48 protein-coding genes and 3 pseudogenes (2 of these 51 running past the window's edge) are annotated in these 57,671 nt (G+C 72.4%); 33 read left to right on the forward strand and 18 right to left on the reverse strand.

Features of this window, described 5'->3' with window-relative positions:
* Positions 1-262: the start of a CatB-related O-acetyltransferase gene (locus tag ACIRFH_RS23815; RefSeq protein WP_403524238.1), read on the reverse strand. It extends 392 nt beyond the left edge of the window; only the first 262 of its 654 coding nucleotides appear in the window; it begins with the start codon at positions 260-262; its stop codon lies off the left edge, out of view.
* Positions 263-364: 102 nt separating this feature from the next.
* Here ACIRFH_RS23815 and ACIRFH_RS23820 point away from each other — a divergent pair, with 102 nt between their 5' ends.
* Positions 365-991 carry a TetR/AcrR family transcriptional regulator gene (locus tag ACIRFH_RS23820; protein ID WP_403524241.1) on the forward strand — a complete coding sequence of 209 codons (627 nt, stop codon included), beginning with the start codon at positions 365-367 and terminating at the stop codon, positions 989-991.
* Positions 992-1,472: 481 nt separating this feature from the next.
* Positions 1,473-2,387: a HipA family kinase gene (locus ACIRFH_RS23825; protein WP_403524243.1), complete on the forward strand. Its 915-nt coding sequence runs from the start codon at positions 1,473-1,475 to the stop codon at positions 2,385-2,387.
* A gap of 115 nt (positions 2,388-2,502) precedes the next feature.
* Here ACIRFH_RS23825 and aceB read toward each other — a convergent pair whose 3' ends face one another.
* Positions 2,503-4,125: a malate synthase A gene (gene aceB, locus ACIRFH_RS23830; RefSeq protein ID WP_403524245.1), complete on the reverse strand. Its 1,623-nt coding sequence runs from the start codon at positions 4,123-4,125 to the stop codon at positions 2,503-2,505.
* 184 nt (positions 4,126-4,309) lie between these two features.
* Positions 4,310-4,909, reverse strand: coding sequence for an NTP transferase domain-containing protein (locus ACIRFH_RS23835; RefSeq protein WP_403524248.1), 600 nt, complete (start codon positions 4,907-4,909; stop codon positions 4,310-4,312).
* A 199-nt stretch (positions 4,910-5,108) separates the two neighbouring features.
* Between ACIRFH_RS23835 and ACIRFH_RS23840 the strand changes: the two genes are divergently transcribed.
* Positions 5,109-5,423 carry a DUF5955 family protein gene (locus tag ACIRFH_RS23840; protein WP_403524251.1) on the forward strand — a complete coding sequence of 105 codons (315 nt, stop codon included), beginning with the start codon at positions 5,109-5,111 and terminating at the stop codon, positions 5,421-5,423.
* A gap of 69 nt (positions 5,424-5,492) precedes the next feature.
* On the opposite strand, the gene allR is transcribed toward ACIRFH_RS23840, so the two are convergent.
* Positions 5,493-6,296, reverse strand: a complete 804-nt coding sequence (gene allR / locus ACIRFH_RS23845) for an allantoin degradation transcriptional regulator AllR (protein ID WP_403524254.1) — start codon at positions 6,294-6,296, stop codon at positions 5,493-5,495.
* A gap of 315 nt (positions 6,297-6,611) precedes the next feature.
* Between allR and allB the strand changes: the two genes are divergently transcribed.
* Complete coding sequence (gene allB, locus ACIRFH_RS23850) at positions 6,612-7,952, forward strand: allantoinase AllB (protein ID WP_403524257.1); 1,341 nt, start codon at positions 6,612-6,614, stop codon at positions 7,950-7,952.
* Between the two features lie 59 nt (positions 7,953-8,011).
* Positions 8,012-9,142 carry an allantoicase gene (alc, locus tag ACIRFH_RS23855; protein ID WP_403524260.1) on the forward strand — a complete coding sequence of 377 codons (1,131 nt, stop codon included), beginning with the start codon at positions 8,012-8,014 and terminating at the stop codon, positions 9,140-9,142.
* 128 nt (positions 9,143-9,270) lie between these two features.
* On the opposite strand, the gene ACIRFH_RS23860 is transcribed toward alc, so the two are convergent.
* Positions 9,271-10,035 carry an SDR family NAD(P)-dependent oxidoreductase gene (locus tag ACIRFH_RS23860; RefSeq protein WP_403524262.1) on the reverse strand — a complete coding sequence of 255 codons (765 nt, stop codon included), beginning with the start codon at positions 10,033-10,035 and terminating at the stop codon, positions 9,271-9,273.
* 175 nt (positions 10,036-10,210) lie between these two features.
* On the opposite strand from ACIRFH_RS23860, the gene ACIRFH_RS23865 reads away from it, so the two are divergent.
* Complete coding sequence (locus tag ACIRFH_RS23865; protein ID WP_403524265.1) at positions 10,211-10,612, forward strand: ribonuclease domain-containing protein; 402 nt, start codon at positions 10,211-10,213, stop codon at positions 10,610-10,612.
* A 78-nt stretch (positions 10,613-10,690) separates the two neighbouring features.
* Here ACIRFH_RS23865 and ACIRFH_RS23870 read toward each other — a convergent pair whose 3' ends face one another.
* Complete coding sequence (locus ACIRFH_RS23870) at positions 10,691-10,891, reverse strand: hypothetical protein (protein WP_403524267.1); 201 nt, start codon at positions 10,889-10,891, stop codon at positions 10,691-10,693.
* Positions 10,892-11,070: 179 nt separating this feature from the next.
* Between ACIRFH_RS23870 and ACIRFH_RS23875 the strand changes: the two genes are divergently transcribed.
* Positions 11,071-12,321: a sensor histidine kinase gene (locus ACIRFH_RS23875; protein ID WP_403524270.1), complete on the forward strand. Its 1,251-nt coding sequence runs from the start codon at positions 11,071-11,073 to the stop codon at positions 12,319-12,321.
* A gap of 109 nt (positions 12,322-12,430) precedes the next feature.
* Positions 12,431-13,111, forward strand: a complete 681-nt coding sequence (locus ACIRFH_RS23880; protein WP_403524273.1) for a response regulator — start codon at positions 12,431-12,433, stop codon at positions 13,109-13,111.
* Between the two features lie 533 nt (positions 13,112-13,644).
* Here the strand turns inward: ACIRFH_RS23880 and ACIRFH_RS23885 are convergent.
* Positions 13,645-13,800 (reverse strand): annotated as a pseudogene (locus ACIRFH_RS23885) (dehydrogenase); the annotation flags it as partial.
* A gap of 128 nt (positions 13,801-13,928) precedes the next feature.
* Here ACIRFH_RS23885 and ACIRFH_RS23890 point away from each other — a divergent pair.
* The 8 genes from ACIRFH_RS23890 (at position 13,929) to ACIRFH_RS23925 (ending at position 25,159) form a co-directional block, all read left to right on the forward strand.
* Positions 13,929-14,666, forward strand: coding sequence for a GntR family transcriptional regulator (locus ACIRFH_RS23890; RefSeq protein ID WP_403524376.1), 738 nt, complete (start codon positions 13,929-13,931; stop codon positions 14,664-14,666).
* Positions 14,667-14,858: 192 nt separating this feature from the next.
* A complete protein-coding gene (locus ACIRFH_RS23895) occupies positions 14,859-15,863 on the forward strand; it encodes a sugar ABC transporter substrate-binding protein (protein ID WP_403524276.1) in 1,005 nt (334 codons plus the stop codon).
* Positions 15,864-15,910: 47 nt separating this feature from the next.
* Positions 15,911-16,915, forward strand: coding sequence for an ABC transporter permease (locus ACIRFH_RS23900; RefSeq protein WP_403524379.1), 1,005 nt, complete (start codon positions 15,911-15,913; stop codon positions 16,913-16,915).
* Positions 16,912-17,706, forward strand: a complete 795-nt coding sequence (locus ACIRFH_RS23905; RefSeq protein WP_403524279.1) for an ATP-binding cassette domain-containing protein — start codon at positions 16,912-16,914, stop codon at positions 17,704-17,706. The genes ACIRFH_RS23900 and ACIRFH_RS23905 overlap by 4 nt, the downstream gene beginning before the upstream one ends.
* Before the next feature lie 114 nt (positions 17,707-17,820).
* The gene (locus tag ACIRFH_RS23910; protein ID WP_403524281.1) at positions 17,821-18,969 is read left to right on the forward strand and encodes an ROK family glucokinase; all 1,149 of its coding nucleotides are present in this window, start codon (positions 17,821-17,823) and stop codon (positions 18,967-18,969) included.
* Positions 18,966-19,547, forward strand: a complete 582-nt coding sequence (locus tag ACIRFH_RS23915; protein ID WP_403524284.1) for a sugar kinase — start codon at positions 18,966-18,968, stop codon at positions 19,545-19,547. Before ACIRFH_RS23910 ends, ACIRFH_RS23915 begins: the two co-directional genes overlap by 4 nt.
* Positions 19,548-19,736: 189 nt before the next feature.
* On the forward strand, positions 19,737-22,670 hold the full coding sequence (locus ACIRFH_RS23920; protein ID WP_403524287.1) for an SNF2-related protein: 2,934 nt from the start codon (positions 19,737-19,739) through the stop codon (positions 22,668-22,670).
* Positions 22,671-22,942: 272 nt separating this feature from the next.
* Positions 22,943-25,159 (forward strand): SWIM zinc finger family protein, encoded by a 2,217-nt coding sequence (locus ACIRFH_RS23925; protein WP_403524382.1) that lies wholly within the window; start codon positions 22,943-22,945, stop codon positions 25,157-25,159.
* A gap of 56 nt (positions 25,160-25,215) precedes the next feature.
* Here ACIRFH_RS23925 and ACIRFH_RS23930 read toward each other — a convergent pair whose 3' ends face one another.
* Positions 25,216-25,977, reverse strand: coding sequence for an SDR family oxidoreductase (locus ACIRFH_RS23930; RefSeq protein WP_403524290.1), 762 nt, complete (start codon positions 25,975-25,977; stop codon positions 25,216-25,218).
* Between the two features lie 189 nt (positions 25,978-26,166).
* On the opposite strand from ACIRFH_RS23930, the gene ACIRFH_RS23935 reads away from it, so the two are divergent.
* Positions 26,167-27,033 (forward strand): helix-turn-helix transcriptional regulator, encoded by an 867-nt coding sequence (locus ACIRFH_RS23935; RefSeq protein WP_403524293.1) that lies wholly within the window; start codon positions 26,167-26,169, stop codon positions 27,031-27,033.
* 330 nt (positions 27,034-27,363) lie between these two features.
* Here ACIRFH_RS23935 and ACIRFH_RS23940 read toward each other — a convergent pair whose 3' ends face one another.
* Positions 27,364-30,042, reverse strand: coding sequence for a cellulosome protein (locus tag ACIRFH_RS23940; protein WP_403524296.1), 2,679 nt, complete (start codon positions 30,040-30,042; stop codon positions 27,364-27,366).
* Positions 30,043-30,454: 412 nt separating this feature from the next.
* On the opposite strand from ACIRFH_RS23940, the gene ACIRFH_RS23945 reads away from it, so the two are divergent.
* The 5 genes from ACIRFH_RS23945 to ACIRFH_RS23965 all read left to right on the forward strand — a co-directional run bounded on the left by ACIRFH_RS23945 (position 30,455) and on the right by ACIRFH_RS23965 (position 36,619).
* A complete protein-coding gene (locus ACIRFH_RS23945; protein WP_403524299.1) occupies positions 30,455-31,474 on the forward strand; it encodes a LacI family DNA-binding transcriptional regulator in 1,020 nt (339 codons plus the stop codon).
* Between the two features lie 185 nt (positions 31,475-31,659).
* Entirely contained in the window at positions 31,660-32,901 is a 1,242-nt protein-coding gene (locus ACIRFH_RS23950) for an extracellular solute-binding protein (RefSeq protein WP_403524302.1), read from the forward strand.
* A gap of 20 nt (positions 32,902-32,921) precedes the next feature.
* Positions 32,922-33,905, forward strand: coding sequence for a carbohydrate ABC transporter permease (locus ACIRFH_RS23955; RefSeq protein WP_403524305.1), 984 nt, complete (start codon positions 32,922-32,924; stop codon positions 33,903-33,905).
* Positions 33,902-34,747 (forward strand): carbohydrate ABC transporter permease, encoded by an 846-nt coding sequence (locus tag ACIRFH_RS23960; protein ID WP_403524307.1) that lies wholly within the window; start codon positions 33,902-33,904, stop codon positions 34,745-34,747. The genes ACIRFH_RS23955 and ACIRFH_RS23960 overlap by 4 nt, the downstream gene beginning before the upstream one ends.
* A gap of 108 nt (positions 34,748-34,855) precedes the next feature.
* Positions 34,856-36,619 carry an amylo-alpha-1,6-glucosidase gene (locus tag ACIRFH_RS23965; RefSeq protein WP_403524310.1) on the forward strand — a complete coding sequence of 588 codons (1,764 nt, stop codon included), beginning with the start codon at positions 34,856-34,858 and terminating at the stop codon, positions 36,617-36,619.
* A gap of 75 nt (positions 36,620-36,694) precedes the next feature.
* On the opposite strand, the gene ACIRFH_RS23970 is transcribed toward ACIRFH_RS23965, so the two are convergent.
* Positions 36,695-38,824: a glycoside hydrolase family 36 protein gene (locus ACIRFH_RS23970; protein ID WP_403524313.1), complete on the reverse strand. Its 2,130-nt coding sequence runs from the start codon at positions 38,822-38,824 to the stop codon at positions 36,695-36,697.
* Between the two features lie 106 nt (positions 38,825-38,930).
* Between ACIRFH_RS23970 and ACIRFH_RS23975 the strand changes: the two genes are divergently transcribed.
* From ACIRFH_RS23975 to ACIRFH_RS23995, 5 genes are all read left to right on the forward strand, one after another.
* The gene (locus ACIRFH_RS23975; protein WP_403524316.1) at positions 38,931-39,968 is read left to right on the forward strand and encodes a LacI family DNA-binding transcriptional regulator; all 1,038 of its coding nucleotides are present in this window, start codon (positions 38,931-38,933) and stop codon (positions 39,966-39,968) included.
* Positions 39,969-40,080: 112 nt separating this feature from the next.
* Positions 40,081-41,409 carry an ABC transporter substrate-binding protein gene (locus tag ACIRFH_RS23980; RefSeq protein ID WP_403524319.1) on the forward strand — a complete coding sequence of 443 codons (1,329 nt, stop codon included), beginning with the start codon at positions 40,081-40,083 and terminating at the stop codon, positions 41,407-41,409.
* Positions 41,410-41,437: 28 nt separating this feature from the next.
* Positions 41,438-42,367: a carbohydrate ABC transporter permease gene (locus ACIRFH_RS23985; RefSeq protein WP_403524322.1), complete on the forward strand. Its 930-nt coding sequence runs from the start codon at positions 41,438-41,440 to the stop codon at positions 42,365-42,367.
* The gene (locus ACIRFH_RS23990) at positions 42,364-43,218 is read left to right on the forward strand and encodes a carbohydrate ABC transporter permease (protein WP_403524325.1); all 855 of its coding nucleotides are present in this window, start codon (positions 42,364-42,366) and stop codon (positions 43,216-43,218) included. Before ACIRFH_RS23985 ends, ACIRFH_RS23990 begins: the two co-directional genes overlap by 4 nt.
* Positions 43,219-43,306: 88 nt before the next feature.
* Positions 43,307-45,775 carry a CBM35 domain-containing protein gene (locus ACIRFH_RS23995; protein WP_403524328.1) on the forward strand — a complete coding sequence of 823 codons (2,469 nt, stop codon included), beginning with the start codon at positions 43,307-43,309 and terminating at the stop codon, positions 45,773-45,775.
* Positions 45,776-45,843: 68 nt separating this feature from the next.
* Here ACIRFH_RS23995 and ACIRFH_RS24000 read toward each other — a convergent pair whose 3' ends face one another.
* From ACIRFH_RS24000 to ACIRFH_RS24015, 4 genes are all read right to left on the reverse strand, one after another.
* A complete protein-coding gene (locus ACIRFH_RS24000) occupies positions 45,844-46,866 on the reverse strand; it encodes a LacI family DNA-binding transcriptional regulator (RefSeq protein ID WP_403524385.1) in 1,023 nt (340 codons plus the stop codon).
* Between the two features lie 40 nt (positions 46,867-46,906).
* On the reverse strand, positions 46,907-48,076 hold the full coding sequence (locus ACIRFH_RS24005; protein WP_403524331.1) for a Gfo/Idh/MocA family protein: 1,170 nt from the start codon (positions 48,074-48,076) through the stop codon (positions 46,907-46,909).
* Entirely contained in the window at positions 48,073-48,840 is a 768-nt protein-coding gene (locus ACIRFH_RS24010) for a ThuA domain-containing protein (protein WP_403524333.1), read from the reverse strand. Before ACIRFH_RS24010 ends, ACIRFH_RS24005 begins: the two co-directional genes overlap by 4 nt.
* A gap of 259 nt (positions 48,841-49,099) precedes the next feature.
* A complete protein-coding gene (locus ACIRFH_RS24015) occupies positions 49,100-49,759 on the reverse strand; it encodes a ThuA domain-containing protein (protein WP_403524336.1) in 660 nt (219 codons plus the stop codon).
* Positions 49,760-50,034: 275 nt separating this feature from the next.
* On the opposite strand from ACIRFH_RS24015, the pseudogene ACIRFH_RS24020 reads away from it, so the two are divergent.
* The 3 genes and pseudogenes from ACIRFH_RS24020 to ACIRFH_RS24030 form a co-directional block, all read left to right on the forward strand.
* Positions 50,035-50,322: pseudogene (locus ACIRFH_RS24020) on the forward strand (hypothetical protein); the annotation flags it as partial.
* Positions 50,323-50,402: 80 nt separating this feature from the next.
* Positions 50,403-50,828, forward strand: a complete 426-nt coding sequence (locus ACIRFH_RS24025; RefSeq protein WP_403524388.1) for an Imm49 family immunity protein — start codon at positions 50,403-50,405, stop codon at positions 50,826-50,828.
* 110 nt (positions 50,829-50,938) lie between these two features.
* Positions 50,939-51,376 (forward strand): hypothetical protein, encoded by a 438-nt coding sequence (locus ACIRFH_RS24030; protein ID WP_403524339.1) that lies wholly within the window; start codon positions 50,939-50,941, stop codon positions 51,374-51,376.
* Positions 51,377-51,530: 154 nt separating this feature from the next.
* Here ACIRFH_RS24030 and ACIRFH_RS24035 read toward each other — a convergent pair whose 3' ends face one another.
* Entirely contained in the window at positions 51,531-52,121 is a 591-nt protein-coding gene (locus ACIRFH_RS24035) for an isochorismatase family protein (RefSeq protein ID WP_403524342.1), read from the reverse strand.
* Between the two features lie 458 nt (positions 52,122-52,579).
* On the opposite strand from ACIRFH_RS24035, the gene ACIRFH_RS24040 reads away from it, so the two are divergent.
* Positions 52,580-53,080: a phosphatase PAP2 family protein gene (locus ACIRFH_RS24040; RefSeq protein ID WP_403524345.1), complete on the forward strand. Its 501-nt coding sequence runs from the start codon at positions 52,580-52,582 to the stop codon at positions 53,078-53,080.
* A 24-nt stretch (positions 53,081-53,104) separates the two neighbouring features.
* On the opposite strand, the gene ACIRFH_RS24045 is transcribed toward ACIRFH_RS24040, so the two are convergent.
* Complete coding sequence (locus ACIRFH_RS24045; protein WP_381026299.1) at positions 53,105-53,260, reverse strand: DUF6131 family protein; 156 nt, start codon at positions 53,258-53,260, stop codon at positions 53,105-53,107.
* Between the two features lie 470 nt (positions 53,261-53,730).
* Positions 53,731-54,963 (reverse strand): annotated as a pseudogene (locus ACIRFH_RS24050) (beta-ketoacyl-[acyl-carrier-protein] synthase family protein); the annotation flags it as partial.
* A gap of 190 nt (positions 54,964-55,153) precedes the next feature.
* Here ACIRFH_RS24050 and ACIRFH_RS24055 point away from each other — a divergent pair.
* Complete coding sequence (locus ACIRFH_RS24055) at positions 55,154-55,648, forward strand: TetR/AcrR family transcriptional regulator C-terminal domain-containing protein (protein WP_403524348.1); 495 nt, start codon at positions 55,154-55,156, stop codon at positions 55,646-55,648.
* Between the two features lie 631 nt (positions 55,649-56,279).
* On the opposite strand, the gene ACIRFH_RS24060 is transcribed toward ACIRFH_RS24055, so the two are convergent.
* Positions 56,280-57,284: a GlxA family transcriptional regulator gene (locus tag ACIRFH_RS24060; protein WP_403524351.1), complete on the reverse strand. Its 1,005-nt coding sequence runs from the start codon at positions 57,282-57,284 to the stop codon at positions 56,280-56,282.
* Positions 57,285-57,403: 119 nt separating this feature from the next.
* Here ACIRFH_RS24060 and ACIRFH_RS24065 point away from each other — a divergent pair, with 119 nt between their 5' ends.
* On the forward strand, positions 57,404-57,671 hold the beginning of the coding sequence (locus ACIRFH_RS24065) for a cysteine hydrolase family protein (RefSeq protein ID WP_403524354.1). 362 nt of this gene lie beyond the right edge of the window; 268 of the gene's 630 nt are visible here — the first part of the coding sequence; the start codon lies at positions 57,404-57,406; the stop codon falls past the right edge of the window.

Here is a 57,671-nt window from a genome sequence, read left to right on the forward strand (position 1 = left end):
CGTCCATGCGGTGGTTGGCGCCGTTCATGATGAACCGGGTGCCCGTCCCCAGCGCGCAGTACTTGCCGATGACAAGCCGCTCAGGACCGTAGTGGTAGAGAACGTTGCGCGTCTCGAACGCGGTCGGGTCGTCCGGATCGTCGTAGTACGAGAAGTCGCCGACGTCGATCAGCGGCGACTTCACCAGGGGCCTGAGCAGGACGACGCGCGGGTGCTCGGGCATCGGATGGAGCACGGTGGGGTCCGCGGGAACGGGCGGCATCGTGGAGGCGGTTCCTCTCGGGCGGATCGTTAGTGCGACAACTGTAGCTTTAGGATGCCGGTGCTGCCCAGGCAGATTGATCAACCGGACATGGGAGTGCTGATGACAGCCCCGACGGCCAGGAGGCCGGACCGCCGCCCGGGCGGTCGCACCGCCCGCATCCGCGCCCAGGTTCTTGACGCGGTGCGCGCCGAACTCGCCGAAAGCGGTCACGAAGGTCTCACCATGGAGGGGGTCGCGGCCCGTGCGGGAGTGCACCGCACCACGGTCTACCGGCGTTGGCGCGACGTGGGCGGCCTGCTCGCCGACGTCATCGCCGCCGCCGGCGAGATCGACTGGCAGCCACCGGACACCGGCTCCCTGCGCGGCGACCTGACGGCCCTCAACCAGGAGATCCAGGAGTCCCTGGTCGTACGGCCGTCACTGGCCGTCGCCCTGATGGCCGCCTCGTTCCACTCCGAACAGGCCGCGCGGGCCCAGACGCGGCTGTGGGCGGACCGGTACGCCCAGTGCGAGATCCTCGTCGAGCGCGCCGTCGAGCGCGGCGAACTCCCCGCACGGCACACGGACGCACGGAGCCTGCTGATCGCCGCCACGGCGCCGCTCTACCACCAGCTGGTACTCCTGCGCACCGAACCCGACCCGCGACTCCCGGAACGGGCCGCGGCGGCGGCGGTGCTGGCGGCTGCCGCGGGAGCCTTCTCCGTCCGCCGGGCGGAGAGCGGGTGAGCCGCCGGGCAGGGAGCGGACGCAAGCACGGCCGAGGGCGGCGCTCCCCCTCCCTCGGGATCCTCCGGCTCGGCGGGTGGGTGGTCTCCGCGCCTTGCCTCTGACCCGGAGACCGAGGACGAAGGAGGGCTCCGCCGTTCGCCGGGTCTTCTTGCCGTCCGGGCGCCGAGCGAGGCAGCACCGGCGGCTGCGGCGGCCGAGGTTCGTTGATCATGCCGGGGCGGGGGAGTCCGTGGTGACGACGGCACGATGGGTCCGGGTTCCTCTCCCGCTGTCACGCTTGGTTACTATGCTCACTTCATGCCGGAGGCCGGTGGCGAGGACCTCAGTGCCATCGACGGACTGCCAGGGAGACGGGGGCGAGCGTGTCGGTCGGAGCCTCCCGGATTCCCCCGGAGCTGATCGCGCCCGCCTCCCCGGATCGCAGCGTCTTGGAGGTGGCCGTGAACTTCGAGGCCGGTGAGCGACGGGACCTTCGGAAGTGTTGAGAGAGGTCACCGCCACCCGCTACGTCGAGCCCCTGCACACCGGCGGCTCCGTGCCCGGCGTCGTCGAGGCCGACGACCTGGGCACCTACGTCGTGAAGTTCACCGGCTCCGCGCAGGGGCGCAAGGCGCTGGTCGCCGAGGTGATCGTCGGGCGGCTGGCGCGGGCGCTGGGGCTGCGCGTGCCCGAGCTGGTCGCCGTCCACTTCGATCCGTCGATCGGCGCCGGGGAGCCGCACCAGGAGGTGCGGGACCTGCTGAACGCCAGCGCGGGGCTCAACCTCGGCATGGACCACCTGCCGGGCGCCGCCGACTTCACGCCCGAGGTCGCCAGGAGGTTCCCGGTGGACCCGGTCGAGGCCGGACGGATCGTCTGGCTGGACGCCCTCACCGTGAACGTCGACCGGACGGTGCACAGCTCCAACCTCATGGTGTGGCCCACCTTCGGCACCGTGCCCCCGCGCCTGTGGCTCATCGACCACGGCGCCGCCCTGGTCTTCCACCACCGCTGGGACGCCTCCGCGCCCGAGAAGGCGTACGACTTCCGCCACCACGCCCTCGGCCACAGCGCCCCGGACGTCCGTGCCGCCGACGCCGAGCTCGCGCCGAAGGTCACCGACGAGCTGCTGCGCGCCGTCGTCGCCGAGGTGCCGGACGCCTGGCTGGCACAGGAACCCGGTTTCGCGGGCCCGGACGAGGTGCGGGCGGCGTACGCGGACTACCTCTCGGCGCGCGTGAAGGCGTCCGCCCGGTGGCTGCCGACCGACTTCCCCAGCCGGGAGGAGCTGGCCGCCGAGGAGGAGCGGCGGGCGGCGCGCACCCGGCGGGGCCGCCCCGACTGGCTCAAGCAGGTCCCCGACCTGCACGGCAAGCCGGCCGCGGAGCAGGACTGGTCCGTGCACCTGGAGTGACGCCGTACCTGGGACGACGCCGTGCGCCTGCAGTGACATGGGCGCACGAATGTGCCCGTGCCCCGGTGCTGTGCGGTACCGGGGCACGGGCAGGCGGTGGGCGCCGGGCCGGGGGTCAGCCCTTGAGCTGCTCGTACGCCGGCAGCGTCAGGAAGTCGGCGTAGTCCTCGTCCAGGGAGACCGTCAGCAGCAGGTCGTGCGCCTGCTGCCAGTTGCCGGCCGCGAACGCCTCGTCGCCGATCTCGGCGCGGATGTTCGCCAGTTCCTCGGCGGCGACCTTGCGGGCCAGCTCGGCGGTGACCTTCTCGCCGTTGTCGAGGACGACACCCGCGTTGATCCACTGCCAGATCTGCGAGCGGGAGATCTCGGCGGTGGCCGCGTCCTCCATCAGGTTGAAGATGGCGACGGCGCCCAGGCCGCGCAGCCACGCCTCGATGTAGCGGATGCCGACCTGCACGGCGTTGACCAGGCCGTCGTAGGTGGGCTTGGCGTCGAGGGAGTCGATCGCGATCAGGTCGGCCGCCTTGACGTCGACGTCCTCGCGCAGGCGGTCCTTCTGGTTCGGCTTGTCGCCGAGGACCTTGTCGAAGGACTCCATGGCGATCGGGACCAGGTCGGGGTGGGCGACCCAGGAGCCGTCGAAGCCGTCGTTCGCCTCGCGGTCCTTGTCGGCACGGACCTTCTCGAAGGCCACCTTGTTGACCTCGGGGTCCTTGCGGGACGGGATGAACGCCGCCATGCCGCCGATCGCGTGCGCGCCGCGCTTGTGGCAGGTGCGCACGAGGAGTTCGGTGTACGCCCGCATGAACGGGGCGGTCATCGTGACCGCGTTGCGGTCCGGGAGCACGAACTTCGCGCCGCCGTCACGGAAGTTCTTGACGATGGAGAACAGGTAGTCCCAGCGGCCGGCGTTCAGCCCGGAGGCGTGGTCGCGCAGCTCGTAGAGGATCTCCTCCATCTCGTACGCGGCCGTGATCGTCTCGATCAGGACGGTGGCGCGGACGGTGCCCTGCGGGATGCCGACGTAGTCCTGCGCGAAGACGAAGATGTCGTTCCAGAGGCGGGCCTCCAGGTGGGACTCCGTCTTCGGGAGGTAGAAGTACGGGCCCTTGCCGAGGTCCAGCAGGCGCTTGGCGTTGTGGAAGAAGTACAGGCCGAAGTCGACCAGGGCGCCGGGGACCGGGCGGCCGTCGGCCTGGAGGTGGCGCTCGTCGAGGTGCCAGCCGCGCGGGCGCATGACGACCGTCGCCAGCTCCTCCTCGGGGCGCAGGGCGTACGACTTGCCGGTGCGCTCGTCGGTGAAGTCGATGGTGCGGGTGTAGGCGGAGATCAGGTTGAGCTGACCGAGGACGACGTTCTCCCAGGTCGGGGCGGAGGCGTCCTCGAAGTCCGCGAGCCAGACCTTCGCGCCCGAGTTGAGGGCGTTGATGGTCATCTTGCGGTCGGTCGGGCCGGTGATCTCGACGCGGCGGTCGTTCAGCGCGGCCGGAGCGGGGGCCACCGTCCAGGAGTCGTCCGCGCGGATCGCGGCGGTCTGGGGGAGGAAGTCGAGCGTGGAGGTGCGGGCGATCTCGGCGCGGCGCTCCGCACGGCGGGCGAGGAGCTCGTCACGCCGGGGCGTGAACCGCCGGTGCAGCTCGGCCACGAAGGCGAGCGCCGCATCGGTGAGGACCTCCTCCTGCCGGGGCAGGGGCTCGGCGTCGACGATGGCCAGCGTGGACGGCGCTGGTGCGGACATGAGCTGTCACTTCCTTCAGCGGTGGCACCGGGTGCCAACGGGCACGTATGGGGCATAGCGCACTCGCTGTGCGGTCGAGTGCTTCTGGTCAGTGGATAGTAGTTTCCTCATCGTGGAACTTCAATGGTTTGTTGATGTCGAGATTCTCTGAGTCGAGGGATGGTGGCGCCCAGTGCCACGCTCCTCACTCAAGGTGGCGCAGGTCCGCCTCGGTGTCGATGTCGTACGGCCGCGCCACGTCCCCGCACTCGACGAGCGCGATGTCCCCCTCGTGTTCCCTCAGATAGGCGCGTGCCCCCCGGTCGCCGGTCGCGGTCGCCGTGACGCCCGCCCAGTGGGCCGCCCCGAGGAGGACGGGATGGCCGCGCACGCCCGCGTACGCCGCCGAGACCAGCGACGTCTCGTCCCGGTACCCGGCGTGCACCCGCGCCACCGCCTCCGCGCCGATGCCGGGCTGGTCCACCAGCGAGACCAGCGCCGCCCGCGCCCCCGTGCCGGCGAGCGAGGCGAGTCCGGCGCGCAGCGAGGTGCCCATGCCCCGCTCCCACTCGGGGTTGTCCACCAGGACACATCCCGCGAGCGCCGCCCGCGTGCGCACCTCCCGGGCGCGTGCGCCCAGGACGACGTGCACGCGGGCGCAGCCGGCCGCGCGCAGTACCTCGGCCGCGTGTTCGACGAGCAGGTGCCCGCGATGCTCGAGCAGTGCCTTGGGCCGACCGCCGAGCCGCCGTCCGCCTCCCGCGGCGAGCAGCAGCCCGGCCACCTGGTCCTCGTTGTCCGTCATGCGTCCTGCATACCTGACCGCGCGTCGAACACCCGGCGCGCCCCCGCTTCCCGGGGCTGAATTTCGGTCCTCGCGGTGGCGCGCCCGGCACCGGGTGGCGTTTACTGGCCCGCACCCCCGGCCGCCCGGCCGGCGTCACGGGGGTGCTCGGCACGTTCACCGCGCAGGGGCGCACGACGGGGTGCGAGGGGGAGGGGCTGTGTTGCGGAGCTTGGGGCAGAGGCACGTGACCGTCGACGACGCGGACGTGAGGGTGGCGGCACTGCGGACCGCGGTGTCCCGGCTGCGCCGTCAACTGGCCGTGCTGCCCGCGGACTTCCCGGACCGGGCGATCGCCGAGGACGAACTGGCCGACCTGGCCGCGATGGCGGACCACGAGGTCCCGGAGGTGCCGAGGCTGCGCCGGTCCCTGCTGCTGATAGCGGGTGCGATCGGCTCCGTCAGCGCCCTGTCGTCCGGGCTGACGGACGTCCGCCACGCCGTCGAGCTGTTCGGGGACCCGCCGCGGCGGTGAGGCACCGGCACGCGACGTAAGCGGCCCCCGGCGGTGTCCCCGCCAGGGGCCGGACGTCCGCGTGGCGGCTCAGGTGGCCGGGTTGCCGTTCGAGGCCAGCAGCGCTTCCGAGAGCTCGGCCGCCACCTGCTGGAGCAGCGGCACCATCCTGTCGGTCGCGTCCTCCGTGACGCGGCCCGCCGGGCCCGAGATGGAGATGGCCGCGGCGGTGGGGGAGTCCGGCACGGAGACGGCCAGGCAGCGCACCCCGATCTCCTGCTCGTTGTCGTCGATCGCGTACCCCTGGCGCCGCACCTCCTCCAGCGCCGCGAGGAACCCGTCCGGCGTGGTGATCGTCTTGTCCGTCGCGGCCGGCATGCCGGTGCGGTGCAGCAGGGCCCGCACCTCCTCCGGCGGGAAGCCGGCGAGCAGGGCCTTGCCGACGCCCGTCGAGTGCGGCAGGACGCGGCGGCCGACCTCGGTGAACATGCGCATCGAGTGCTTGGACGGCACCTGTGCGACGTAGACGATCTCGTCCCCGTCGAGCAGGGCCATGTTCGCCGTCTCGCCGGTCTCCTCGACCAGCCGGGCCAGGTGCGGGCGCGCCCAGGTGCCCAGCAGGCGGGACGCGGACTCGCCGAGCCGGATCAGGCGCGGGCCGAGCGCGTAGCGCCGGTTGGACTGCTGGCGTACGTACCCGCAGGCCACGAGGGTGCGCATCAGGCGGTGGATGGTGGGCAGCGGCAGTCCGCTGCTCGCGGACAGCTCGCTCAGGCCGACCTCGCCGCCCGCGTCCGCCATCCGTTCGAGCAGGTCGAAGGCGCGTTCCAGGGACTGGACGCCGCCCGGGGCGGACCTGGCGGAGTCGGTGGTGCTGGCGCTGGACGTCGGCACGGCACGTTCCTTTCGGGGCTGGCGGGAGGGCAGAAGCCTACCCGGCGGCCGGTTGACTCCCCGCTTGTACATAGCTACGTTCTGTCTGTCGGAATAGTAATTCCGCTTTGTGGAAACGTCCAGAGCGGGGTCGTCGGTCGCGCTCAAGGTGAAGGGTGCCTCTTGACGGCGTGGAACGGGAAGTGAAGACTCCTTCAACAGAACGTTGAAGTCCGTTACGTGGTGAGAGATCCCGTTTCCCGGCTGTGGACCGGATGTGAACCGGCGGGCCGGCGGTGGACCGGCGGCGGAACGACTGCAGAGAGAGGGGTTCGGGTGTCCCAGGCTGAACTGGTGCTGCGCTCGACGCGCGTCATCACTCCCGAGGGCATACGCGCCGCGTCCGTCGCGGTGAGCGGCGGCACGATCACGGACGTGCTCCCGTACGACGCGCCCGTACCGGAGGGCGCCCGCCTGGAGGACGTCGGCGACCACGTCGTCCTGCCCGGGCTGGTCGACACCCACGTGCACGTCAACGACCCCGGGCGCACCGAGTGGGAGGGCTTCTGGACCGCCACCCGCGCCGCGGCCGCCGGTGGCGTCACCACCCTCGTCGACATGCCGCTCAACTCCATCCCGCCCACCACCACGGTCGAGAACCTGCGCACCAAGCAGCAGGTCGCCGCCGACAAGGCGCACATCGACGTCGGCTTCTGGGGCGGTGCCCTGCCGGACAACGTCAAGGACCTGCGCCCGCTGCACGAGGCCGGCGTCTTCGGCTTCAAGTGCTTCCTGTCGCCGTCCGGCGTGGACGAGTTCCCGCACCTCGACCAGGAGCAGCTCGCCCGGTCCCTCGCCGAGATCGCCGCCTTCGACGGCCTGCTGATCGTGCACGCCGAGGACCCGCACCACCTGGCCGCCGCCCCGCAGCAGGGCGGCCCCCGGTACGCCGACTTCCTCGCCAGCCGTCCCCGCGACGCCGAGGACACCGCCATCGCCGCCCTCATCGAGCAGGCGAAGCGGTTCGACGCCCGGGTGCACGTGCTCCACCTGTCCTCCAGCGACGCCCTGCCGCTGATCGCCGGGGCCCGGGCCGAGGGCGTCCGCCTCACCGTGGAGACCTGCCCGCACTACCTCACGCTCACCGCCGAGGAAGTCCCGGACGGCGCGAGCGAGTTCAAGTGCTGCCCGCCCATCCGCGAGGCGGCCAACCAGGACCTGCTGTGGCAGGCGCTGGCCGACGGCACCATCGACTGCGTCGTCACCGACCACTCGCCCTCGACCGCCGACCTGAAGACCGACGACTTCGCCACCGCCTGGGGCGGCATCGCCGGTCTCCAGCTGAGCCTGGCGGCCATGTGGACCGCGGCCCGCGAACGCGGCCACGGCCTGGAGGACATCGTCCGCTGGATGTCGGCCAACACCTCCCGCCTGGTCGGACTGGAGGCCCGCAAGGGCGCCATCGCGCCGGGCCACGACGCCGACTTCGCCGTCCTCGCCCCCGACGAGACCTTCACCGTCGACCCGGCCGGCCTCCAGCACCGCAACCGCGTCACCGCGTACGCGGGCAAGACCCTGTACGGCGTCGTGAAGTCCACCTGGCTGCGCGGAGAGCGCATCGTGGCGGACGGCGTCTTCACCGATCCGAAGGGACAGCTCCTCTCCCGGACGCCCTGACGGTCCGGACCTGCCCCGACACCCACCTCGAACGACCCCGAAAGGAACACCTGATCACCGTGACGGCCCAGCAGAACACCTCGTTGGCCAGCTTCACCGGCGACGCGAACCCCTACGGAGGCGGCGACCCGTACGCGGACTACCGCAGCGCCGACCTCCCCTTCACCCAGTACGCCAACCTCGCCGACCGGCGACTGGGCGCCGGTGTCGTCGCCGCCAACGACGAGTTCTTCGCCCAGCGCGAGAACCTGCTGGTGCCCGAGCGCGCCGAGTTCGACCCCGAGCACTTCGGGCACAAGGGCAAGGTCATGGACGGCTGGGAGACCCGCCGCCGCCGCGGTGCCTCCGCCGAGCACCCCTGGCCCACCGAGGACGACCACGACTGGGCGCTGATCCGCCTCGGCGCGCCCGGCGTGATCCGCGGCATCGTCGTCGACACCGCCCACTTCCGCGGCAACTACCCGCAGGCGGTCTCCGTCGAGGGCGCCTCGGTCGCGGGCTCCCCGTCGCCGGAGGAACTGCTCGCTGACGACGTGAAGTGGACGACCCTCGTCCCGCGCACCGCGGTCGGCGGCCACGCGGCCAACGGCTTCGCCGTCTCGGCCGAGCAGCGCTTCACCCACCTGCGTCTCAAGCAGCACCCCGACGGCGGCATCGCCCGCCTGCGCGTGTACGGCGAGGTCGTTCCGGACCCGGCGTGGCTCGCCGCGCTCGGCACCTTCGACGTGGTCGCGCTGGAGAACGGCGGCCAGGTCGAGGACGCCTCCAACCTCTTCTACTCGCCGGCCACCAACACCATCCAGCCGGGCCGTTCCCGCAAGATGGACGACGGCTGGGAGACCCGCCGCCGCCGTGACCGGGGCAACGACTGGATCAGCTACCGGCTGGTCGACCGCTCCCAGATCCGCGCGATCGAGATCGACACGGCGTACCTGAAGGGCAACTCGGCGGGCTGGGCGTCGGTGTCGGTGAAGGACGGCGAGACCGGTGAGTGGCGCGAGGTGCTGCCCCGCACCCGGATGCAGCCCGACACCAACCACCGCTTCGTCCTGCCCGAGCCGGCCGTCGGCACCCACGCGCGCGTGGACATCTTCCCCGACGGCGGCATCTCCCGCCTGCGCCTGTTCGGCTCCCTGACCGAGGACGGCGCGGCCCACCTGGCCGCCCGCCACCAGGAACTGGGCGGCTGACGCACGGACCGGCCGCCCCCGGCGACGAACCGGGAACGGCCGGTCCCCGCACACCCGCGGGGCGCACCGGCAGGACAGCACCGGTGCGCCCCGCGCGCACGTCCGGGGACGTTGGCCCGGCACGTCCCCTACGCCGCGTGGCCGCCGTCCACCGCGTACTCCGCGCCCGTGACGTACGGGGCGCAGGCCAGATGGGCCACCGTCGACGCCACCTCGTCCGCCGTGCCGAAGCGGCCCAGGGCCGTCATGGCGGCCTGGCCCTTCGCGTAGGGACCGTCCGCCGGGTTCATGTCCGTGTCGATCGGGCCCGGGTGGACGATGTTCGCCGTGATCCCGCGCGGGCCGAGCTCCCGCGCCAGGGCCTTGGTCAGGCCGACGAGGGCCGCCTTGCTCATGGCGTACAGCGTGCCGCCGGGCCCCGGCACCCGCTGGGTCATGCAGGTGCCGATCGTGATGATCCGGCCGCCCTCCGCCATGCGGGCCGCGGCCGCCTGGGAGGCCAGGAAGACGCCGCGGACGTTCACGGCCAGCAGGTGGTCGACGTCGGCGAGCGACAGGCTCTCCAGCGGGCCCAGCACGCCCGCGCCCACGTTGTTCACCAGCACGTCGACGCCGCCCCCGAGCGCCTGTGCCGCCCGCTCGACCGCCCCCGCGGCCTCCTGGGCGTCGGCGGAGTCCGCGCGCAGGGCCACCGCCCGGCGCCCCAGCGCCTCGACGGCCCGTACGACGTCCGAGGCCGCGTCCTCGCCGTTCACATAGGTGAGGGCGACGTCCGCGCCCTCCCGCGCCAGGCGCAGCACGGTGGCCGCGCCGATGCCGCGGCTGCCGCCCGTCACGAGGGCCGTCCGGCCGGTCAGGGGGGAGGGAGCGAGTGAGTTCGTGTTCGTGTCCATGGATCCATCTCAGCGGGCCCCGCGTGTCCACACCGGCGGCGAACGGACGTCGACCTGATCCGCGGCCGACGGTGTCGGCGATGATGCGAACTCGCCGGAAACACATGGGACGTTCAGGGAAACTCCATGGCCTTGTCATTGACATGCCATCGTCTACGCGCGTCATCATGAGGGCATGCGATTCCCCCCACGCGCCGCCCGGATCGGCGCCGCAGCCGCAGCCGCAGTCCTGTCCGCCCTCCTCGTGGGCGGTTCCGTCTCCGCGACCACCGCCGGCGCCGCCCCCGCCGCGGTCGGCGACATCTGCTACAGCGACCTGCCCTCCCAGGCGCACGACACGCTCGACCTGATCGAGCGGGGCGGCCCCTACCCGTACGAACAGGACGGGACCGTCTTCCGGAACCGGGAGGGCGTCCTGCCCAGCCGGTCCACCGGGTACTACCACGAGTACACGGTGATCACCCCGGGCTCCGACACCCGCGGAGCGCGCCGCATCGTCACCGGCGAGGCGAGCCGGGAGGACTACTACACGGCCGACCACTACGCGTCGTTCGACCTCGTCGACCACGGCTGCTGAGGGACCACGGCTGCTGAGGCCACGGCTTGTGAGGCACACGGCTGTTGAGGACGGCGCCGCGGAGCCCGGCCTCCGTGCTCACCGCCCTCCGCTGTTCTCCGCGGCGGCGAACAGCGCCAGCGCCAGCGCGATCAGCGCGACGCTCGCGTAGACCTCGTACCCGTCGAGGAAGCCGAGCCGGTGCACGAACCCCCAGTTCCAGTCGGTGAATTCGTGCACCACGCCCGCCACGCCCTGCACCAGGGCGAGGAAGCCCGCGATCTCCAGAACCTTCTTCATGCCCCCGACTCTCGCCCCGCGGACCCCCCACCCACATCGGCCGCGGGGCGAGGCATTCCCGACCGAAGTCCCCGTCGCGCACCGCCCGGTACACCGAAGGTCTACGACCGCGCGACTTCGGTCGCCGATCCGCCGCGCACCGGGGCGACGGCGGCCCGCGCTGCGTAGATTTGCCGACCGTGAACGATGACAAGCCGGTGCGGACCGTCCCGGTGCTCCAGGGGCGACGCTGGCTGCTGCCGTCGGCGCTGGCCGACCAGCTCGATCCGGACGCCGAGGAGCCCGGACGCCGGTCCCGGCGCACCGCACGCGACTGGCTCGTCGACTTCGCCTGCTTCCTGCTCGCCGTCCTGATCGGCCTGCTGAGCGTGGACACGCTGGACCAGGAGCCGGCTCTCCCGCCCGGCTGGGGAGTCGCCGACCAGCTGATCGGCGCCCTCGCGTGCGCCGCCGTGTGGGGCAGACGCCGGTGGCCGGTCGGGCTGGCGGTGGCGCTGGTACCGGTCGGGCTCGTCTCGCTCACCTCGAGCGGGGCCGCCCTCGTCGCCCTCTTCACCGTGGCGGTGCACCGGCCCTTCCGGTACACCGCCTGGCTGACCGGCGTCAACATGCTGATGCAGCCCCTTCTCTACTGGCTGCGCCCCGACCCCCAGCTGCCCTACCTCGGCGTGGTCCTCCTCGGCTGCCTGCTGGCGGTCACGGTGGCCGGCTGGGGCATGCTCGCCCGGTCCAAGCGCCAGCTCATGCTCAGCCTGCGCGACCGGGCCAGACACGCGGAGACGGAGGCGCGGCTGCGGGCAGAACAGGCGCAGCGACTGGCGCGGGAGGCCATCGCCCGGGAGATGCACGACGTCCTCGCCCACCGGCTGACGCTGCTGAGCGTGCACGCCGGCGCCCTGGAGTTCCGGCCCGACGCGCCCCGCGAGGAGGTGGTGCGGGCGGCCGGCGTCATCCGCGAGAGCGCGCACGAGGCACTGCAGGACCTGCGGGAGATCATCGGCGTCCTGCGGGCCGGCGACGCCGACGACGGGGGCCGCCCCCAGCCGACGCTCGCGGCACTGGACGTCCTGGTCGCCGAGTCCCGGCAGGCCGGCATGGAGGTGGCCTTCGTCCGGCACGTCACCGACCCCACCGCCGTCCCCGCCTCGGTGGGCCGCACCGCCTATCGCATCGCCCAGGAGGCCCTGACCAACGCCCGCAAACACGCCCCCGGCGCCGAGGTCACCCTCTCCGTCACCGGGGCGCCGGGCGACGGTCTCGCCGTGTCCGTGCGCAACGCCCCGCCCGAGGGGGACGTGCCCCACGTACCGGGCTCCGGGCAGGGCCTGATCGGGCTGACCGAGCGTGCGACGCTGGCGGGCGGCGCGCTGGAGCACGGTCCCACGGCCGACGGCGGCTTCGAGGTACGGGCGCGGCTGCCGTGGGGATGAGCGCCGGAACGCCGTCCCGGCTTCCTGATGCGCCGTCACCGCCCCGCCGGTGCGAGGGAAGGGCCCGGTCCGTGTGTGATCCCTCCGGCGGCCGTGATTACGTGTGGCCATGACTGCGATCAGACTGCTCCTCGTCGACGACGACCCGCTCGTGCGGGCCGGACTGTCCCTCATGCTGGGCGGCGCCGAAGACGTCGAGATCGTCGGCGAGGCCGCCGACGGCGACGAGGTCGAGGCACTCGTCGACCGCACCCGTCCGGACGTCGTCCTCATGGACATCCGGATGCCGGGGACGGACGGTCTGACGGCCACCGAGCGGCTGCGCGGCCGCGCGGACGCCCCGCAGGTCGTGGTGCTCACCACCTTCCACGCCGACGAGCAGGTGCTGCGGGCCCTGCGCGCGGGCGCCGCCGGCTTCGTCCTGAAGGACACCCCGCCCGCGGAGATCCTCGACGCGGTGCGCAAGGTCGCCGCCGGCGACCCCGTCCTGTCGCCCGCCGTGACCCGGCGGCTGATGGAGCACGCGGCCGGCACCGGTGCCGACACGAGGCGTACGCGCGCGCGTGCCCGCATCGCCGCGCTGAACGACCGCGAGCGCGAGGTCGCCGTCGCCGTCGGACGCGGCCTCGCCAACGCCGCCGTCGCGGCGGAGCTCTACATGAGCGTGGCCACCGTCAAGACCCACGTCTCCCGCATCCTGGCCAAGCTCGGCCTCGACAACCGCGTGCAGATCGCGCTGCTGGCGTACGACGCGGGCCTCCTGGACGAACACCAGGACGACGCCCCCTAGTGCCGCGGCAGGCGGCGTTCGCCCCGTCGCGACGCCCGGCACGCTCCCCCGGAGGGGGTGCCCCCACTCACCGCACCGGCCGGAAGCCCGCGTACGTCCAGTACGAGGGCTTCCGGCCGGCACTCCCCCGGCCTCCGGCCGGGGGACCCCCGGAGCACGCACCGGACGCCGCTCCTCACCGGGCGAACGTCGCCTGCCGCGGCACTAGCCGGCTCCTGCCGTCGGGCCCCGCCCCGCCCCGTACGTCCCCTCTCGCCCCGTACGGATGCTGTCGGTGCGTCCTCAGGGCCCTTGATCGGAGCGAATGTCCCGGCAGAGCGGCGCACGGACGGCGTGTCGCCGGGACATCCGCTCCCATCACCCCACCACGGACGGCCGCGCCGGGACGAGCGTCCCCGGACACCGCCGTCGCGGGGCCCGGTGACGCACGCCGCTGTCGCCGGAGGCAGCCGGTCGGTCCGTCACCGGCTCCGCCGCTCCCGGCACCTCCGCCGGCCGTACCGCCCTGCGCTCGCACCGGGAGATCTCGTCCACCCCGGCGCCGCCGACTCGTCCGGCCGGTGGGCCAGGGCCTGCGCCCGCGCCAGGCCCGCGCCCGTGAGGGCCAGGGATCCGACGTTCCGGCGGCGGCTGAGCGTGTGGGCGTGCACCGTGCCGATACGGCCCGTACCGATGATCCCGATGCGCAGGGAAACAAAGGGGGCCACGGCCCGCGCGCTGTCGATGTGTATGTCCGGACAACCGGACCGCACGACTTCCCGTCAATAGCTCACCGGGCTACGCTCGGACCGTGCCGAAACCAGAAGTGCACCCGACCGTGGCGCTGGACCTCAGCGTGGATCGCGGCAGCCCCGTGCCGCTGTACTTCCAGCTGGCGCAGCAGTTGGAGGCGGCGATCGAGCACGGCGCGCTGACACCGGGGAGCCTGCTGGGCAACGAGATCGAGCTCGCCGCACGGCTCGGCCTGTCCCGGCCCACCGTCCGCCAGGCCATCCAGTCCCTGGTCGACAAGGGACTGCTCGTACGCCGCCGGGGTGTCGGCACCCAGGTGGTGCACAGCCAGGTCAAGCGCCCGCTGGAACTCAGCAGCCTCTACGACGACCTGGAGTCGGCGGGGCAGCGCCCGGCCACGAAGCTCCTGGTCGACACGGTCGTCCCGGCGACGGCCGAGGTCGCCGCCGCGCTCGGCGTGGCCGAGGGCAGCGACGTGCACCGGGTCGAGCGGCTGCGCCTCGCGCACGGGGAGCCGATGGCGTACCTGTGCAACCACCTGCCGCCCGGTCTCCTCGACCTGGATCCCGGACAGCTGGAGGCCACCGGCCTCTACCGGCTCATGCGCGCCGCCGGGATCACCCTGCACAGCGCCCGCCAGTCCATCGGCGCCCGCGCCGCCACCGCCGCCGAGGCCGAGCGGCTCGGCGAGGAGGAGGGCGCGCCGCTGCTCACCATGCGGCGCACGACGTTCGACGACACGGGGCGCGCGGTCGAACTGGGCACGCACACCTACCGGCCGTCCCGCTACTCCTTCGAGTTCCAGTTGCTCGTACGGTCCTGACCCGCACCGGCCGAGGGGTTCGGACCGGCCGAGGGGCCCGGTCCGCCGTGCGGGCCGGTCTCCATGTCCGGACAATGTGACCGACCGCTGCTCCCCGGCGCCGCATGACCGATGCCCGTGTCGGACAATGGGGCGTTTGGGATTTCCAGAACCCAGCAGCAGAGCACGGCACAGCAAGAAGGGCACGGCCTCGTGGCACGGTTTCGGACCTGGGTAGGCATCGCACTGGCGGGGGCACTGTCGGTGTCGCTCGCCGGCTGCAGCAGCACCGGCGGCAAGCGCGCCGAGGACGCCCGCAAGGCCGCGGCGGCTCAGGGGAGGGCGGCGGTGAACACCCCCCGCTGGACCTTCGCGATGATCACTCACTCGGGCGACGGCGACACCTTCTGGGACATCGTCCAGAGCGGCGCGGAGCAGGCCGCGGTCAAGGACAACATCAACTTCCTGTACTCCCACGACGACGAGGCGCAGCAGCAGGCGCAGCTCGTGGACGCGGCCGTCGACAAGAAGGTCGACGGCATCATCGTCACCCTCGCCAAGCCCGACGCCATGAAGGCCGCCGTCGCCCGCGCCGAGAAGGCGGGCATCCCGGTGGTCACCGTGAACTCCGGCTCGCGGGAGTCGAAGGAGTTCGGCGCGCTCACCCACATCGGGCAGGACGAGACGATCGCCGGCGAGGCCGTCGGCGAGGAGCTGAACGCGCGGGGCCGCAAGCAGGCGATCTGCGTCCTGCACGAGCAGGGCAACGTCGGCCACGAGCAGCGCTGCGACGGCGTCGAGAAGACCTTCGACGGCAAGGTCCAGCGGCTCTACGTCACCGGCACCAGCATGCCGGACGTGCAGTCCGCCATCGAGGCCAAGCTCCAGACCGACAAGTCCGTCGACGCGGTCGTCACCCTCGGCGCCCCCTACGCCGACACGGCCGTCAAGGCCAAGCAGGGCGCGGGCAGCAAGGCCGAGATCGACACCTTCGACCTCAACGCCAAGGTCGCCGCCGGCCTCCAGGACGGCACCCTCGGCTTCGCCGTCGACCAGCAGCCCTACCTCCAGGGCTATGAGGCGGTCGACCTGCTGTGGCTGTACAAGTACAACGCCGACGTCCTCGGCGGCGGCCGGCCGGTGCTCACCGGCCCGCAGATCATCACCAAGGACGACGCCGCGGCGCTGGCCGACTACACGAAGCGGGGCACCCGGTGAGCGCCACGCAGCCCAAGGACACGGAGCCGAAGGACACGGACGAGAGGATGCTGGAGACCTCCGGCCTGCGGAAACTGCTGAGCCGCCCCGAGCTAGGGTCCGTCGTCGGCGCGATCGCCGTCTTCGTCTTCTTCGCGTTCTTCGCCGACAGCTTCCTGCGCGCCTCCAGCCTCAGCACGGTGCTCTACGCCGCCTCCACGATCGGCATCATGGCCGTCCCCGTGGCGCTGCTGATGATCGGCGGCGAGTTCGACCTGTCCGCCGGCGTCATGGTCACGTCCTCGGCGCTGATCTCCTCGATGTTCAGCTACCAGATGACCGCCAACGTCTGGGTCGGCGTCGGGGTGTCCCTGCTGGTCACCCTGGCGATCGGCGCCTTCAACGGCTTCATGCTCACCCGCACGAAGCTGCCCAGCTTCATCATCACGCTGGGCACCTTCCTGATGCTGACCGGCATGAACCTGGGCTTCACCAAGCTGATCGACGGCACCGTCTCCACCAAGACGATCGCCGACATGGAGGGCTTCCCCTCCGCCCGGGACGTCTTCGCCTCCACGATCACCGTCGGCGGCGTCGGCTTCAAGGTCACCATCCTGTGGTGGCTCGCCCTGGTCGCCGTCGCCAGCTGGATCCTGCTGCGCACCCGCGCCGGCAACTGGATCTTCGCGGTCGGCGGCAACGAGGACGCGGCCCGCGCGGTCGGCGTCCCGGTCACCAGGACCAAGATCGGCCTCTACATGGGCGTGGCCCTCGGCGCCTGGATCTCCGGCCAGCACCTGCTCTTCTCGTACGACGTCGTCCAGTCCGGCGAGGGCGTCGGCAACGAACTGATCTACATCATCGCGGCCGTCATCGGCGGCTGCCTGATCACCGGCGGCTACGGCAGCGCCGTCGGCTCGGCGGTCGGCGCCCTCATCTTCGGCATGACCAGCAAGGGCATCGTCTTCGCCGAGTGGAACCCCGACTGGTTCAAGTTCTTCCTCGGAGCGATGCTGCTCCTCGCGACCCTGCTCAACGCCTGGGTCCGCAAGCGCGCGGAGGCCGCCAAGTGACACAGACCGAAAGCCGCACGGCGCTCGTCGAGCTGTCCGACGTCAGCAAGCACTACGGCAACGTCCGCGCGCTCGAAGGGGTCTCGCTGGCCGTCCACGCCGGTGAGATCACCTGCGTGCTGGGCGACAACGGCGCCGGCAAGTCGACCCTGATCAAGATCATCGCGGGTCTCCACCAGCACGACGGCGGCACGCTCGCCCTCGACGGGGAGGAGACCCGCCTCTCCTCCCCGCGCGAGGCCCTGGACCGCGGTATCGCCACCGTCTACCAGGACCTGGCCGTCGTCCCGCTCATGCCGGTCTGGCGGAACTTCTTCCTCGGCTCCGAGCCGCGCAAGGGCGTCGGCCCCTTCAAGCGCATGGACGTCGACCACATGCGCCGCACCACCCACGCGGAGCTCCTCCGCATGGGCATCGACCTGCGCGACGTCGACCAGCCCATCGGCACCCTCTCCGGCGGCGAACGCCAGTGCGTGGCCATCGCCCGCGCGGTGCACTTCGGCGCGAAGGTCCTGGTGCTCGACGAGCCGACGGCGGCCCTCGGCGTGAAGCAGTCCGGTGTGGTCCTGAAGTACGTGGCGGCGGCCCGCGACCAGGGCCTGGGTGTTGTTCTCATCACCCACAACCCCCACCACGCGTACCTGGTGGGGGACAGGTTCGTGCTGCTCAAGCGGGGCGCGATGGTGGGCAACCACGAACGCGAGGACATCACCCTGGACGAACTGACTCGCCAGATGGCAGGCGGAAACGAGCTCGATGATCTACGCCACGAACTGCAACGCCCCTCTTAGGGGCGCGAGGAACTGCGCGACCAGCCGCAACGGACTTGCACCCGGCAACGAACCGTTCACGCCGGCCTCCTCGCATTCGGCACCCGGCACAGCCGTGCGGCAGAATCGCACCCGATGAGCACCTACCGCGACTTCACCGCCCCCATCGGCTCCCGCCGCGCCCCGGTCCTGCGCACCGTGGGCACCAGGGAACGCCGCTCGCACCTCACGGCACCCCGCGTGCCGACGGTCGGCATCGACATCGGCGGCACGAAAGTCATGGCGGGCGTCGTCGACGCGGACGGCAACATCCTGGAGAAGCTCCGCACGGAGACCCCGGACAAGTCCAAGAGCCCCAAGGTCGTCGAGGACACCATCGTCGAGCTGGTCCTGGACCTGTCCGACCGGCACGACGTGCACGCCGTGGGCATCGGCGCGGCCGGCTGGGTCGACGCCGACCGCAACCGCGTGCTGTTCGCCCCCCACCTGGCCTGGCGCAACGAACCGCTGCGCGACCGCATCGCCGGCCGCCTCGCGGTCCCCGTCCTCGTGGACAACGACGCCAACACCGCCGCCTGGGCCGAGTGGCGCTTCGGCGCCGGCCGCGGTGAGGACCACCTCGTCATGATCACGCTCGGCACCGGCATCGGCGGCGCGATCCTGGAGGACGGCCAGGTCAAGCGGGGCAAGTACGGGGTCGCCGGCGAGTTCGGCCACATGCAGGTCGTGCCCGGCGGCCACCGCTGCCCGTGCGGCAACCGCGGCTGCTGGGAGCAGTACAGCTCCGGGAACGCCCTGGTCCGGGAGGCCCGCGAGCTGGCCGCCGCGGACTCGCCGGTGGCGTACGGGGTCATCGAGCACGTCAAGGGCAACATCGCCGACATCAACGGCCCGATGATCACCGAGCTGGCCCGCGAGGGCGACGCCATGTGCGTCGAGCTGCTCCAGGACATCGGCCAGTGGCTCGGCGTCGGCATCGCCAACCTCGCCGCCGCGCTCGACCCGTCCTGCTTCGTCATCGGCGGTGGTGTGAGCGCCGCCGACGACCTGCTGATCGGCCCCGCGCGCGACGCGTTCAAGCGCCAGCTCACCGGCCGCGGCTACCGCCCGGAGGCCCGCATCGTCCGCGCCCAGCTCGGTCCCGAGGCCGGCATGGTCGGCGCCGCCGACCTGGCCCGACTGGTCGCCCGCCGGTTCCGGCGCGCCAAGCGGCGCCGGGTGGAGCGCTACGAGCGGTACGAGCGGTACGCGGAGGCCCGCCGTACGTCCGGGGAGTCGCTGTGACGGGCCCCAGCCCGGACGGGACCGGCCCCCCGGAGGAACCCGCGCGCCCGGCCGAGGACCGCCGGCACATGATCCGCCGGCGGGCGCTCACCCTGCTCATCATCGTCCTGCTCATCGGCGTCCCGGCCGGCTACCTGGTGATCTCCGCCAACCAGAGCCGCGACAGCGGCAAGGTCAAGGAGGCCAAGTACTCGGCGACCGGCCTGACCGAGGGCTGGCCCTCCAAGCTCCAGCGCCGCCTCTACGAGGTCCCCGTCCCGGCCCCGTCCGAAGAGGTCGCCTACTACGAGACGAACAACTGGAAGACCAGCCGGCTCTACGTCCAGTTCGAGACCACCGCCGCGGGACTGGACGCGTTCCTGGCGGGCATGGGCGTCTCCCGGAGCGACCTGAAGCGCGACGAGCCGGCCATCGGCGACCGCGACCAGCACATCACCGGCTGGAGCTTCGACCGGCCCGGCCCGTGGTGGGGCCTCGTCCACGAGCAGCCGAACCCGGCACCCACCCACGACGTCCTGGTCAACCTCGCCGATCCGGGCCGTCCGATGGTGTACGTGGTGTCGCGCACGGTCCCCTGACCGCGCCCGTCCCCCCTGACCGCGCCCGTCCCCGCCGTCCGCGCCCGTCCCCCGCCGTCCGCGCCCGTGCCCGGCCGGAGCCCCGGGCCTTGGAACCCCGTCCCGCAGGCCGCCGGGGCCGATTGTCAGACCCCGCCCGTAGAGTCGAGGACAGGTGATCCGGGACGCGGGCGGGAGGTGGCAGAACGTATGAGCGACACGACCGGAACGGTCGTCACGGCCGAGCGCACGCACGGGCGGGCGGAGCAGGGGCCGCCCGTCCCCTCCGTGTCCGTCCGGCTCGCCGCCGTCTTCCTGCCCGCGCCCCTGCCGCGCGACGGCCGGATCGCCTTCTGGGACCCCGCGGGCGACCCCGCCACCGCCGCGGCGCCCGAGGACGGGGCCCGGCCCACCGGACATCCGCCCGCCGGTGCCGCCGAGGGCGTGCCCGAGCCCACGGAACTCACCGTCGTCCGCCGGCACGGCGCCGGGGTGCGCCGCGGCACCACCACCGCGCTGTCCCTCCCGCTCACCGAGGCCCTGCCCCTGCTGGTGCGCGCCCGGCACGACCCGGCCGCCCACCCGGCCACCGCCTGCTGGGGCGCCGCCGCCCTGCACGCCCTGCGGCTCACCGCGCGCGGCCGCCTGCTGCCCGGCCTGACGGCGACCGGGCACGACGCCTGGCGGGCCGGCCCGCTCGACCCCGACGACATCGCCCACCTGCGCGCGGTGGCCGCCGCGCTGCCCCCCGAGGGCCACGCGGTCCCGCTGGACGGGCCCGGCCCGATCCGGCTGCCGGCCCCCGAGGCGCTGATGCGCTCCTTCCTGGACGCGGTGGCCGACACCCTGCCCCGCACCCCCGCCGCGCCCCATGCCTCGGGCCGCCCCTTCGCCGCACGCGCCGCCCAGCGCCTGCCCGGCGCCCACGACTGGGCCGCGGAGGTCGCCGCCGGCATGGACGCGGGCGTACGGATCTCCCTGCGCCTGGACCTCTCGGCGCACGACCTCTTCGACGCCGGTCCCGGCGACGGCGGCGCGCGCGGCGCGGGGGCGGCCGTCGTCCAGGTGCACAGCCTCGCCGACCCCACCCTCGTGGCCGACGCGGCGGACCTGTGGTCGGGCGCGGCCGACGCGGCGTTCGGCCCCCGCGCGCGCGTGGACGCCGCCCTCGCGGTGCGGCGCGCGGCGCGCGTGTGGCCACCGCTCGACCGCCTCACCGAGCAGGACGTGCCCGACGTCCTGAGCCTGTCCGAGGACGAGGTCACCGACCTGCTGGGCGTGGCGGCCGGCCGGCTCGCCGCCGCCGGGGTCGCCGTGCACTGGCCCCGCGACCTCGCCCAGGACCTCACCGCGACCGCGGTGGTCCGGCCCGCGCCCGGTTCGGCGACCGACGGCACGGGCTTCTTCGAGAGCGAGGACCTCCTCCAGTTCCGCTGGCAGCTCGCGATCGGCGGCGATCCGCTCACCGAGGCCGAGATGGACAGCCTCGCCGAGGCCCATCGCCCGGTCGTCCGGCTGCGCGACCGGTGGGTGCTGGTCGACCCGGCCCTCGCCCGCCGGGCCCGCACACGCGACCTGGGCCTGCTCGACCCGGTCGACGCCCTGTCCGTCGCCCTCACCGGCACCGCCGAGGCCGACGGCGAGACCGTCGAGGTGGTGCCCGTCGGCGCGCTGGCCACCCTGCGCGACCGGCTGACGGCCGGCATCCGTCCCGCCGAGCCCCCGCCCGGCCTGCACGCCACCCTCCGCGACTACCAGCTCCGCGGCCTGGCCTGGCTCGACCTCATGACCTCGCTCGGGCTCGGCGGCTGCCTCGCCGACGACATGGGCCTCGGCAAGACCGTCACCCTCATCGCCCTGCACCTGAAGAGGGCCCGCACCGAGCCGACCCTCGTGGTCTGCCCGGCCTCCCTGCTGGGCAACTGGCAGCGGGAGATCACCCGGTTCGCGCCCGGCGTCCCCGTCCGCCGCTTCCACGGCCCCGACCGCACCCTGGACGGCCTGGAGGGCGGCTTCGTCCTCACCACGTACGGCACGATGCGGTCCGCCGCGGCGACCCTGGCCGACCAGCCCTGGGGCATGGTCGTCGCCGACGAGGCGCAGCACGTCAAGAACCCGTACTCGGCGACCGCGAAGGCGCTGCGCACCATCCCGTCCCCGGCCCGCGTGGCGCTCACCGGCACCCCGGTCGAGAACAACCTCTCCGAACTGTGGGCGCTGCTCGACTGGACGACCCCCGGTCTCCTCGGCCCGCTCAAGGCCTTCCGCGCCCGGCACGCGCGCGCGGTGGAGAACGGCGAGGACGAGGAGGCGGTACGGCGCCTGGCCCGTCTGGTCCGCCCCTTCCTGCTGCGCCGCAAGAAGTCCGACCCCGGCATCGTCCCCGAACTGCCGCCGAAGACCGAGACGGACCACCCGGTGCCCCTCACCCGCGAACAGGCCGCGCTGTACGAGGCGGTGGTGCGCGAGTCGATGCTCGCGATCGAGACCGCGGACGGCATGGCCCGGCGGGGACTGGTGCTCAAGCTGCTGACCTCGCTGAAGCAGATCTGCGACCACCCGGCGCTGTTCCTGAAGGAGGAGCAGCCGCCGGGCGGAGCCGACCGGCTCACCGCCCGCTCCGGCAAGCTCGCCCTGCTCGACGAGCTGCTGGACACGGTGCTCGCCGAGGACGGCTCGGTACTCGTCTTCACCCAGTACGTCGGCATGGCCCGCCTCATCACCTCCCACCTGGCCGCCCACGCGGTCCCGGCCGAACTCCTGCACGGCGGTACGCCGGTACCCGAGCGCGAGCGCATGGTGGACCGCTTCCAGAGCGGGGCGACCCCCGTCCTCGTCCTGTCCCTGAAGGCCGCCGGCACCGGCCTCAACCTGACCCGCGCGGGCCACGTCGTGCACGTCGACCGCTGGTGGAACCCGGCCGTCGAGGAACAGGCCACCGACCGCGCCTACCGCATCGGCCAGACCCAGCCGGTCCAGGTCCACCGGTTCATCACCGAGGGCACGGTCGAGGACCGCATCGCCGAGATGCTCCAGTCCAAGCGGGCCCTGGCCGACGCGGTCCTCGGCGGCGGTGAGGCGGCCCTGACCGAACTGACGGACCGAGAGCTGTCCGACCTGGTGTCCCTGCGGAGGCCGTCATGACCCACAGCCCCGCCGACGCGGCCCGCCGCGCCCTGAGGGCGGCACGGGAACGAGGGGAGACGGCACCGGTCCCGGCGGCCGACGCGGACACGGAGGCCGACGGCGGCGCGGGCGCCGGCACGGGCACCACGGACCGCGAGCCGGTGCGGGAGCGAGGACCTGCCCAGGACCAGGGCCGCGCTCAGGACCGGGCCCACGGCCGTGCCGGGTCCCCGGGCCGGGACCGGAGCGAGCACGCCGGGCCCCGTCCCGCGGACATCGCCCGCGCGGCGTTGCGCAGCGCGCGGATCGCCCGGCAGGCGGGCGCCGACGGCGCGGCGGGGGAGGACGAGGCCCCTCGGGACACGGCGGGCCGCACCCGCACCGCACCAGGGGCCCCCGCGGGACCGGACGCGGCCGAGAGCCGGCCGCCGGCCGCCCCCGGCACCCTGCCAGAGGAAGCGGACCGCCCCGGTGAAGCCGCAAGGGCCACCTGGTCGGCCGTTTCTGGCGAAGTGACAGGCTCCGGCCCCGCGGACCACCACGACGGTGCACCGGGCCTTCCCGCGACCACCTCGACAACCCCTCCGGGCGCAGCGTCCCCCTCCGCCCCGTCAACCCCTCCGGGCGCAGCGTCCCCCTCCGCCCCGTCAACCCCTCCGGGCGCAGCGTCCCCCTCCGCCCCGACGCCGTCTCCTGCGGGTACGGCCACCACGCCCGGGGAGGACAGCCGGCCGGCGGATGCGGCCCGCGAGGCGTTGCGGGCGGCCCGACGGCAGGCGCAGGCGGACGCCGCGGCCGGGAGCGCGGCGGGTGCGCGACGGCCTGCGCGTCCGGCACGTCGTCCGCACGGGACCGGCGGCACCGAGGACGCCCGCGCCCGCGCCGTACGGGACTTCGTCGCGGGCGCGTTCCGTCTGCCCCCGGAAGCGGACCTCCCCGACGGGGTTCCGGCGTTCGAGGAGCCCGTCGGCGGGACCGCCGCCGAGAGCCCCCGAAGCGCGGTGACGTCACCCGAGGAGCACGCGTCCCCCGATCCGGCCCCGGCCCCCGGGCACACGGCGGGACCCGCCGAAGCCCCGGCACCCGCCGACGAGCCGCCGCTCCCGCCCGCCCCGGCGCACGAGCCACCGCCACCCCGGCATCAGCCGGCACGGCACCCGGAGCGGGTCCCGGTGGCACGGAACCGGACCGCGCACCCGGCGACGTACGGCCAGGACCCCTCCACACCGCCGGCGTCCCCTTGCACCCCCCGCTCCATGGCCGCCCCGAACCGCGACGGCGATCTCCGCCGCACCTTCCCCGCCTTCCCGCCCCGGACGGCCCCGGACGGCGGCTTCGCCGGGACCTGGTGGGGGAACGCGTGGGTGACCGCGCTGGAGGAGGGCGCGCTGGACCCCGCGCGGCTGGCGCGCGGCCGCGGCTACGCCGGGCAGGGCAACGTCGACGCCATCACGGTGACGCCCGGACTCGTCCTCGCCTACGTGCAGGGCAGCCGTCCGAGGCCGTACCGCGTCCAGGTACGGCTGCGCACGCTCGACGACGCCGACTGGGAGCGATTCCTGGACGCCGCCGCCGAGCGGCCGGGGCACATCGCGGCCCTGCTCGACAAGGAGCTGCCCCACTCCCTCGCCGACTGCGGGGTACCGCTGCTCCCCGGCCCCGGTGACCTCGCCCCGCGGTGCAGCTGTCCCGACTCCGGTCACCCCTGCAAGCACGCCGCCGCCCTCTGCTACCAGACGGCGCGGCTGCTGGACGCCGACCCCTTCGTCCTGCTCCTGCTGCGCGGCAGGGGCGAACGCGAGCTGCTGGACGCCCTGTCCCGGCTCAGTGCCGCCCGCGCGGCCCGCGCCGCCCAGGACAGGGGCCCGGCGCCCCTGCCCGGCGTCCGGGCCACCGAGGCACTGGCCGCGCGGTCGCTCCCGCCCCTCCCGGCGCCGCTGCCCGTGCCCCCGCACCCCGAACAGCCCCCCGCCTACCCGGCGGCGCCGGGCGGCCCCGACCCCTTCGCGCTGGACCAGCTGGCCACCGACGCCGCCGCCCGCGCCCACGCCCTGCTCACCACGGGCCGCGACCCGGTCGGCGGACTGACGCTGTGGCAGGACGCCGTCCGCCACGCCGCCGCACGCCCCGGCTCCGGCCTCACCGCCGGCACCCGCGCGCTGTACTCCTCCCTGGCCCGGGCCGCCGGCCGCAGCACGTCCGAGCTGGCGCGCGCGGTGGCCGCTTGGCGTCAGGGCGGCCTGGAGGGCCTCGCCGTCCTGGAGGAACCCTGGGACCCGCCGGCCGGCCGTTTCGACCGCGCCCGCCCCCTGCTGCTCGCGGCCGACCTCCCCGCCTTCCGTCCCTGGCGCAACCACCTCACCCACCCCGCGGGGCACCTCCAGCTCCGTCTCGGCCGCACCGGTCTGTGGTACGCCTACGAGTCCGAGCCGGGCCGCGACGACTGGTGGCCTCGCGGCACCCCCGACCTGGACCCGGTCGGCGCCCTGACGGGACTGGTCGGCTGAGGCAGAGGCCGGGGCGGCGGCGGTCGGCCGGCGTGACGGGCACGGCGCGAGGGGCGTCAGCCTTGGCGGCCGGGGAGCATGGCCAGGGCCCGGGCGCGCTGTGCGACCAGTTCGTCATAGGTGCCGTCGCGCTCGGCCCAGCGGTGCATGTGAACCCGCTCGACCAGGATCTCGTCGGGAGTCGGGTTCTGCGCGAGCAGCTGCATGACCTCGGTGGCGAAGTCGTCGAGCGGCAGTGCGGCGGGGTTGACCTTCTCCTGCCCCGCCGTGGCGACGGCCGGGGGGACGAGCTCGACGACGCTGACGCCGGTGCCGTCGAGCTGCACGCGCAGTGCCTCGGAGTAGGCGTGGACCGCGGCCTTGGAGGCGGCGTAGGTGGGCATGGGCGGGAACGGCAGGAAGGCGATGCCGGAGGTGACGGTGACGAAGGTGCCGGAGCCGCGTCCGACCAGGTGCGGAGTGAAGGCGTCGATGACCCGGATGGTGCCGACCAGGTTGGTCTCGATGGTCGTCCGTGCCGCCTCGAAGTGCCCGGGGTCGCGCAGGTCCTCCAGGAGCATGACGCCCGACATGGTCACCACGGTGTCCAGCTCCGGGTACCGGGCGAGTACGGCGTCGCGGGCACGGGCGACGGAGGCACCGTCGGTGACGTCGACGCCGAAGGTGGCGATGCCTTCGTCGGAAAGCTCTTCGAGCGCTTCCGCGCTGCGCCCTCCGACGGCCACGGTGCTGCCCGCTGCGGCGAACCGCCGGGCCAGTTCCCGGCCGATACCAGAGGTTCCGCCGACGATGAGAACGGTGCGGTTGGACAGATCCATGAGGTGTTCCTTCGGTTCAGAACGCCGGATGCCATGGGGCACACGGCGCCGCTCGGCGATGATCCCTGTCTTTTTCGAACAGTGATGCCGCAACCCTGACGAGATCTGCCCGCTGCGGGCAGGGCCCCCGTCGTCCCTGGTCCTGCCAGGGCCCCCTCTGGGACGCGGGCACCGCATTACGGTGAACCCATGAAGGAAGAGGAACCCGACAACCGGCTCGGCAGCTACCTGCGCGCACGGCGCGACCTGGTCTCCCCCGAGCAGGCGGGGATCCCGCCCGGCGGCAACCGCCGTGTTCCCGGCCTGCGCCGTGAGGAAGTGGCCCTGCTCGCCGGAATCAGCCCCGACTACTATCTGCGCCTGGAGCGGGGCCGTGACAAGAACCCCTCGCCCCAGGTCCTCGAATCACTCGCGCGCGTCCTGCGCCTCGACGACGTGGAACGGACGTATCTGCTCGGCCTCGGGGCCGCACGCCCCAGGGCACCGCGCCGTAAGCGACCCGAGCACGTGCCGGCACGAGTGCACCAGCTCCTCGCCCAGCTCCACATTCCCGCGTTCGTCGAAGGCCGCGCGTTCGACGTCCTCGCCTCCAACCCCATGGCCGTCGCCTTCTCCCCGCGACTGCGGCCCGGCCAGAACCGGCTCCGTTCCTTCTTCCTCGATCCCGAGGAACAGGCTTTCCACCAGGACTGGGAGAAAGCGGCCGCGGGCTTCGTCGCCACCCTTCGCACCACCATCGGGGACGACACCGACGACCCCCGGTTCGTCGAACTCGTCGGAGAGCTCGCACTGTCCAGCCGACGGTTCCGCACCCTGTGGGCCCGGCACGACGTCCGCGCACTCGACGGAGGCACCACGACCGTCCACCACCCCGTCGTCGGAGAGCTACGGCTGCACCGTGACAAACTCCCCATCGAGAACGTCCTTCTCGTCGTCTACTACCCCGACGAGGACAGCGACGCCCACGACAAGCTGCGACTCCTGTCCGCACTCACACAGACCGGACCCACCGACACGACGCGCGGCAGGCCGGCGGACTCCCCGCGGACATCCTGACGGCACCGGACACGCCCGCCGCGCGCGCCGGACGCAGCGGCGTCCGGTTCTCGCCGGTCCGAGGCAAATGCTTGGACTGTGACCCCCTTCCGGCGGGAGACTTCCGACTTCCGAACCACCGGGAGTGTGACGGGGCCACCGATGCGCGAGGGCTGTCGCCGGGCGGGAGCGCGGTCGTTCCGGCGCTGGGCCGCTACGGCCGGGAACCGCTGCGACTACGACTGCCGGCCCTGCCCGCGCCGCCGCCGTCGAGGCGGGCCAGGAGACGGCCCGGCCGAGACGGGGCACCGTGGGACGTCGGTGCCCCGCCTCGGCGGTTCGGGGAGGGACCTACCGCGCGGACAGCGGCGTGACGGCGACCTGGTCGATCACCGGCGCGTACGGCGAGCGCTGGTCGTACTGGTTGTAGGTGTCGCCGTCGAAGTCCGGCAGTTCATCCGCCGTGAACGTCAGGCGGTTGGTGCCCTTCTTCAGGGTGACCGGCACGGTCAGCTGCCAGAAGTTGTTGAAGTGGAAGGTGGTCGGGAACAGGATGCGGCGGGCCGCTCCTCCGTTGACGGACAGGTCCGCGTGGCGGGCGACGGGGTCGGGGTTGTAGTGGGTGGCGGGGGCCTGCTCGGCGTTGGAGTAGCGGATGGTCAGTGCGTGCCGGCCGGCCTCGGCGGCCGTCACGTCGAGCGTGAGGGCGTTGGCCTTTCCGGCGCCGATGTCCGTGACGGCCTTGCCGCCGTCGGCGAAGCGGTGGGCGTCGGTCACCTTGGCGGCACCGGAGAGCGAGCCGTTCTCGGCCTGGTGGACGGTGGTCGTCAGCGCACCTCGTGACGGGGTGACCCGCAGCCGGTCGAGGACCAGTCCGTCGGACGTGCCGGTCAGGGTGATCTTGTTGATGCCGCCGGAGAGGAACAGCTTGACCGTGCTCGTGCCCTTCTTGGCGCCCCCGACCGACGTCTTCGAGAGCTTCTCGCCGTTCAGGGACAGGCTCGCCCGGCCGCCGCCCAGGTGGTCGACGGAGACGGTGGACTCTCCGTCGGCGGCGGAGTGGACCCAGAAGGTCGTGGAGGCGCCGTCGGTCAGCGTCACCGTGCCGGGTCCGGAGACGCCGGAGCGGGTGTAGGAGGGCTGGGCCCCGTCGAGCGCGGCGTACTCGGCCTCGTAGACGGCCGGTTGCGTGACGTGCGTGTCACGCAGGCTGAGGTCGATCTTGTCGATGATCGCGTCGCCCTTGGTGACGCCGAGATCGGGATCCTGCGCGGCGAGGGTGATCCGGTGCTTGCCGGCGCTCAGCTTCACCGTCGTGTCGGTGTGGCCCCACACCACCCACTTGTAGCCCAGCGGCAGCCGCAGCTCCTGCGGGTCCTTGCCGTCGACGCGCAGGAAGACGTTGGTCGGGCCCTGCTCCTTCACCAGGCCGTACAGATTGTAGGAGTTGGCGAAGACGCTCAGGTCGTACGTGCCGTCCTGGGGGACGTCGACGTCGAAGGCGAGGACCCCGTCGGAGCCGGTGCGCAGGCCGCCCACGTTGTAGGCGCCGGACGTGGCGAACTTGCCGACGTCGGAGGGCGTTCCCTCAGGCCCGTTCCTGGAGTAGCCCGAGCCGGTGTACGTCGCGTTCTCGGCCTCGTACGTCTTGCGCCAGCCGACCGAGGGCGAGGCCGGCACGCCGCTGCCGCCGGGGGAGAGGATGACCTGGTACGCGGACATCTCGTTCATGCCCCGCATCGGCAGGGTCACGGTGCCGTCCGCGCCGACCTCGACCTTCCGGTCGGCCAGCCGCAGCGGCTGCGCCGAGTCGCCGACCTGTCCGGTCCAGGGGATCTCCTGCACCGTGGCGTGCACGGTCTTCCCGAACAGCCCGGGGTCGACGTTGCGGAAGACGACGTCCGCGTCGCCGCTCTTGCCGCCGAAGACGGCCCGGGACTGCTTCTTGTCCTTGTCGAGGGTGGCCACGCCCTGGAGGGTGTACTGCACGTTCGGATGCGGCGCGGTCACCTGCACCGTGTGTCCGGACATCTGGCCGTAGGCGTTGAACAGCCACCACTGGCCGTTGCCCTTGTTGGCCTCCACGGCGGAGTCGTTGAGGTTGCCGTCGATGTTCCAGTACGCCAGGTCGGCGTCGATCTTCGACTCCTCGATGGCGGAGACCCACTGGACGACCTGGCCGGGCACCGACAGGTGGTAGTTGTGGCCGTACTCGTTGACGTTGACCGGCAGCGGGCCGATGCCGATCTCCTTCTCCCACCCCCGGTACTTGGCCACACTCGTGCGGACGGCGGCGGGCGAGGACAGCTCGTGCCAGGTCATCACGTCCGGGACGACGCCGTTGGCCTTGGCGTACTGCAGGAAGCCCTTGTCCTGGTCGAAGAGGACCGACGTGTTGGGGCCTGCGATCCGGGCGTCCGGGTCGAGGCTCTTGATCAGCTGGTAGACCTCCTTCCAGGCCGCGAAGAAGTACTGCGGGTCGTCCAGCCAGGACACCTTGTTGTAGGACCAGGAGCCCGTGCCGAACATGTTCCCTTCGGGTTCGTTGAAGGGGACGTAGACGACGTGGTCCTTGTAGTCGCCCATCGTCTTGACCTGGGCGACCTGCTTCTTGATCTTCTCCTTGAAGTCCGCGAGCCGCGCCGGGCCGTCGGCGCCGGGCCACTGGTACGGGAAGCCGCGGTAGATGTCCGTCATGTAGATGTAGACGTCCTTGCCGCCCGAGTCCACGAACGGCGGCAGCATCTCCAGCGCGTCCGCTCCCGGGTGCTGCGGACCGTCCTGCGCCTTGGTGGACACGGTGCGCAGACGCATGCCCTCGATGAGGTTGCGGCTGGGCACGCCGTCCCCGTAGACGCCGTACAGGGAGCCGGAGGCGCCGCCGTGGAAGGCGCCCGTGTCGGTGGCGAGGTCGATGACGAGCTGTTCGGGCTCCGCCGCCCCGGCCGTCCCGGCCGAAGGGCCGGCGAGCAGGGCGGCCGCGACGGCCAGCGCCGCGGCACCCGCCGCCGTCGTTCTCGTTCGTCTCACTGAGGTCTCCAGGAGTCCGTGGGGTGTGGAAGGGGGTTGCACCGGCGCGATGACGGGGGACGTGCGGGGCGTCGCGCAGGGGAAGCGTCGCCGGAACCGCGTCGAGCGGCCGGACGGGGCCGTGGAGACAGGCGAGTCGGCCGCCTCTGTCGAACCGGTTCGAGGGAAGCTAGCACCGCCGTAACAAGCCAGCAATACGCGGGACGAAGGGAATTGGGGCGACTTCTGCCGGGTTCCGGGGTGTCGAAAAAGGCTCTGCGCGAAGTATTGACAGCGGCCGGAGCCCTTCCTACGGTCCCTCTAGCGAACCGGTTCGACGATCGGTTGCGCGTCTCTTCCCCCTCGTCGGCGCCACCCGACCGGTGACCCGCCCCGACCTCTCGCAGCCCACCGAACCGATCAAGGAGTCGCCGTGAACATCGGTGAGATCGCCAGACGCGCCGGTGTCTCACGCAGCACCGTGTCCTACGCGCTCAGCGGGAAGCGCCCCGTCTCGGACGACACCCGCCGGAAGATCCAGGAGGTCATCGACGAGCTGGGGTACCGGCCCAACGCGAGCGCCCGCGCCCTCGCCAACGGCCGGACCAGCACGATCGGCCTGGTCTTCCCGCCGGCCGGGAACCACTACACCGGCATGCAGCTGGACTTCATCGGCAGCGTCGTGGAAGCCGCCGCGGCGCACGACCACGACGTCCTGCTGTCACCGAGCGGTGCGGACAGCGACCGCTCGTTCCAGCGCCTGCTGGGGGAGCGCCGCGTGGACGGCGCCATCCTGATGGAGATCAGGCTGGAGGACGACCGGGTCGACCACCTGGCCGCGCTGGACTTCCCCTGGGTGGCCATCGGCCGTACCGCGCGTCCGGAGGACGGGTGGTGGGTCGGCCTGGACCACACCGCGCTGGCCGCGGCGTGCGTCCACCATCTCGCGGACCTCGGCCACCGCAGGGTCGCCTTCGTGAACCGGCCGGAGCAACTGCTGCGGGCCGGATACGAATCCGCCCACCGGGGACTCGACGGGTTCACCAAGGCCGCGGCCGAGCGAGGGCTGACCGTGCGGACCTACTGCTGCGGGGACGACGCGGCGTCGGGCCAGGCGTGCGTGGAGCAGATCCTGCACGACGACCCGGCCACCACGGCCCTGGTCACCCTGAACGAGGCGGCCCTGGGCGGCCTCTACCGGGCGCTCGCCCGGGCGGGCCGCCATGTACCGCGCGATTTCTCGGTCACCGGGGTGGTGGCCGGCCGGTGGGCGGAGACGATGACCCCGCAGCTCACCGCGGCGGACGTACCGGCGGAGGAGATGGGCCGGCGCGCCGTCGAACTCCTCATGGAACGCCTCGACCACCCGGGCGCCGCCCCCCGGCACCACCTCCTCACACCCCCCATCTCCCTGCGGGCCAGCACCGGGCCCGCGGGCGGAACGACCCCGTAGGTCCGCGGGCCCCGCAGGTCCGCGGGCCCCGCAGGTCCACGGACCGCGCGTCTCCGCGCGGTTGCCGCCCCACCGGCCTCCCCCCTTCCCGCACCACACCCACCGGTGCCCCGGCTGTTCCCGGCGTGCCTCCGCACACCTCCATCGCCTCTCCGCACACCCGTGCCACAGACTAAGGACCCGCGATGCACACATCCTCCGGACGCCGCCTCACCGTGGCGGTGGCCCTGTCGACCCTCGTCGCCGTCACCGGCACCGCCTGCTCCTCCGGCTCGGGCAGCACGAGCGCCAAGGGCGACAGCGGCACGTACACCGTCTGGGACCCGTACCCGCAGTTCGACAAGGCGTCGGCCTGGGCGAAGCTGCTGGACGCCTGCGGCACCAAGGCCGGCGTGAAGATCAAGAGGACGGCCTACGACACCAGCGACCTCTCCAACAAGGCGCTGCTGGCGGCCCAGCAGGACAACTCCGCGGACGTCCTCGTCGTCGACAACCCCGTGGTGTCCACGCTGGCCGAGGCGGGCGTCCTCACCACGACCGACGAGAACAAGCTGGACACCTCGAAGGTCGACGCCAACCTGCTCGCGGCCGGCCAGTCGGACGGGAAGACGTACGGCACACCGATCGGCGCCAACACCCTCGCCCTGTACTACAACAAGGACGTGCTGAAGAGGGCCGGGGTGGACGTCTCCTCGATCAAGGACTGGACGTCGCTGACGGCGGCCCTGGAGAAGGTCAAGGGCACCGGCAAGAAGGGCATCACCTTCTCGGCCATCGGCACGGAGGAGGGCAGCTTCCAGTTCCTGCCGTGGTTCTGGGGCGCGGACGCGAAGCTGACCGCGCTCGACTCCGGCCAGGCGGCTTCCGCCCTGTCCCTGTGGAAGGACTGGCTGGAGAAGGGCTACGCCCCCAACTCGGTCCTCAACAACACCCAGACGACCAGCTGGCAGGAGTTCGCGAGCGGCGACTACGCCTTCGCGGAGAACGGCACCTGGCAGCTCGCCAACGCCGAGAAGGCGGGCTTCGACTACGGCGTCCTCCCCATCCCCGCCGCCGACGGGGGGAACGCGCCGGCGCCGACCGGCGGCGAGTTCGTCACCATCCCGGTCCAGGGCGACACCGGCCGCTACGCCACCTCCCAGAAGCTGGTCTCCTGCCTGACCAGCACCGAGAACCTCCACGCCACCGACACCACCCTGTCGTACGTGGCGCCGACCGGCGAGGTGCAGGACAAGCAGGTGGCCGCGAACGCCGGACTGAAGCCCTGGGTCGACGCGGTGAAGGCCGCCAAGGGACGCACCAGTGACGACCTGGGCACCACGTACCCGAAGATCTCCGAGCAGTTGTGGAAGGCCGTCCAGTCCGCCCTCAGCGGCGCGCAGTCGCCCGAGGACGCGCTGGCCAAGGCCCAGTCCGCCGTCAAGTAGCCAGGGAACCCGGTCCGCAGATGACGCACACGACCCAGTTGCCGGACCGCCGGTCCGCGCGCGTCCGGAAAGGGGCGGCCGGCGCCGCCCAGCCTCCGGACCCCGCGCGGACACGGCGCCGGCCGACTTCCCAGCAGTGGGCCGCCTGGGGCTTCCTCACCCCGGTGACGCTCTACCTCGTCCTGTTCTACGCCTATCCGCTCTACCGCAACATCGACCTGAGCCTGCGCAACTACACGGTCCGTTCCTTCGTCCGGGGCGACGCGCCGTTCACGGGCCTGGAGAACTACCGCACCGTCCTCGACGATCCGACCTTCGCGCCGGCCCTGCTGCACACCGCGGTGTTCACCGCCGTGTGCCTGGCCTTCCAGTACGCGATCGGGCTGGCGCTCGCCGTCTTCTTCCACCAGCACTTCCGGCTGTCGGCGACCTTGCGCGCCCTGTTCCTCGTGCCCTGGCTGCTGCCGCTCATCGTGTCGGCCTCCACCTGGGCGTGGATGCTCAACAGCGACTCCGGCGTCGTCAACGCGGCCCTGCACGTGGTCGGCATCGACCCGGTGAACTGGCTGACCTCACCGTCGTGGTCGCTCACCTCGGTGATCATCGCCAACATCTGGATCGGCGTGCCGTTCAACCTGGTCGTCCTCCACAGCGGCCTGCAGTCCATCCCGGAGTCGCTGTACGAGGCGGCCGCCCTCGACGGGGCCAACGCCTGGCAGCGGTTCTGGCGCATCACCTTCCCCCTGCTGCGCCCGGTGTCCGCGATCACGCTCCTCCTCGGCCTCGTCTACACCCTCAAGGTCTTCGACATCATCTGGATCATGACCAAGGGCGGCCCGGTGGACTCGTCGACCACCTTCGCCACCTGGTCCTACCAGCTCGGATTCGGCAACGCCCTGCCCGCCTTCGGCCCGGGCGCGGCCGTCGGCAACCTCCTCGTCGTCGCCGCCCTGGTGTTCGGCCTGATCTACCTGAAGGTCCAGCGGAAGCAGGACGCCTCATGACCACCGCATCCCTGTCCCGACCGCACCGCACCCGCGGCCACTGGTGGAAGACGGCCACGGGCGTCGCGCTCACCGCGGTCATGCTCTTCCCGGTCTACTGGATGCTCAACGTGTCCTTCACCCGCGAGCAGGACATGCGCAAGAGCCCCCCGGACCTCTTCCCCGCGCACGGCACGCTGGACGGCTACCGCCGGGTCCTCGACGAGCAGCTGCCCTACCTCGCCACCAGCCTCGTCATCGGCCTGGCCACCGTCGTGCTCACCGTGACCGTCGCCGCGCCCGCCGGCTACGCGCTGGCCAAGCTGCGACCGCGCGGCGGCGGCGTCCTGTCCTTCGTCCTGCTGGCCGCCCAGATGATCCCCGGCATCATCATGGCGATGGGCTTCTACGCCATCTACCTCAGCCTCGGCCTGCTCCAGTCGGTGCCCGGCCTGATCGTCGCGGACTCCACGCTGGCCGTGCCCTTCGCGGTGCTCATCTTCACCGCCTTCATGTCCGGCATCCCCCGCGAACTGATCCAGGCCGCCACGATGGACGGAGCCGGGGCCCTGCGCACCTTCCGGTCCGTCATCCTGCCGATGAGCCGCAACGCCGTGGTCACGGTGTCCCTGTTCACGTTCCTGTGGTCCTGGTCGGACTTCGTCTTCGCCGGCACGCTCGCGAGCGGCGGCGCCCACCAGCCGATCACCCTCGGCATCTACCACTACATCGGCAACAACAACCAGGAGTGGAACGCCATCATGGCCACCGCCGTCCTGGCCTCGGTGCCCGCCGCCGTCATCCTCGTCCTCGCCCAGCGGTACGTCGCCGCCGGCGTCACCGCGGGCGCGGTCAAGGACTGACCCCCGCCCGGCCGCCCTTGCCCCCTCCGTGACGGCATCCCGTCCGCGCGCCGGACGGCCGCCGCCGGCCGCCGCCGTCACCCCTGCTCGAGAAACGAGTCGTCCTTCATGACCGTCGCCCCTTCCGGCCCGGCCTTCTCCCTCCACGACATCCCCTTCAGCACCTACGGATCCTGGTTCGACATCTCGCCCGTGGTGGCGGAGAAGACGTACGCCGAGGATCTCCACCTCGTCTCCCACCAGACCGGCATGCACGGCGTCCTGCGTCTGACGCCCCTGAACGCCGGGACGGCCGACCGCGCCGAGACCCGCGTCGAGGCGACACCCGCCCTGCTCAGCTGGATCGGCCGGACCGGGCGGGTCGACCTCGCCTACGAGACGCCCGACACCCTCCGGCTGCGGGGCAGCGGCCTGGGCATGCGCATCTCCGCGGCGGAGCGGACCCTGACCCCGTTCAGCGGCACCTACTTCTACCGGGAACCGCACGCCGAGGCGTACGTCTTCACCTCCTACGAGACCGGGCGGCGCTATCGGATCACCCTCCTGTCGGGAGCCGTGACGGAAGCGGCCGGCGGGCAGACTTTGGGCGGCGCCGAACGCCAGGTCACCGTCGGCGCCGACGGTGACGGGAGCTGGGAGATCGCGGTCGAGGAGTACGAGACCGCGCGCCGGCCCTACCGGTCCCCGGCGGCCTTCGAGGAGATCGTCCGGGCCGCGCACGACGCCTTCACGGCCTTCACCGACGCCGTGGCGCCGTGGCGCTCGTCCGCCACCCCCGCCGCGGAACTCGCCGCCTACGTCCTGTGGTCCGCGACCGTCCGCCCGAAGGGCTTCGTGACCCGGCCCGCCGTGCTGATGTCCAAGCACTGGATGGACAAGGTGTGGAGCTGGGACCACTGCTTCAACGCCCTCGCCCTCGCCCCGGGCCACCCGGAACTGGCCTGGGACCAGTTCTCCCTGCCCTTCGACCACCAGGACGACAGCGGGGCCCTGCCGGACTCGGTCACCCACTCCGAGGTCCTGCACAACTTCGTCAAACCCCCCATCCACGGCTGGGCCCTCGGCCACCTGCGCCGACGGCTCCCGCACCCCCTCGGGGCAGCGCGACTGGCCGAGGCGTACGAGCGGCTCGCCCGCTGGACGGAGTTCTGGCTCACCTCCCGCCGCGCGCCGGGCGCCACCCTGCCCCACTATCAGCACGGCAACGACAGCGGCTGGGACAACGCCACCACCTTCGACCCCGAACGCGTCGTCGTCACCGCCGACCTGGCCGCCTTCCTCGTCCTGCAGCTGCGTGAACTCGCTGGCATGGCGCATGAGTTGGAGCTGCTGGACGACGCCCGCCGGTGGACCAGGACGGCCGATGCCGTGCAGGCGGCGATGCTCGACGAGCTGTGGAGCGACGGCCGGTTCGTCACCCGCTCGGTCGGCAGCGGCGACACGTGGAGCAGCGCAGGCCTCCTCGACCTGATGCCCATCGTGCTGGGCGAGCACCTGCCCGAGGACATCAGCGCCGTACTGGCCGAGCGGCTCCGGTCCCACCTGACCGAGTACGGCCTGGCCACCGAACAGCCCACCTCACCGCACTACCTCGCCGACGGCTACTGGCGCGGGCCGATCTGGGCCCCGTCCACCGTCCTCGTCGAGGACGGCCTGCGCCGCGCGGGACACCACCGCCTCGCCGACGACATCAGCGCCCGCTTCCGCGCCCTGTGCGAGACCTCGGGGTTCGCGGAGAACTTCGACGCCCTCACCGGCAGGGGTCTGCGCGACCGCGCCTACACCTGGACGGCCAGCAGCTATCTGCTCCTCGCCGAGGCCCACGAGCTCCGGCACACCGAACCGGCCCACTCCCACGGCCGTGCCCGCTGACACGTCTGCCGGAACCGGCGCATCGCGGACGTGGGCAGGCCGACGACCCCGTCCGCCTGCCCAGGTCCGCGCCGGTCAGGACCCGCTCAGGCGGACCAGCAGCACGCCCGGCGCGTGCGGCAGCGACACCCGCAGCCCGTCCCCGTCCCAGACCGCGGAGCCGGCGGGCGACGCCGGATGCAGGATCTCCGCGCTCACCTCCGCCCCCGCGAGGTGCGGGACCGGGAGGCGCACGCCGGTCTCCCCGCCACGCCGCCAGACGGACAGGTACGACGTGTGGCCGCCGGGCACGCGCAGGCCCAGGGCCAGCCACGCGTCCGTCCATCCCGGCAGACCGAGCGGCCAGAAGGGCACCGCGTCGGCGAGGTCTCCGCGGACCGCCTTGTAGGCGGTCACCGCGTCCCGTACCAGCGCCAGCTGGCCGGGCGTCATCCGGTCCAGGTGGCCCGACAGATGCATGCGGCCGAGCAGGGCCCCGCCCAGGGTGAAGGCGTTGAGGCCGTCCTCGTACCCGGGCTGCGGATAGGCCCAGACGGCGCCCTGCTCGGGCGGGACGGCGGTCGGGGCGGAGGCGGCGATGGGCGGGTAGCGCAGTGCGTCCTGCTGGTCGCTGGTGGACTGGAGCTGGGTGACGGAGAGGGTGGCGCCGTCCATGCGCATCCCGCCGGAGGCGCAGTTCTCGATGACCAGGCCGGGGTGCCGGTCCAGCACCTCGGACAGCCAGTCCAGGTACGCCTGCGCGTGACCCAGCAGTCCGGCCCCGGGGGCGATGTCGTCCGGGCCGCACGTGCCCGGATCGACCACGATGTTGTAGTCCAGCTTGAGGTAGCCCACACCCCAGTCACCGACGATCCGGTCCACCGTCTTGTCCAGGTGGGCCCGGGCGGCGGGATGCCGCAGGTCCAGCTGATGACGGCCCTGCTCGCTCAGACGGACCCCGTCGCGCCGGAAGAACGCCTCCGCCGGGAGGTCGGCCGCGATCGGGCTGCGCACCCCCACCACCTCCGGCTCCAGCCACAGTCCGGGCACCATGCCACGGTCCCGGATCCGGTCGAGGACCGCGCGGATCCCGCCTCCGGGGAAGCGGCGCGGTGAGGGCAGCCACTCGCCGACGCTGTCCCACCAGCCGACGGTGTCGTCGTCGTACCACCCGGAGTCGATGCAGAAGTACTCGGCACCAGCCTCGGCGGCGGCGTCGATCAGCGGCAGCAGCTTCTCCGTGGTCGGGTCGCCCATCAGCGTGTTCATGTAGTCGTTGTAGACGACGGGCAGAGCGGCGTGGTCCGGGTGCGGACGGCGTACGGATCTGCGGTACGAGGTCAGGGCGCCGAAGGCGTCGTCCAGCCCGGGGCCGAGGGCCAGCACCGCGGGCGTGGTGGTGAACTCGGCGCCGGGTTCCAGCCTCACCCGCCACTGGTGTTCCGCGTCCGTGGGTCCGTTGAGCGCCAGATACGTGCCGTGGCGGTGTTCGCCCAGGTCCCAGCGCCAGCCCGCCGGCGACTCGACCTGCCACAGCCAGGCGTGGCCGCTGTCGCGTGCCGTCACGGCGCCCATCGGAAGGTGCCCGTCGGTGGGCCAACTGCCGCGCCCGGTCAGGGAAAGGGCGGCCCGGCTGTCGTGCTGGTGCGCGTCGGCGCCGATGTCGGCGACGATGTCCCGCAGCGGCTCGGCGTACCAACGGCACTCCGCCAGCCAGTCGTTGCGGGCGCGGTGGACGTCGAGGAGACCGGGGGAGGGCAGGCCGCCGAGGAGCAGGCTGCTGACGGACTGGACGACGACCTCCCGTTGCCCCTCGTTGCGCAGCCGGACGCGGGAGCGCAGCACCGGCAGCCCCACGGGGGAGGACAGTTCGACGACGGCGCCCAAGCCGGTGCCCGCGTCGTGGAGTTCGAGGGTCAGGTACGTCCAGCCGTCGCGTTCCTCGACGCCGTGCCCGCGGTGACGCAGCCGTGAGCCGAGGGCCGTACCGGTGAAGCGCGGGCCGGACCAGCCGCTGCCGTGACCGACGGCGGTGAGCTCCACCAGGGGGAGGGGAGCGGCCGGGCCCGGCGCGGGCGCCGGATGCCCGGGTCGGTCCAACCGCGTCAGCCGCGGGATCCCGTCGGGACCGACGGTGAGCTCGGCTTCCAGCCCGCGGTGGCCCCAAGTGATCGTCGGTGGAGTGTCGTCGGGTGCCGAGCCCACGACGTCGGACGTAACGGTCACTGTCGTTCCCTCCCGGTGGCCGCCGCGGTCGGCGGCCGGTATCTGGTGCGTGAATCCATCGTTACGGTCTCTTGACGAGCCACATGTGACCGGTCACAATCCTGGCATGAATGTGACCGGTCACACAAGGCGCTCCGTGAGCATCCGGGACGTCGCCACCGCAGCCGGGGTCTCGTACCAGACCGTCTCCCGGGTGATCAACGGGCACCCCAGCGTCAGGCAGACCACCCGGGAGCGGGTCCTCGCGGCCATCGACGAGCTGGGCTTCCGGCGCAGCTCCACCGCGCTCGCACTGGCCAGCGGACGCAGCCGGACCGTGACCGTGCTCACCGCCAACACCACGCACTACGGCTACGCGTCGATCCTCCAGGGCATCGAGGAGGCCGCCCGTGCCGCGTCCTACGCGGTGGGGATCGGCGTACTCGATTCGTCCGACGCGGACGAGATCGCCGCCCAGGTCCAGCGGGCGGCGGACGCCGGCGGCGGACTCATCGTGATCGCCTACGATCCCGCCGGTGTGCGGGCCCTCGACGCCGTCCCCGCCCAACTACCGTTCGTCGGAGTCGTGGAGACCCCCGCACGACCGCCCGGCGGCGACCGCCCCTGGGTGTGGACCGACGACCGTGACGCCGCCTACCAGGCGACCAGTCACCTGCTTTCCCTCGGCCACGAGACCGTGCACTACCTGGCCATCCCGTCCAGCACCCGGCGCACCAGCGCCCGAACCGCCGGCTGGCGGCGGGCGCTCAAGGACGCGGGTGCCCCCCAGCCCCGCCCCGTGCAGGGCACGTGGGGGCCGCGGGGCGGCCACGCCGCGGGCCTGGGGCTCGCCGGGGACCCCGGCGTCACCGCGGTCCTGTGCGGCAACGACGACCTCGCGCTCGGGATGATCCGCGCCCTCCACGACACGGGCCGGGCCGTCCCCGGCGACGTGAGCGTGGTCGGATTCGACGACGCCCCGCACTCCGCCTACCTCACGCCGTCCCTGACGACCGTGCGCCTGGACTTCACCGGCCTCGGGCGATCCGCCTTCGGCCTGCTGCACGGCGTCCTGGAGGAGTCGGCGCAGATCGGTCCGCGCCCCGTCTCCGTACCGGAACTGGTCGTACGGGAAAGCTCGGGGCCCCCGCCCGCACGGCGGTGACCCCGCCCCCGGTGCCCCGCCCCCGCGGCGCCCACGCACGTCTCCTCGGCGGCCTCCCCTCCTCCGACATCGCTCGACATCGCCCCTTCGGCCACTTCGTGAAAGGCATGTCTTGAAGAGAAGAGTCTTCAGCGCGCTGGCGTTCCTGTGCGCCGCCGCTCTGTCCGCGACCGCGTGCAGCGATCCCTCCGCCGGCGATCCGGGTTCCGCCACCGACGGCAAGCAGGCCAAGGTCGACCCGACCGCCCGTCTGGACGGCGTGAAGCTGACCATGTGGACCGCGCAGAACACCCTCAACGCCCCCGAGCAGGTCATCGAGGCCTTCGAGAAGGCCACCGGGGCCACCGTCGAGACCCAGGCGATACCCGACCTCTACGAGCAGAACGTCCCCACCAAGCTCGCCTCGGGCGACAAGCCCGACCTGATGTTCTGGCAGCCGTCCATCTCCACACTGCCGTTCATCCGGCCCAAGCAGAACCTCCTCACCCTCGACGGCGAGGAATGGGTCTCCAGGCTGGGCGACACGGAGAAGTCGCTGGGCGTCATCGACGGCAAGCGGTACGCGGCGATCGTCACCAGCCCGGCCATGCTCGGCGTCTACTACAACAAGGACGTCTTCCGGCAGGCCGGCATCACCGAGAAGGACTTCCCCACGTCCTACGACGAGTTGCTGCGACTCGGCCACACGGTCGTCGACAGGACCGACGCCGCCGCCTTCTACGAGGCCGGCGGTGACAAGTGGCCCATGCAGTGGCAGATGCAGGTCCAGCTCACCGACCTCGACAAGCAGTGGTGGGCCGGCCTCAACCGGAACAAGGAGAAGTGGACCGACCCGGTCGTCGTCGGTGCGATCAAGAAGTACAAGGAGGAGCTGCTCGACGCCGGACTGGCCCAGAAGAACTACCGGACCGGCACGTTCACCGGCCAGGCCGACTCCCTGTGGAAGGGCGAGTCCGCGATGGTCCTCAACGTCACCTCCTTCCAGAGCCAGCTGCAGGCCAAGTACTCCACCGCCGAGATCGACCGGAAGATCGGCTGGTTCCCGGTCTCCCACTCCTCCGCCACCGGCATGTACTCGCCCGACCAGACCAACGGCGTCGTCGCCTTCAGGACCGGCGACGAGAAACGGCAGAACGCCGCCCGCCAGTTCCTCGCCTTCTGGCTCGGCCCCGACTACCCCGCCTACATCAAGGCCATGAAGATCCCGTCCGTCCAGCCGTCCGTGCCCACCCCGCCCGGCCTGCCGCAGACCTCGCTGGCCCAGCTCAAGGCACTGCCCACGGCCGACGGCGTCTTCCAGGCCAAGGCGATCGTCGCCCCCGACACGCACCTGTACCTCGCCGACATGATCTACGGCAAGAAGGACCCGCAGCAGGTCGCGCAGGCGATCCAGGACCAGTTCGCGCAGGTGGCCAAGGCGCAGGGCGCGCCCGGCTTCTAGACCGACCCCCGACGGGCAAGGACTTCCGATGGCGGACACGGCCATACGCACACGCACGCGAAACGATGCGCCCGCCACAGGGCGGGAGAAGAGGGTGGGGCGGCTGCCGCGCGCCGCCGTCCACCACCCCTGGTGGTTCGCGCTCCCCGCGATCGCCGTCTTCGCGGCCTTCTTCCTGGCGCCGAACCTGCTCAACTTCTACTACCCGTTCACCGACTGGTCCTCCTACCACTCCGACATCACCTTCACCGGCCTCGACAACTTCACGACCGTCGCCCACGACGGCTCACTGCTGCGGGCGATCCGTACGACCCTGCTGTACGCCGTCCTGGCGGCTCTCTTCCAGAACGGCTTCGGGCTGGCACTGGCACTGCTGCTGGAGGCGGACACCCGGTTCAACCGGTTCTTCCGCGCCGTCTTCTTCCTGCCCGTGCTCATCTCGGCACTCGCCACCGGCTACGTCTTCCAGGCCCTGCTGGACCAGGACGGCGCCCTCAACTCCGTTCTGGGCACCGACGTCCCGTGGCTCGGATCGACCACCTGGACGCTGGTCCTGGTCACCGTCATCCACGGCTGGAAGTGGATGGGGCTGTCGATGCTGATCTACCTGGCCGGCCTCAAGGGCATCCCGGGCGACATGCTCGAGGCGGCCCGGATGGACGGTGCCGGACCGTGGCGGACCTTCTGGTCGGTGCGCTGGCCGATGCTGGCGCCCGCGCTCACCTTCAACGTCACCACGGCGCTGATCGGCTCGATGAACACCTTCGACATCGTGCAGGCGACCACCGGCGGCGGCCCCGCCGCCTCCACCGAGGTCTTCAACATCTACATGTTCCGCGTCTTCGGCCAAGGGCTGTACGCCCAGGCCTCCGCGATGAGCCTCGTCCTCTTCCTGATCGTGGTCGCCATCGCGATCCCCCTGGTGGTCGGCCTCCGCCGAAGGGAGAACCTGCTGTGAGCACCACCGTGAAGACGGCCCCGGCCGTGCGTCCCGCCTGGCGCTACGGCCGTCCCGCCCTCGTCCTGCTGCTCGCCGCCCTCGCCGTCGGCGTACCGCTGTGGCTGGTCGCCGTCACCTCGGCCAAGCCGCAGGCCGAGGCGATCAGGCCGAACCTGGACCTGCCGCGGCACTGGCAGCCCGGCGGCAACTACCAGGAGGCCGTCAGCCAGGGCGAGATGCTGCACGGCTTCCTCAACTCCCTGCTGGTCGTGGTGCCTTCGGTCGCCCTCGTCCTGATCCTCGGAGCCGGCGCGGCCTGGGTCTTCGCCCGCCGGAAGTCGAAGCTGGTCTCGGCCGCGTACGCGCTGTGCATCAGCGGACTGCTGCTGCCGCCCGCCGTCATCACCATCGTGATGGAGCTGCGGCAGCTCGGGCTGGCCGGCACCCGGCCCGGGATGATCGCCGTCTACACCGGGATGTACCTGTCCACGTCGATCTTCTTCATGACCGGCTTCATCCGGGCCGTCCCGCTGGAGCTGGAGGAGGCCGCGCGCATCGACGGCGCCAAACCCCTGCGGATCTTCCTGCGGATCATCCTGCCGCTGCTCAGGCCGGTCGTCGCCACGGCGACGATCATGGTGATGCTCTACGCCTGGAGCGACGTCTTCTACGCCTTCTTCGTCCTCGGCGGCGGAGAAAAGGCGACCCTCCCGCTCAACCTCTACAAGGTCGCCAGTGCGCAGCTCTACCTCGACAACTGGCATCTCGTCTTCGCGTACGTCGTGGTGATGAGCCTGCCCATGGTCGCCATCTTCCTGGTGGCCCAGCGAAAGATCGTGTCCGGAATCACCAGCGGAGCCGTCAAATGACCGGAGGTCCCTCCACGTGAGCACTCCCAGACGCACACCGTTCCGTACCAGAACCACCCTGCTGGCAACCGCACTCGGAGTCGCCGCCATGGCAGCAACCCTCCCCGCGGCGGGCACCGCCGCCGCTGCCGAGCAGCCGCAGCGCCTCACCGTCGACCTCGCCGCCTCCGAGGGCCCGGTGATGCGCGGAGCCAACGGCGCGCTGTACGGGCTCAGCGACGACGGCGTGCCCGGTGACGCCGTGCTGGCGCCCCTGAAGATCACCAGCATCTCCCAGAAGCCGGAGGGCGGCGCCCAGCACCCCAACGGCGACGCCCTCTCCGTCTCGCCGTCGTTCTTCCGCAACGGCGGCGGCGAGATCAACATCATGATGCAGGACATCTACGCCCACTGGCCGTACGAGGACCTCGGCATCGACGACTACCTGTCCAAGGTCGACGACATCGTGAAGAAGGTGTCGGCCGCCCCGAACAGCGACCGCTTCGTCTACATCCCGTTCAACGAACCCGACTGGATCTGGTACGGCCTCGGCACCGAGGACCGGGCACAGTACGAGGCGAACCGGGACCGGTTCCTCGAGGACTGGAAGACGGTCTACCGGCGGATCCGCGCGATCGACCCCGACGCCAGGATCGCCGGCCCCAACGAGGCCTCCTACCACACCCGTCTGCTGACGGACTTCCTCGCCTTCGCCAAACGGGAGAACGTCCTCCCTCACGTCATGACCTGGCACGAGCTGTACTCCGGCTCGCTGCGGGACTTCCAGGGCCACTACGACGACTACCGCTCCCTCGAACGCGCGGCCGGCGTCGCACCCCTGAAGGTCAGCATCACCGAGTACGCCAACCGGCGCGATCTGTCCGTGCCCGGACAACTCGTCCAGTGGGTCTCGATGTTCGAACGCAACAAGGTGTACGCCAACCAGGCGTACTGGGACGCTGCCGGCAACCTCGACGGCAACGTGGTGCGCTCGAACATCCCCAACGGCGGCTGGTGGTTCTTCCGCTGGTACGCCGGACTGAGCGGCGACACCGTCAAGGTGACCCCGCCGCAGGCGAACACCGTCGACACTCTGCAGGGCCTGGCCTCCTACGACACGACGCGCCGCCAGGCGCAGATCCTGCTCGGCGGCTCCTCCGGCGACTCCGACGTCGTGGTCCGCAACGTCCCGCCCTCCGTCTTCGGCTCGACGGTCACCGCGACCGTCGCCGAGGCCGCCTGGTCCGGCTACGAGGGCCGGCACGCGGCACCGCGGGTCCTCGCGCGCACCAAGGTGAAGGTGGCGGACGACGGTTCGGTGACGGTCCCGCTGCGCGGCATGCGCCAGATGTCGGCGTACCGGATGGTCCTCACCCCCGGCGGCTCAGGCACCCCGGCCACCGCGTCCGTGCCCTGGTCGGCGTCGTACGAGGCCGAGGAAGCGGCCGTCACCGACGGCAGGGTCTACACGCAGGGCACCGTGGAGAACGCCAACGGCTACGCGGCCTCCGGCACCAAGGACGTCGGCTCCCTCGACCGGCCCGGCAGCAAGGTCGCCTTCTCGGTGACGGTGCCGAAGGACGGCACGTACGACCTGGCGATCCTGTACGGCAACCAGTCCGGCGCGCCGGCCACGCAGAAGCTGACGGTCGACGGAGGGGCCCCGGTCACCGTCACCTACCCCTCCACCGAGAACTGGACCTACCGCGGCAAGCAGGACCTCACCGTCCGCCTCTCCGCCGGGACACACGTACTCACGCTGGCCAAGGGCGACGCCGAGGTCACCCTCGACCGCATCGACCTGACCGCCCGCACCGGCGACCCCTCCGCGTCCTACGAGGCCACGCTCGCCGACATCAGCGGCAAGCCGACCTACGACTACTCCTCCTCGGCCGGGACCGGCACGGGCGCCCTGGTCCTGCGCCCGGGCGACAGGGCGGTCTTCGACGTCTACGCCCCGCGCGAGGGCTACTACACCGTGGTCCCGCGCGCCTCGGCGGCCGTGCGGCTCACCCTGCACGGAGCGACGGTCCAGGCGCCGCCGGGAGCACCCCTGCGCCTCTACCTCGCGGCGGGCAACAACCGCGTCGCGGTGACCTCGCAGCACGCCTCCGTCCGCTCCCTCGACGTCTCGGGCACAGGCTCCGCCTCCGGCACGCTCGGCTACGAGGCCACCACCGCCGCCCTGACGGGCGGGGCACGGCTCGTCGACTCGGTGTACGCCTCGGCCGGCTCCGCCGTCGGCTGGCTCGGCAACAGCCCTTCCAGCACCGCCGAGTTCACGGTGACAGCACCCCGCGCGGGCCGCTACCTCCTGACGATCCACTACGCCCACAACGACCGCCGCGACAACGGCCACGCCTACAACACGGACATCATGTCCCGCACCGCGGACGTCAGGGTGGGCGCCGGCACCCCGCAGAAGGTCACCTTCAAGAACACCTGGAGCTGGGACGACTACTGGACCCTGAGCGTTCCCGTCGATCTGCGGAAGGGAGCCAACAACATCACCTTCGGCAACGCGAGCGCATGGGCTCCGAACATCGACCGGATCGAGCTGGGCCGCGTCATCGGATAGCGGCGACCCGGAACAGTCCGGGCCAGGTCTCCCCGCGGACCTGGCCCGGACCCCGGCCGGCCGGTCCCTCACGTCCTTCTGCAGGTGGCCGTACTGTCCCGGACCACGAGGGTGGTGGCCAGTTCGACCCGGCGGCTCTCCGGTTCCTCGCCGTTGATCAGCCGGAGCAGGGTGCGCAGGGCGCTGCCGCCCATCTCCTTGAGCGGCTGGCGCACGGTCGTCAGGGCGGGGGAGACCCAGCGTGCTTCGGGCAGGTCGTCGAAACCGATCACGCTGATGTCGTCGGGCACCCGCAGACCGGCCCCGGCCAGTGCCTCGTACCCGCCGATGGCCATGTGGTCGGAGCAGACGAAGAGAGCGGTCGGGGGTTCGGGCAGTGCGATGAGCGCCCGGACCTGCTCGGCGCCGCCGGACCGCTCGTAGGTGCCGTGCCGCAGCAGCTCCGGTGGCACCTCGAGGCCGGCGGCGGCCATGGCCGAGCGGTAACCGGCGATGCGGGCCCGGGCGTAGAGATGGTCGGGCGGGCCCGTCACCAGTCCGATGCGGCGGTGGCCCCGCTCCAGGAGGTGGGCGGTCGCCTCGTACGCGCCGGCCCAGTTCGTGGTGCCCACGGACATCACATCGGGCGACGGGTCGCTGAGCGGATCGATGACGACGCACGGCACCTGCGCCCGCCGCAGCCGCGCCACCTGGTCCGCCGTCGGCTCGATCAGGCCCAGGACCACGCCGGCGCTGCCGCGTTCCAGGATGCGGTCCACCCAGTCCCGGCCCGGCCGCCTGCCGGCGGGCGCGGAGGTGCGCGCCACGGAGACCACCACGTGCACGCCGGCCTCGTACGCCGCCGCCTCCATGCCGCTGGCGACGCTGGCGGGCCACGAGCCGTCGAGTCCGCTCATCACCAGGTCGACGGTCCGGACGGCCGGCCCCGCGGCGGGGATGCCGCGCCGTACGTACCGGTGCTCGCGCAGGGCCGAGTCCACCTTGGCGCGGGTGTCCTGAGAGACGTCCGTCCGGTCGTTCAGGACCTTCGAGACGGTGGAGACCGACACGCCCGCCGTCTCGGCGATCTGGGCGAGGGTGGGGCGCGGCAGCCGGCTCGCGGTCCCGGGCCCCTTCTCCGCCGGCCTGACGTCATCCAGCACGGTGCAGTCCTCTCGGTGTGACGGCCAACGCCTCGCCCGCCGACGGCCAGGCACGCAGGCGTGCCGCCTCGGGACCGGTGGCGACCGTGAGCGCCTCGGTCAGGGCCTCGTCGAGCAGCGGCTCGACGCGCACCCGGCGGTCCGTGCGCGCGGAGGCCACGGCGGCCGTCACCATGGCGAGGCTGAGCACGTTACCGTGCACCTCCCCGGTGGGCGTGACGCCGGTGCGCAGTGCGTGGACGAACTCCGCGAGCGCGCCCGCCACCCCCTCCGGGCCGCGGGCCTCCCGCCCTGCCTCGCCTCGCGCGAGCGGTGTGCCGTCGGCGCCGTGCACCGCCTCGGCCTCGGGCGGGTGCTCGCCGTCCCAGGAGGCCGAGCCCAGCTCGCCGCTGAGCCGCCAGACCCCGTTCCAGGAGGTCTCCAGGCCCCCGCTGCACCAGCTGCCGTTGTAGACGTAGCGGATGCCGCCGGTCATCTCGAAGACGGCCGTGGCGGCGGCGTCGCCCGCGTACCAGCTCCAGGACGGGTTGTACGCCTCGCAGCGGACCGACACCGGCTCCGCGTCCAGGAGCCACCGGGCGGTGTCGAAGGCGTGGATCGCCATGTCGAGCAGGAGCGGATGGGCCATGGTCTCGCGGAATCCGCCGAAGCGTGGTGCCCGGAAGAAGTCGGTGGTGAGGATGCCCGGCCGGCCGAGCAGCCGCGCGTGGTCCCGGAAGGCGGCCAGGTGGCGGTGGTAGCGGCGCGACTGACCGACCATGAACAGTTCGCCCGCCGCCTCGGCCGCGGCGGCCAGCCGCAGCGCCTCGGGCAGGGTGGCGGCCACGGGCTTCTCCCCGAGGACCGGCAGCCCGAGGGCGAGTGCCCGAAGGGTCACGGGCAGGTGTGCCTCGGGAACGGTCACGTCCACGACGGCGTCGGGCCGGGTGGCCGCCGCCAGCGCGGCCAGGTCGTGGCCGGTGGGCGTCCCCGGCACCCCCGCCCGGCGCACGAGCGCCTCGGCCGCGGCGGGGACGAGGTCGACGACACCCGCGGGTTCCGTGTCCGGCGAGGCCAGGATCGCCCGGAGCCAGGCACGGGCCATATTGCCGGCCCCCACGACCAGGACCCGCAGGGGACCGCCGTCGGGCGGCAGCGTCCTGAAGGACGGGGATCTCACGCCTGTCCGCCCCCGGGCTCGAACCAGCCGGCTTCGCTGTGGATCAGCCGGGGCGCCGGCAGGTCCGCCTCGGGAGCCGCCCAGCGCACGGCGTTGGCGATGACACGGCGCACGTGCGGGTGGTGGTAGACGGGATAGTCCTGGTCCCCGGGGCTGAAGAAGAAGATCTTCCCGTGCCCGCGCCGGAAGGCGCAGCCGCTGCGGAACACCTCCCCGCCGCTGAAGGAGCTGACGAAGACCAGTTCGTCGGGGGCGGGGATGTCGAAGTGCTCCCCGTACATCTCCTGCTCGTCGATGACGAACGGGTGGGGCACGCCGGCCGCCACGGGATGCGAGGGGGCCACCGTCCAGACCACCTCGCGGTCCCGTGCGCTGCGCCAGCGCAGCGTGCAGCTCGTGCCCATGAGACGGGTGAAGATCTTCGACCAGTGCCCGGAGTGCAGCACGATCAGGCCCATGCCGGCCAGCACCCGGCGGTGCACCCGGGCCACCACCTCGTCCGACACCTCGCGGTGCGCGAGATGCCCCCACCAGGTCAGCACGTCCGTCGCGGCCAGCACCTCCTCGGTCAGTCCGTGCTCCGGCTCGTCCAGCGTCGCCGTCCGCACCCTGGCCCCCTCGCCCAGGTGCTCGGTGACGGCCCCCGCCACCGCGCCGTGCATGCCCTCCGGATAGCGCGCGGCGACCTCGGGGTCCCGCCGCTCGTGCCGCCCCTCGTTCCAGACGGTGACCCGCAAGGGGGCCGGTGTGGCTGATGACGACATGGCTCTCTTCCCGGTGTGATGCGGCTGGTGACCTGTCAGGGCGCCCCGTGCGAGCGCGCCCTCGCCGGCAGGACGCGTTCTGGAAGTACCGGCACGCGACTGCGAACTTTGCGAAACAAGCGGTAGGGAAGCCAGGGGGCCGCGGCGGACGCCCTCAAGGCGTGCGGGGACGCCCTCAAGACGTGTGGGGACGCCGTCAAGGCGTGCGGGAAGGCGGCACGGACGCCGCCGACCATGACCGCCACCGCCCACCGGTGCGTCACCGGCTGGCCCAGAGCAGCCCGCGCTCGACCAGCGCGCGCACCTCGGGAGTGGTGAAGTCGCCGGGCCGGCCGCCGAGGGCGGAGGCGAAGACCCGGCCGCGCCCCCACGTCCTGGTCCACACCGCCGGTACGGCCGAGGCACCCGGCCGGCTCTCGTCGCCGTCGAAGGTGATGGTCGCCAGGACGTCGACCAGGGGATCGTTGAGCAGCCAGTACCGTTCGGCGTCGGTGTCGAAGTCGGACAGTCCGTCGATCACCGGGTGGCCGGCGCGCTCCGTGGCCAGCCGCACCCGGTGACGGCCGGACTCCGACGGATCCGGCTGGAACCTCCCCCCGACGAGCAGCTGGTAGTCGAGGTCCTCGGGAAAGGCGTCGACGAGCCCCGCGTGCCAGCCGGCGAGTCCCGTACCGCTCCGGACGGCCGCCCGCAGCCCGGCGCTCTCCCTGGGCGTGATGTCGCCCCCGGGCCAGCACTGCACCACCAGATCGGTCTCCGCCAGCAGCTTCTCGTCCTCGTAGACCTCCAGGCAGTCCTCCACGAGGACGTCGAATCCGTGTCGGGCGAGGAAAGGCAGGAAGAGATCGGTGGTCCGGACGGGGCTGCCGCCCTCCCGGCCGTCGCGCACGATCAACGCCTGTCGTCTGGCATGGCTCATGGTGCTCGCTCGGTCCTCTCGATAGGGGCCGGAAAAGCAGACCGCACGATGCCTCGCACACTCCGAAACATTGCGCGAAAACAAGTAGCGCCGGACGGATGGGACTGTAGGAACCGGCCCGGTCGGCGTCAAGAGATGTCACACAGCCACGGACGCACGGCCTCGCGGGGAAGACCGGCCGCCGCGCGCCCCGCACGCCGAAGCGCGGGAGGGGCCACGGAGGCCGGCTCGCGAGCCTTCGGCCGGCCGCACAGACGGGAGCAGCCCTCTTCCGGATCGCGCCGGCGGAGCCGGGCACCGAGGTGGAGGTGACCACCGACGGCTGCACGCTGCGCTGCTCGGCCGAGCGGGGTGAGGAAGCCGGCCCCGGCAACCGGCGGAAGGCCACCGCCTCCGCCGTGGTCACGGGTGTGCGCGAGGACCTCGCCCCGCTGGTCCTCACCGCCCCTGCCTTCGCCCGCCCGGACGGCTCCGCCTTCGGTGCGTACCGCGAGGCCCTCCACGCCCACCTGAAGGGCACCGATCCCGAACAGGCCGTGCAGCGGGCACTGCGGCGGGAGGAGAAGGCCGTGGACCGGGGCTTCGCCACGCCGCCCGCCGTGCTGCTGTCGCAGTTCGTGGAGGGGGCGAGGAGAGCTTCGACCTGGCCCCGGCCGACGCCCCCGAGGCCCACCGCGACTACTACCAGGTCGCCGACCGCGCCGACGATCCGGACGCCTCCGTCAACCTCGACATCCTCGTCCCGGCCTGCCGCGCTCGCCGCCGCGGCTGGACCATCCGCGGCGAATTCCCCCGCCTCCCGCGGAATCTCCTGCGGGCCGCCGCACCCTTCCAGGTTCTGTCGTCACACGTCACGCCTGCATCAGCAGGGCTGCGAGGGTCACGGCTGTTCGGCAGGACTCGGTGGTCTTGTCGTACCGGGGTGATGCCGCGCCATTGCTTCAGCTCGTCGGAGCACTGTTTGCGGTCGTCCAGCCGCTTGCGCCCACGCAACGGCACGGGCAGCAAGGGCCGGACGAACTCCCGGCCGGCACCCGGCGGTTCATGGCGGCGTATCACTCGACCGTGATCCACCACCAAGATCATTCGAAGGCGCCTGCTGACCGCTGCCCGCGCCCAGTAAGCTGACGGATCGTCATGACTGGGCCGGGTGGCCCTGGTTCGCGTCAAGAGGACGAGGTGTTCAAGTTGAAGAGATTCAGGACTGCCCTTGTCGGCATCGCCGTCATGGCAGGACTCGGCGTAGGCGTCGCACCGGCTCGGGCGGCCGACACCTGTACTGCGGGAGGCGGCGGCAAGTACATCTGTGATTACGGTGTAACGGACCACGCGCTTCCGGGCGGCGGGAAGGAACAGTTCCTGGTCGGCCTCGACTACGCGGTGTGGACGCGCTGGACCGTCGACAAGCGGTGGACCGGATGGGTCTCCCTGGGCAAGCCCGATCCTCTCGAGGATTCCGCCCGCGCCGCGAGTGAGATCGGCGTGAGGGATCGGCAGTCGCAGAACAATTTCCAGACGGACATCTACCTCCACAACAGCAACGGCGCCTTCGTGGGCAGGACACGCCCCGCTCTCGGGTCGGGCTGGACGCCTTGGGAGTTCCCCAACTGCTGCTGACGAGTGTTCCGCCCCTGCTCCGCGTCTGATCCCCTGGTCGGATGCGGCGCCGGATCGGAGGCGTTCCGGCCGGCGAGCGCCACAGGCCGGATCAGCTGACCGTGAGCCCCGGGCGGCCCGTCACCGCCTGCGCGGCCCCGGGGCTTTTCCCGGGTCAGGCCAGTACGACCGGCTTGCCGGTCAGTGTGACGCCCGCACGGCGCAGTTCGGTGACGGCGGCTTCGGTGCTGTCGGCCGCGACACCGGCGGTGTAGCCGAGCAGGACGCGTACGGAGAAGCCCGCCCGGACACCGTCCAGCGCGGTGGCCTTCACGCAGTGGTCGGTGGCGATCCCGACCACGTCGACATCGGTGACCTCGCGTGCCCGCAGCCACGACGCCAGCAGCGTGCCGTCCTGCGCCGAGCCCTCGAAGCCGCTTTTGGACGCGGAGTGCGCCCCTTTGAAGAAGACCTCGTCGACGGCCTGGGGGACGACGGGCGCGAAGTCGGGGTGAAAGGTGCTCCCGTCGCTGCCGACCACGCAGTGGACGGGAAAGGAGTCCTTGAAGTCCGGATGCTCCGAGAAGTGGTCGCCGGGGTCGATGTGGTGGTCGCGGGTCGCCACGACGTGCGTGTACCGGCTACCGGCGGCACGTCTGACCAGGTCGGCGATGGCGCCGGCCCGGCCCGCCCCGCCCTTGACCGGAACGCTTCCGCCCTCGCAGAAATCCTTCTGCACATCGACGACGATCAATGCACGGCGCACAGTACGCCCCTTCCTCACAGGACAGTGGGAACCCATCTGTTCCCGACCGGTGCTGAGCCGACACCGCCCATGTCGGCGGTTCACCCCGGCCAGGCCACGCACACGCCGCCTCGACCCCCCCGCGGTAGGCGCTGCCCATGGGCACTGGGCGGCGAACCGCACGCCGGACCGTGCGTGCCGTGCGGCTGGGAAGTCCGCGCCGGTTTCCCGGTGCCGGCGTCGGGCGGGGGGCGGACGCCGCGGGGCGACCCGGAGGCGGTGAGCGGTCCGGGAGGACCGGTGCCGTCCGGACGGGATCCGACCGCAGCTCTGCCCGCCACGACGCCGGGCATGGCCGGTGATCTGTGGGATATCCGCAGGGTATGAACGTGCTGGCAGGGATTCGTGAGACGGACCGGGATCTGACCAAGTGGCTCGCTGCCAGTGCGTCACCGGGCCTTCACCGGACGCTGTCAGCGGTGGAGGAGGCGGCGGAGGGAACCAAGCTGTGGTGCGGCGCGGCGGCGGTGATGGCCTGGCTGGGCGGCCGGCGTGGCCGCAAGGCCGCCGCCGCGGGCCTGGCCGCTGTGGCCGTGGCGCAGCTGGTCTCCAACGGTGTGTGCAAGCAGTTGGCCGGACGTGCCCGGCCTCCGAAGGAGTGGTTCCCGCACGACGAGGCCGAGGACCGTCCCGATTCCTCCTCCTTCCCCTCCGGGCACACCGCCGCCGCGGTCGCCTTCACCGCGGCCGTCGCCCCGGCGTGGCCGTCGGCCGGCGTCCTGTGCGCGGTGCCGGCGGCCGCGGTGGCCGTCGAACGCGTGCAAAGCGGCGCCCACTATCCCAGCGACGTCGCCGCCGGCGCCGTCATCGGCCTGGCCGGCGCCTGGCTCACCCGCCGCGCCCCGCACCTGATCCTGCGCCGCCGGCTCCGGCGGTTGTTCACCGGTGGCTGTGGGGAAGTGCCGGGCCGGGCGGCCTGACGGGGGTGACGGGCCGGTGGCGCGTCACCAGTAGTGCCGGCGGCCGGCGACGGCGTGTCCCATGGAGCCCATGATCCACAGGATCGCGCCGATGACCGCGAGGATGATTCCGATCGTCCACAGGATCGATATGCCGGTGACGAAACCGATTACCAGCAGAATGATGCCGAGGAGGAGCATGACCGCCTCCGGTGTGACGTAGTACTGCTTTCACTATGGACCGTGGCGTCGCGCGGGGGAAGTGCCGGTGTCTGCGTGTTCCAGGACGTGACCCGCCGTTGCCGCGGGCCGGGCGGGCGTCGCCGATGTGGTCAGGGCGGGGTGATGCCGACTTGAGCCGTGCGGACTGTGCGCCTGCGCGCGGGAGGGACACCCGCAGGCGGTGACGGGACGAGCCGCCTCGCGAGCGCCATCGCTGTCCTGACCCGGCGAGGCGCCGCCGCGCGCAGCCGCCGGCCCGGCTGCGGGGACCGGTCCCGGTTTCATCCTTCGTGCGGTGGTGAGCCGGACGGCGAGCCGAATCCGGCAACGGCAGAGGGCGAGCAGCTGTGATCACCCACGAGGGCGACGCCACCGGTCGGCCCGAGTGGGGCAGGGTCAGGACCGGCCTGTTCGGCACCGGCGAGTCCTTCGGCCGAGGCCTTACCGGACGCGTGGTGCCGTGCCCCGGTGACGACGAGTGAGACGTTCTGCCCACCGAAACCGAAGGAGTTGCTGAGCACGGCCTCCTGGGGGACGTCTCGTCGCTCCGCGACGACATCGAGATCGATGTCGGGCCCGACGCCGGCCGCAGTGATGTTGCGGGTCGGCGGGATGACGCCGTGCTCCACACTGAGGACGGCGATGAGCGCCTCGATCGCGCCGGCCGCGCCGAAGAGATGGCCGAGCGCCGCCTTGGGGGCTGTCACGGTGGCGCGGCCGAAGACCTCTGCGATCGCGTGCGCCTCGGCGGCGTCGCCGACCGGGGTGCCGGTGGCGTGGGCGTTGATGTGACTGATCCGCTCAGGAGCCAGGCCGGCTTGTGCGAGGGCCTTCCGCATGGCCGAGATCTGACCGGAGCCGTCGGGAGCGGGCGCGGTGATGTGGTGAGCGTCGGCGGCGATGCCGGCTCCCGCGAGTACCGCGTGGATGCGCGCGCCCCGGGCGCGGGCGTGCTCGGCGCTTTCGAGCACCATGACGGCGGCGCCTTCACCGAGGACGAATCCACTGCGGTCCGCGGCGAACGGCCGGGACGCCGAGGCGGGTTCGGCGGTGTGGCGCGACAGTGCCTGCGCCTGGACGAAGCCGGCCACGGTGATCGGGGTGATCGCGGCCTCGGTCCCGCCCGCGATGACCACGTCCGCCTCGCCGGCACGGATGAGCCTGGCCGCCAGGGCGATCGCCTCGGCGCCGGAGGAGCACGCCGAGACGGGCGTGTAGACCCCGGCCCGTGCACCGTACTCGATGCTGATCAGCGCCGCCGCTGCATTGGGCATGAGCATCGGGACCGTGCGGGGCGAGACGCGGCGCGTCCCGGCCGCCTCCAGTACGTCGTCTTCCTTCAGCAGCGTCCGCACGCCCCCGATGCCCGTGCCGATCACTGATGCGAGCCGGTCCGGGTCCACGTCCGGGGCGCCTGAATCCGCCCAGGCTTCGGCCGCCGCGGTGAAGGCCGCCTGCTGCGAGCGGTCGAGCCGCCTGGCCTGCACCGGTGGCAGCGACTCGGCGGGGTCGGTCGTCATCGTCCCCGCGACGGTGTCGGAAAGGCCGGTGTCGTGGCCCCGCAGGGCGCCGCCGCGGATGCCGGACCGGCCGGCGAGCAGGGCTTTCCAGGTGGACTCCACGTCTCCACCGAGTGGCGTGATCGCGCCGAGTCCGGTCACGACGACTTCGGTCCCGTGCATGCCCGTCAACCTTTCTTGTATGGGATACAAGCCAACACGGCATTGTTGTATCACATACAATTCGAGTGTGGAGAAGAAGCGAACCGAAGCCCGATCGACGTCGGCCCGGTCGCGTGACCGCGGTCGCGCGACGAGGCGCCGGCTGGTTGAGGCGACCGCACGGCTCTGCAAGGAGCGACCCGGCGCCGAGGTGAGCGTCGCGGAGATCGCGAACGCGGCAGGCGTCTTTCCCAATCAGGTCACCTACTACTTCGGCTCCAAGGACTCGCTGCTCGTGCACGCCGCTTTCCTCGGCCTGCTGCACGACGCCCGACGGATCGAGCGCATCGGTCGCCAAGCTCCCGACGCGGCGGCGTTTCGGCGCAACATCGCCCGCGCCGTACTGGCCATGCCCTCGCTCCCGTCGGTCGCGCGAGCACTCGCCGCCGGGATCTCCAAGCCCGAACTCGCCCCCGTGGTCGACCGGCACCTCCAGTTGCTGTTCCGGCAGTCCGAGCGCTTCGTGGGCCGGCTCGTCGACGGTCGCGGCTGGAGGGCTTGCCGGCCGCTCGACGTGGAGGCCCGGACGTTCTGGAGCACCGCGCTCGGCGCAGTGCTGCTCGTCCGCGCCGGGGCACACGGCACCGTCGCCGACCTCGACCTGGCCGGAGCACTGACCATCCACGACGAACCCGAGCGCGGTTAGCCCGGCCGAACGGGCCGGCGGCGACGACGTGCGCGGTTCCCGCGTGACGGTGGCCTTGTCGCGGTCGGTACGTTCGCCGTCGCCGGCGAACTCCTCTGTTGCGGCTGGAACCGGAGCGAGGCGTCGAGAACCTGCTTGCCGGTGACGACAGCCGACCGCCTCGGCGTGGGTGGCCGATTGGCCCCGGACCACGGCCTGCCGGCCGTCGACCGGTACATCCCGCCCCGTCCGGCCGGGGTGCTCGTGGACTCCTGCCACCGGCGGCGGAACAGACCCGAAGGGCCTCCAGTCCCTGCTCTCGCCGGACCGCGGGACATCGGGCCCGGCGGCCCCGTCCCGGCGGCGGTCGTGGGCACGCCCGGCCGTGCCCGGGGGACGTCGGATCAGGAAAGCCCGGCGAGGACCTCGTCCGCGACACGCGACCGGCAGGAGCGGCAGGACACCTCCTGCCGCGTCGTCGCCGGTTCCAGCCCGGACACCGATCGATGCTCGCCGGCCGGCGAACGAACACTGCGGCCGGCGCCGCAGCCGTGACCCGCACGAGCTGCGCAACCGGACGGGAAACCGCCGGCCCCGTGAGCACCGACAGGTGCCCTGCGAAGGCGAACTCGGCCTCTGCGCCGGGATGTGCCTATGCCGGTGCCTCCTGCGCCCGGAGGACGGGGCGCTCCGGTGCGGAGCCGGTGGCCCCCGTGTGGTGGGTGAAGCGGTGGCGGTACGACGTCGGGGTGGTCGCGTAGTGCGCGGTGAAGTTCTGCCGGAAGGTCACGGCGCTGGTGAATCCGCATGCCGCGGAGATGCGGGTGATGCTCCAGGTGGTGGTCTCCAGCAGTCTGCGGGCCTCGTCGAGTCTGCGGGTGAGGATCCACTTGGCCGGGCTCATGCCGGTCGTCTGGTGGAAGCGGCGGGAGAAGTTGCGGGTGCTCATGTGGGCGTGGGCGGCGAGTTCGGTGACGGACAGGCGCTGGTCGAGGTGGGCCAGGGCCCAGGTGATCGTGTCGCCGATGGGCCCCGTGGCGTCGTCGGGCACGGGCCGGTCGATGTACTGGGCCTGGTCGCCCTCCCGGTGGGGGGCGACGACGAGATGGCGCGCGAGGGTGGCGGCCGCCGCGGATCCCAGCCGGTTGCGGACGATGTGGAGGCAGGCGTCGAGCCCGGAGGCCGTGCCGGCCGAGGTGAGCACGTCACCGTGGTCCAGGTAGAGGGCGTCCGCGTGCACGTCCACGGCGGGATACCGTTCGGCCAGTTGTTCCGCCGAGGCCCAGTGGGTGGCCGCGGTGCGTCCGTCGAGCACGCCGCTGCCCGCCACGGGGAACGCGCCGAGGCAGAGCCCGGCGATGCCCGCTCCGCGGGCGTGCGTGTCCCGGATCAGGGCGACGAGCCCGCCGTCCGGTTCCGGGAGGTCGGTCGGCCAGGAGGGGAAGACGAGCAGGTCGGCCGATTCCGCCGCGGCGGGCCCGGCGAGGTCGCCGATCAGGATCCCCTCCGAGGTGCGGACCGGGCGCGCGTCCGCGCTCCACACCGTGGTGGTCCACCCCGGGGCCAGATCCTGCCGGGCCACTTCGCCGAACACGAGCAGGGGCGCGGCGAGGTGGAAGGCGGTGATCCCCTCGAAGGCGTGAATGGCGACGCGCATGCCTGTCCTGAACTCATCGGTTATCTGCTTTTCTGCCACTCACTGTAGTGCCCGCGGCCCCGTGAGGATGAAGTCCGCGGCGCCCTTCGCGCCGCACCCGCCAGGAACAGGAGAGAACGTTGACCGCCCCACGCCGCGCCCTTGTCCTCGTCGACGTGCAGCAGGAGTACTTCGACGGACCGCTGAGCATCCAGTACCCGCCCCGCGACGCATCGCTGGCGAACATCCTGCGCGCCCTGGACACCGCCGCGCGGGCGGACCTGCCCGTCGTCGCCGTCCGGCACGAGGCCCCCGAAGGGTTCCCGGTCTTCGCGGCCGGCTCGCCCGGCTGGGAACTCCACCCCGAGGTGGAGCGCCGCATCGGCCCCACGGCCAGGCGGGTGACCA

Origin of the sequence: Streptomyces sp. NPDC093586 (assembly GCF_044764905.1) — a bacterium.
Classification (GTDB): Bacteria; Actinomycetota; Actinomycetes; order Streptomycetales; family Streptomycetaceae; genus Streptomyces.

Bases quoted from the DNA above. Each gene is read 5' to 3' on its own strand.
- ACIRFH_RS23975 (WP_403524316.1), top strand. From the start codon at position 38,931: ATGAATGTGACCGGTCACACAAGGCGCTCCGTGAGCATCCGGGACGTC.
- ACIRFH_RS24060 (WP_403524351.1), bottom strand. From the start codon at position 57,284: ATGCGCGTCGCCATTCACGCCTTCGAGGGGATCACCGCCTTCCACCTC.
- ACIRFH_RS23880 (WP_403524273.1), top strand. From the start codon at position 12,431: ATGACTGCGATCAGACTGCTCCTCGTCGACGACGACCCGCTCGTGCGG.
- ACIRFH_RS23820 (WP_403524241.1), top strand. From the start codon at position 365: ATGACAGCCCCGACGGCCAGGAGGCCGGACCGCCGCCCGGGCGGTCGC.
- ACIRFH_RS23930 (WP_403524290.1), bottom strand. From the start codon at position 25,977: ATGGATCTGTCCAACCGCACCGTTCTCATCGTCGGCGGAACCTCTGGT.
- ACIRFH_RS23935 (WP_403524293.1), top strand. From the start codon at position 26,167: ATGAAGGAAGAGGAACCCGACAACCGGCTCGGCAGCTACCTGCGCGCA.
- ACIRFH_RS23835 (WP_403524248.1), bottom strand. From the start codon at position 4,909: ATGACGGACAACGAGGACCAGGTGGCCGGGCTGCTGCTCGCCGCGGGA.
- ACIRFH_RS23870 (WP_403524267.1), bottom strand. From the start codon at position 10,891: ATGAAGAAGGTTCTGGAGATCGCGGGCTTCCTCGCCCTGGTGCAGGGC.
- ACIRFH_RS24015 (WP_403524336.1), bottom strand. From the start codon at position 49,759: ATGAGCCATGCCAGACGACAGGCGTTGATCGTGCGCGACGGCCGGGAG.
- aceB (WP_403524245.1), bottom strand. From the start codon at position 4,125: ATGTCCGCACCAGCGCCGTCCACGCTGGCCATCGTCGACGCCGAGCCC.
- ACIRFH_RS23900 (WP_403524379.1), top strand. From the start codon at position 15,911: ATGCTGGAGACCTCCGGCCTGCGGAAACTGCTGAGCCGCCCCGAGCTA.
- ACIRFH_RS23960 (WP_403524307.1), top strand. From the start codon at position 33,902: ATGACCACCGCATCCCTGTCCCGACCGCACCGCACCCGCGGCCACTGG.
- ACIRFH_RS24045 (WP_381026299.1), bottom strand. From the start codon at position 53,260: ATGCTCCTCCTCGGCATCATTCTGCTGGTAATCGGTTTCGTCACCGGC.
- ACIRFH_RS23910 (WP_403524281.1), top strand. From the start codon at position 17,821: ATGAGCACCTACCGCGACTTCACCGCCCCCATCGGCTCCCGCCGCGCC.
- ACIRFH_RS23985 (WP_403524322.1), top strand. From the start codon at position 41,438: ATGGCGGACACGGCCATACGCACACGCACGCGAAACGATGCGCCCGCC.
- ACIRFH_RS23860 (WP_403524262.1), bottom strand. From the start codon at position 10,035: ATGGACACGAACACGAACTCACTCGCTCCCTCCCCCCTGACCGGCCGG.
- ACIRFH_RS23955 (WP_403524305.1), top strand. From the start codon at position 32,922: ATGACGCACACGACCCAGTTGCCGGACCGCCGGTCCGCGCGCGTCCGG.
- ACIRFH_RS24010 (WP_403524333.1), bottom strand. From the start codon at position 48,840: ATGTCGTCATCAGCCACACCGGCCCCCTTGCGGGTCACCGTCTGGAAC.
- ACIRFH_RS23920 (WP_403524287.1), top strand. From the start codon at position 19,737: ATGAGCGACACGACCGGAACGGTCGTCACGGCCGAGCGCACGCACGGG.
- ACIRFH_RS23950 (WP_403524302.1), top strand. From the start codon at position 31,660: ATGCACACATCCTCCGGACGCCGCCTCACCGTGGCGGTGGCCCTGTCG.
- ACIRFH_RS23865 (WP_403524265.1), top strand. From the start codon at position 10,211: ATGCGATTCCCCCCACGCGCCGCCCGGATCGGCGCCGCAGCCGCAGCC.
- ACIRFH_RS23965 (WP_403524310.1), top strand. From the start codon at position 34,856: ATGACCGTCGCCCCTTCCGGCCCGGCCTTCTCCCTCCACGACATCCCC.
- ACIRFH_RS23995 (WP_403524328.1), top strand. From the start codon at position 43,307: ATGGCAGCAACCCTCCCCGCGGCGGGCACCGCCGCCGCTGCCGAGCAG.